This is a genomic window from Pseudomonas sp. TE3911, from assembly GCF_054062775.1.
On sequence record NZ_JBSSFP010000001.1, the window covers coordinates 2,632,715 to 2,689,961 of the forward strand.

The following is a 57,247-nucleotide window of genomic DNA, read 5'->3' on the forward strand; positions in this document are numbered from 1 at the left end:
GGCCTTGATGCCTTCCGGGGTGTTGCCGTTGGTGAAATACCAATCCGACACCCGCGCCGCCATGTCCCGCGCGGCCCGTGAACTGCCGCCCTGGAACACTTCCGGCTGGCCCAGCGGCTTGGGTTTGAGGGTGTAGTTGTTGAAACGGTAGAAGTCGCCATTGAAGGTAAAGTCGTCCTGGGTCCAGATGCCTTTGAGGGCGCGGATAAATTCCTCGGAACGGCGATAGCGCTCGTCGTGTTCCAGCCAGTGTTCGCCGATGGCCTGGAACTCGCCCTTGAACCAGCCACTGACGATGTTCACCGCAATGCGGCCGTTGGTGAGTTGGTCGATGGTCGCCAGTTGCTTGGCCGCCAGCGCCGGCTGCCAAGGGCCGGGAAGGATCGCGGCGATGACCTTGAGCTTGGTGGTCGCCGCCAGCAGCGCATGGCTGAACGCCACGGATTCATGCTGGTTCTCGGCGCCGTAGCCAGCGGTGAAGCGGATCTGGGTCAGGCCGTATTCGAAGCCGGCTTCTTCGGCCAATTGCGCCAGTTTACGGTTGTAGTCGATGCCCCAGTGGGTGCGTTGTTCGATCTTACTGACCACCAGCCCACCGCTGACGTTGGGCACCCAATAGGCAAATTTCACGGCTTGCTGACTCATCGAACGGTACCTCGTGCAAAAGGAATGTATCGAGGCTTGAGCAGCAAGCGTGCCAGTCAGAGGCAAAGGCCCATGCCATGGGCGTTGCGCCCAAAAAAACCCCCTCGGCGGGCGTGCAGGCACATGTCATGGATCACGCCGGTTTGTCGGAATGCTGTTGCTGGAGCAACAGTAATCAACGCAAATCCCCCGTAAACATTGGGCCACGAACCCGGCACGGACTGTGCAATCCCCCTTGCATTGACCACTGCCCCGGAGCCTTGCCCATGACCGAACATCACGTCATTAACCCGCTGTCCATCGGCTTCGATTACCCCACCTTGGCCGCGCGCTTCCGGCCGATCTTCCAGCGCATCGCCGACGGTGCGGTGCAGCGCGAACTCAGCCGTACCCTGCCCCATGAGCCGATCCAATGGCTCAAGGAGGCCGGTTTCGGCGCGGTGCGCGTACCGGTGGAATATGGCGGTGGCGGTGCTTCGCTGCCGCAACTGTTCGAACTGCTGATCGAACTGGCCGAAGCCGACTCCAACGTACCCCAGGCCCTGCGCGGGCATTTCGCCTTTGCCGAGGACCGCCTGAACGCGCCGCCGAGTGCCGGCCGGGACCTGTGGTTCAAGCGGTTTGTCGACGGCGATATCGTCGGCTGCGCCTGGACTGAAATCGGCAACGTGGCCATCGGTGATGTGGTTACCCAGGTCAGCCCCGACGGCGATAAGTGGAAGCTCAACGGTGAAAAGTTCTACAGCACCGGCAGCATTTTCTCTGACTGGATCGACGTGTACGCCCAACGCAGCGACACCGGCGGCGATGTGATCGCTGCGACCCGCGCACGCCAGCCTGGCGTGGTGCACAGCGACGATTGGGACGGCTTTGGCCAGCGCACCACCGGCAGCGGCACCTCGCGCTTTACCGATGCTGAAGTCGAGGCGGATAACGTCATCGACTTTGCCACCCGTTTCAAATACCAGACCGCGTTCTACCAACTTGTCCTGCTGGCCAGCCTCGCCGGTATCGGCCGTGCGGCGTTGCGCGATGTGGCCCACCAGGTGCGCAGCCGCAAGCGCATCTACAGCCACGGCAATGCCCAGCATGTGAGCCAGGATGCACAGATTCAACAGGTGGTGGGCGAAGTCGCGGCGCTGGTGTATGCCGCTGAGGCCAGCGCGTTAAGGGCGACATTGCCAGCGCAACGGGCTTACGTGGCGCGGTTTGGCGGGGATGACGCCGTGGAGCGCGAAGCCAACGTCGCCGCCGAAATTGAATCGGCCACGGCGCAGGTGGTGGTGTCGGAGTTGATCCAGCGGGCTACCAGCGAGTTGTTCAACGCACTGGGGGCTTCGGATGTGCGCCAGGGGAAAGCCCTTGATCGGCATTGGCGCAATGCGCGGACTGTGTCGTCCCACAACCCGGTGATCTACAAGGCGCGGATCGTGGGGGACTGGGTGATCAATGGCACCGAGCCGCCGTTTGTGTGGCAGATCGGCAATGGCCCGGCGAAAGCCTGAGGCTGAGCGGGGTCAAAACTGTGGGAGGGGGCTTGCCCCCGATGGCAGTGGGTCAGTCACTGTATTCAAAAACTGACCCACCGCTATCGGGGGCAAGCCCCCTCCCACATTGGATACTGCGCACGCCTCAGAAGGCCAGTTTGTAACCAACCGCCATTAACATGATCGCCAGGCACGGGCGAAGCACGCCGTCCGGGATCTTGCCGGTCATGTGGCTGCCGAAGTAAATGCCCGGCAACGAACCCATCAGCAGAAAGCCCAGCAGGTGCCAGTCCATATTGCCCATGCCGGCATGGCCCAGTCCGGCCACGAGGGTCAGGGGAACCGCGTGGGCGATCTCGGTGCCCACCAGGCGGCGCGTAGCCAGGAATGGATACAGGATAAACAGCGCCACAGTGCCCAGGGCGCCGGCGCCGATTGAAGTCAGGGCGACCATGGTGCCGAGGATGGCGCCGGTGACAACGGTCAAGCCGTTCAGGTTGCGCGGGTTCATGTGGTAGCTGTCGCCCGCGTGACGCTGGGCGAAGGCCAGCAGGCGTTGCTTGAACAGGATCGCCAGGGCCGTCAACAGCAACACGACACCGAGGGCTTGCTTGATGACCGCGTTCATCGCCGTAGGATCGGTATGCAAGGTGGCGAGAAACCACAGGGTCAGCAGCACCGCAGGCACACTGCCCAGGGTCAACCAGCCGGTGATGGTCCAATCGATGTTCTTGTTCTTGCTGTGTACCAGCACGCCACCGGACTTGGTGATGGCCGCGTACAACAGGTCAGTGCCCACAGCCGTGGCCGGGTTGATGCCGAACCACAACAGGATCGGGGTCATCAAAGAGCCCCCGCCGACACCGGTCATGCCCACGATAAAACCTACGATCAGGCCGGCAATTACGAAACCAAAGTTACCCACTTCCATTACAGCTACCCGCGGCCTTATAAATTTCTGGCGGCAGGATAGCGATTTTTCTTATAACGACTTATACCAATATGATCTGACTTTAGATCTTTTTCGCTTAATGCAATTTTTTTGCCGATCACTGCATCCAGTTGGCGTGCCCATGGGTAGTCCTTGCAGCAACCCTGCTGTTTCATCTAATGGAGAAACACCCATGAACGCTAAAGCCCTGCTCTGCCTCACCGGTTTGCTCGTTGCCAGCCCCGCCGCCTTTGCCCAGGCCGGTTTGCCGGACAGCATTAAAGTGCCGGACGGCCACAAGGTGGCGATGGAAACCACCGGTGTCGGCGAAATCACCTACGAGTGCCGCGACAAAGCCAACGTCGCTGGCCAGACCGAATGGACTTTCGTCGGCCCCAAGGCGGTGCTCAATGATCGCAGCGGCAAGCAGGTCGGCACCTACTTCGGCCCACCTGCCACTTGGCAAGCCAAGGACGGTTCGAAAATCACCGGCACCCAGCTGGCCGTGGCGCCATCGAGCCCGGGCAACTTGCCTTATCAACTGGTCAAGGCCAACCCGGCCGAAGGCAAGGGCGCGATGAGTGGCGTGAGCTACATCCAACGGGTCGCCCTTAAAGGCGGTGTAGCGCCGAGCACTGAATGCACGGTCGCCAACAAGGGCAAACAGGAAATGGTGAAGTACCAGGCCGACTACATCTTCTGGGCGGCCAACTGATCAAACTGCGCTACGCTGCCTGTGGCGAGCATGCTCGCCACAGGGGTTCAGCCATTTGAGGGATGTGCGTGTTTGATTACGAAGCCTGTCTGCTGGCCTGTGCCCGTGGCGACCAACGCGCCTTGCGCCGACTGTATGAGCAGGACAGCAGCCACTTGCTCGGCGTAGCCCTGCGTATCGTGCGTGACCGGGCGCTGGCCGAAGATATCGTGCATGACGCGTTTATCAAGATCTGGCGCGGCGCCGGCAGTTTCGACCCCAGCCGTGGTTCGGCGCGGGGTTGGGTGTTCAGCGTGACCCGACACTTGGCGCTCAACGTGGTGCGCAACCAGTACCGTGAGGTGCCGCTGGACGACGAACACGAGCACGTCACCGCGCCCACCGACACCTTTGAGTTTTCCGCGCGTTCCGGGCAGATCCACACCTGCCTGGAGCAGCTCGATCCGGCCCGCCGCACGTGCATCCTGCATGCGTATGTCGACGGCTATTCCCATAGCGAAATCGCTTCGAGGTTGGACACCCCCCTGGGGACCGTCAAAGCCTGGATCAAACGTAGCCTCGCCGCGCTGCGGGAGTGCATGGCATGAACAACCCCTTGGACGAACTGGCCAGCGAATACGTGCTGGGCACCCTGCCCGCTGAACAACGGGCCGACGTGGAACAACGCCTGCCCCACGATGCCGAGTTACGCGCGGCGGTGGATGCCTGGGAGCAGCGCCTGCTGCCCCTGACCGCGTTGGCGGAGCCGGTGCTGCCCTCGGCGCAGTTATGGCGGCGCATCGAACGTAACACCGCGACCCCGGACGCCGACGTACCGTGGTGGAACCTGCTGGCCTTGTGGCGCGGCCTGGCCGGTGCCGGGCTGGCGGCAAGCGTGGTGCTGGCGACGTTATTACTGACCCGCCCTCCTATCGCGGACCCCGCCTTTGTGGTGGTGCTGGTGGCCCCCCAAAGCCAGGCGCCCGGCTGGGTGATCCAGGCCAGCAACAATCAGCAGATTCAGTTGATCCCGTTGGGCGTGATGGAAGTCCCAGCGGACAAGGCGCTGCAGTTCTGGACCAAGGGTGATGGCTGGCAAGCTCCCGTGTCCCTGGGGCTGGTCAAGCCGGGGCAAACCCTGTCGCTGCCGCTGGACAGGCTGCCGCCGCTGTCGCCTAACCAATTGTTCGAACTGACCCTGGAAGACCCGAGCGGCTCGCCGACCGGCAAACCCACCGGGCCGATCCAGGCCATCGGCCGCGCGGTCAAGGTGCTCTGATCAACCGAGGCTGGGCAGCCACACGCGAAACCGCACACCACCCAACGGCGACGCCTGGGCGGTCAACGTCCCGCCCTGGGCTTCCAGGGCGCGGCGGCTGATCGCAAGACCCAGGCCGAAGCCGCCGGTGCTGCGGTCGCGGCTGCGGTCGAGGCGATAGAACGGTTCGAAGATACGTTCACGCTGGTCCAACGGGATGCCAATGCCATCGTCATCCACCCAGATTTCACAGCCCTTGGGACACACCTTGACCCCCACCTGGATGCGCTTGTCGCAGTAACGCGTGGCGTTACGCAGCAGGTTCTGCAAGGCACGGGCGGTGAGGCGCGGGTCGAGACTGAAGCGTTCTACAGCGCAATCAAGCACGACATCGATGACGATCTCGGGGTTTTCCAGCTCGTCGTCGACGCTGCCCAGCACGCTGTCGATAAACTCATCGAGCACCACCTCGACCCGCTCCGGCAATTGCGCCGGGTTTTGCAGGCGGCTGTAGGAGAGCAACTCCAGCACCAATTCATCCAGCTCACGAATATGCGCCACCAGGCCGTGCAGACGTTCGCGACTGGCCTCGGGCAAGTCTTCGGACAGCGCAAGGGCCAGGCCGAAATCCAGGCGCGTCAACGGCGTGCGCAGTTCATGGGAGACGGCGTTGAGCAGGTCTCGCTGTTGGTTGAGCAGGTGTTCGATGTCGTCGGCCATGGTGTCGAACACTGCCGCCAGGCTGCCGATGTTGGAGCTGGGCGGAATACGGGTGCGCTCGGCCAGGTTGCCCTTGCCGAGTTGAGCGGCGGTGCTTTTCAGGCGTTCCAGATCACGCCAGTGCGGGCGCAGCCAGAACAGCAGGCAGGCGAGCAACGCCGCGCCGATCAGCACATTCATCGACCAGTACAGCAGGTTCATGTCCAGCGGGTCTGGCGGGATGGTCAGCTTGACCACGAACTGCTGGTTGAGCGGCGAGCTGATCTCTTCCATCCAACCCCATTCTCCCAGGCGAATCACCGGCTTGCCCTGCTCCAGCAGCTTGGCTTCTTGCGGGGTATAGCTGGCGTCCTGACGCAGCAGCAGTTGCACTTTGAGCGGCGCAAAGTCGCGGCCCAGTTGCTCGGTGACCTGGGACCAACGCTCCACCGGCGCACGCAGGTATTGCTTGACGATGAGGGTTTGCTGGCCACGGGACTGCTCAATGTTGTAATCCAGGTAACGGTGTTCGAACAGCTGAATGACCAGTTTGGGAATCAGGTAGATCGCCGCACTGTAGGTGACGATGGTGATCAGGTAGAGGCGCAGCAGTACACGAAACATGGCTCAGCATTCCCACTCGGAACGGCTGAACAGGTAGCCCTTGCCCCACACGGTCTTGATCTTGCGCGCCTCGCCGGCATGGTCGTCGAACTTGCGGCGCAGCTTGGAGATGGCCACGTCTACCGAGCGGTCGGTGCCGTTGAACTCGATCCCGCGCAGGCGTTGCAGGATCTGGTCGCGGCTGAGCACTTCACCGGCATGCCGCGCCAACACCACCAGCAGGTTGTATTCGCCGCTGGACAGCTCCACCGGCTGCTCACGCCACACCACGGTGCGCTCCGACAGGTCGATGCACAGGTTGCCCATGTGGATCTGATCGTTGGCCACCTGGGGCTCCGACAAACTGCTGCGCCGCAGCAAGGTGCGCACGCGGGCCAATAGCACGCGCGGCTCGCAGGGTTTGGTCACATAGTCGTCGGCGCCCATTTCCAGACCCAACACCTGGTCGTGGCTGTCGTCGCGAGCGGTGAGCATCAGGATCGGCAGCCCTGCCGAATCGGCGCGCAGCAGGCGGCACACTTGCAGGCCGTCGAGCCCCGGCAGCATGAGGTCGAGGATCACCAAGTCCGGCGGATTGAGGCGTGCGCGTTCCCGTACGTGGTCGCCACGGCTGAGCACACTGACGTGATAGCCATTGCGCTCCAGGTAGCTGGCAATCAGCTCCGAGAGTGCGGCGTCGTCTTCCACCAGGAGGATGTTGGGCATGAAGGTGTTTCCAAAAAATACAGTGATAGGTCGTACACAAATCCAATGTGGGAGGAGGCTTGCCTCCGTTGGCGGTGCTTCAGATGCAGAGTCGTTGACTGATTCACCGCCACCGGGGGCAAGCCCCCTCCCACATTGGATCGTCAGTTTTTGCAAGGTTGTGCAAGGATATACGCCCTCGGCGCCCCGCGCGCCGCACCTTACATTTCTTCACAGACCACCTACACAGCTTCACAGCACCGCGGCGCAGGTGAACTTAGGATGCGCCAGTCACTATTGGGATAAGAGCATGTCGAAGAATCTGTTTGCGCCGTTTTGCCTGTTGGCCCTGACGCTGGCCCTGAGTGCTTGTGACAAATCAGCCGCCGAAGCGCCGGAAATGCCCCTGGCCAAAGTGCGCATCGAAACACTTGAGGCCAAGCCTCTGTCCATCACCAGCGAGCTGAGCGGACGCATCGCCGCGCCGCGTGTGGCCGAAGTGCGCGTGCGGGTGGCCGGCGTGGTGATGCAGCGGGTATTCAAGGAAGGCCACGACGTCAAACAGGGCGACGTGCTGTTTCGCATCGACCCGGCCCCGTTCAAGGCCGATCTCGACAGCGCCCAGGCCAACCTGAGCAAGGCCCAAGCCAACGCGTTCCAGGCACGCCTGCAAGAGCAGCGCTACAGCCAATTGGTGGAAGGCAACGCCATCAGCGGCCAGGACTACGACAACGCCCGCGCCAACCTGCGCCAGACCAACGCCGAAGTCGCCGCCAATAAAGCCGCCGTCGAACGCGCCAAGTTGAACCTGGGATATGCCACTGTGACGGCCCCAATTTCCGGGCGTATTGGCCGGGCGCTGGTGACCGAAGGCGCACTGGTCGGCCAGAACGAGGCCACGCCCCTGGCGATCATCCAGCAACTGGACCCGATTCACGCTGACCTCACTCAATCCACCCGCGAACTGAACGACCTGCGCCGCGCCTTTCGCGCCGGCAGCTTGAAGCAGGTCGGTCAGGACCAGGCCAAGGCCACGCTGATCCAGGACGACGGCAGCCTGTATCCGCTGCCGGGCAAATTGCTCTTCGCCGACATCAGCGTCGACCCCGGCACCGGGCAGATCATTCTGCGCAGCGAGTTCCCCAACCCGGACCTCGACCTATTGCCCGGCAGCTTCGTGCGAGTGCGCCTGGAGCAAGCGGTCGACAAACAAGGCATCAGCGTGCCGCAACGCGCTATCAGCCGTGACAGTGCTGGTATCCCGATGGTGCTGCTGGTGGATGCCGAGCAGACCGTCAGCCAGCAACCGGTGCAATTGGGTGCGGTGATCGACGATCGCTGGATCGTCAGCAGCGGCCTCAAGCCCGGTGATCGCATCGTCGTCGAAGGCCTGCAACACGCGCGCCCCGGTGAAAAAGTCCAGGTAGACGACAGCCCGACGCCACTCGCTCAGGCTTCCGGCCAATAAGGATTATTCGACCATGCCGCAGTTCTTTATTGACCGCCCGATCTTCGCGTGGGTGGTTGCCCTGTTTATCCTTCTGGCCGGTTTACTCGCCATCCCGCAGTTGCCGGTGGCCCAGTACCCCAACGTGGCGCCGCCGAAAGTCGAGATCTACGCGGTGTACCCCGGTGCCTCGGCCCAGACCCTGGATGAAAGTGTGGTCAGCCTGATCGAGCAGGAGCTTAACGGCGCCGATCACTTGCTGTACTTCGAATCCCAGAGCAGCCTGGGTTCGGCCACCATCACCGCCACCTTCCAACCCGGCACCGACCCGGAAATGGCCCAGGTCGATGTGCAGAACAGGCTCAAGGCCGTGGAGCCACGCCTGCCCCAGGCGGTGACCCAGCAAGGCTTGCAGGTAGAAAAAGTCTCCGCGGGTTTCCTGCTGCTGGTGACCTTGACCTCCAGTGACGGCAAGCTCGATGACGTAGCGCTCAGCGATTACCTGGCGCGCAACGTAATGAACGAACTCAAGCGCCTGGACGGCGTGGGCAAGGCGCAGTTGTACGGCGCCGAACGGGCCATGCGCATCTGGATCGACCCGCAGAAGCTGATCGGTTTCAACCTGACCCCGGCCGACGTCAACAACGCGATCAGCGCGCAGAACGCCCAGGTTTCCGCTGGCAGTATTGGTGATTTGCCGGGCACCAAGACCCAGGAAATCACGGCGGCTATCCTGGTCAAGGGCCAGCTTTCCACCCCGGCGGAGTTCGCCGACATCGTGCTCAAGGCCAATCCGGACGGTTCCACCGTTCGCGTCGGCGACGTGGCGCGGGTAGAAATCGGCAGCCAGGAATACCAGTTTTCCACGCGCCTGAACGGCAAGCCATCCACCGCCGTCAGCGTGCAACTGGCGCCCGGTGCCAACGCGCTGAACACCGCGACCCTGGTGCGGGCAAAGATGGATGAGCTGTCACGCTACTTCCCGGCCAATGTGGAATACAAGATTCCGTACGACACCTCGCCCTTCGTCAAAGTCTCGATCACCAAGGTGGTCTACACCTTGCTGGAGGCCATGGCGCTGGTGTTTGCGGTGATGTTCCTGTTCCTGCAGAACGTGCGCTACACGCTGATCCCCACCCTGGTGGTGCCGATTGCGCTGATGGGCACCTTTGCCACGATGCTGTTGCTGGGTTTCTCGATCAACGTGCTGACCATGTTCGGCATGGTGCTGGCCATCGGCATTTTGGTGGACGATGCGATTGTGGTGGTGGAGAACGTCGAACGGATCATGGTCACCGAGGGCCTCTCGCCCAAGGACGCAACGAAGAAAGCCATGGGCCAAATCACTGGCGCCATCGTCGGCATTACCCTGGTGCTGGTGGCGGTGTTCCTGCCGATGGCGTTCATGGCGGGCTCAGTGGGGGTGATTTACCAGCAGTTCTCGCTGTCGATGGCCACTTCGATCCTGTTCTCGGCATTCCTCGCCCTGACCTTGACCCCGGCCTTGTGCGCCACCCTGCTCAAGCCGATAGCCAAGGGCGAGCACCATGCCAAGGGCGGTTTCTTCGGCTGGTTCAACAAACGCTTCGAGCAACTCACCGACCGCTATGAAGGCTGGGTGGCCTATGCCCTCAAGCGCAGCGGCCGCTACCTGCTGATCTACCTGGTGCTGCTGGTGGGCCTGGGCCTGATGTTCATGCGCCTGCCCGCCTCGTTCCTGCCGGTGGAAGACCAGGGCTACACCATCACCGATATTCAGCTGCCGCCGGGCGCGAGCAAAAACCGCACGGTGCAGGTGGCCGAGCAGATCGAAGCGCACAACGCCGAGGAGCCTGGAGTGGGTGACACCACCATGATCATGGGCTTCAGCTTCTCCGGTTCGGGGCAGAACGCCGCGTTGGCGTTTACCACCTTGAAGGATTGGTCCGAGCGCAGCAGCGAGGATTCGGCCGCATCGATTGCTGAGCGGGCCAATATGGCGTTCAGCGAATTGAAAGACGCGATTGCGTACTCAGTGCTGCCACCACCAGTGGACGGCCTGGGCACGTCCAGCGGTTTCGAGTTCCGCCTGCAGGACCGCGCTGGCGTCGGCCATGCCGCGTTGATGGCAGCGCGCACCGAGTTGCTGGCGGCAGCCGAGAAAAGCCCGATCCTGGCCAACGTGCGCGAAAGCGCCCTGGCCGAAGCGCCGCAAGTGCAGCTGGAAGTGGACCGTAAGCAAGCCAACGCCTTGGGCGTGTCGTTTGCGGATGTGGGTAATGTGCTGTCGTCGGCGATTGGCTCGGCCTACGTCAACGACTTCCCCAACCAGGGCCGCATGCAGCGCGTGGTGGTGCAAGCCGAAGGCGACCAGCGCAGCCAGGTGGCGGACCTGATGAAAATCAACGTGCGTAATAACGCCGGAAAAATGGTGCCGCTGTCGGCATTTGTCGAAGCCAAATGGACCCAAGGCCCGGCGCAACTGACGCGGTATAACGGCTACCCTGCCATCGCCATTTCCGGCGAGGCGGCCCCCGGGCACAGTACCGGCGAGGCGATGGAGGAAATCCAGCGCCTGGTCAGCCAACTGCCAGCGGGCCTGGGTCAGGAATGGACCGGGCTGTCGTTGCAGGAACGCTTGTCCGGCGCACAGGCACCGATCCTGCTGGGCCTGTCGCTGCTGATCGTGTTCCTGTGCCTGGCCGCGCTGTATGAAAGCTGGTCGATCCCGACCTCGGTGTTGCTGGTGGTGCCACTGGGCGTGCTCGGCGCGGTATTGGCCGTGACCTTGCGCGGCATGCCCAACGATGTGTTTTTCAAGGTCGGTTTGATCACCATCATCGGCCTGTCGGCGAAGAACGCGATTTTGATCATCGAGTTCGCCAAGGACCTGTATGACCAGGGAGAAGACCTGATCGAAGCCACGTTGAAGGCTGCGCGCTTGCGCCTGCGGCCGATCATCATGACCTCGCTGGCGTTTATTCTCGGCGTGGTGCCATTGGCGATTGCCACCGGGGCCAGTTCGGCAAGCCAGCAGGCGATTGGTACGGGCGTGATTGGCGGGATGATTACCGCGACGTTGGCAGTGGTGTTCGTGCCGGTGTTCTTTGTGGTGGTGATGAAGCTGGTGCGCAAAAAGCGCTGATGCGAACAGCCGGCGGGTTGTAGCGAGCAACCCGCTCGCTACAAAAAATGCGCTAAGGTGCTAACAGGTAACCATCTGTGAGCTGCCATGCCCTTCCTCGCCCGTACCCACCCTCGCCTCTCCGCCGCCGCCGTACTGGGTATTGCCGCAGGCATCCTGATGCCCGCCGAAACACTCATCAGCAAAATCCTGATCGGCTGGAACGCTGGGGTCTGGACCTACCTGGTGCTGATGCTGTGGCTGACCAGCCGCGCCAAGGCCGAAGACGTCAAACGCATCGCCGAAGTCGAGGACGAAAACGCCGGGCTGGTGCTGTTCATGGTGTGCATCGCCGCCATCGCGAGCCTGGCGACCATTACTTTCGAATTGGTGGGCAGCAAGGAGTTGGCCACCGGGCAACGCCTGTTGCACTACGGTTTCACCGGGCTGACGGTCATCGGCTCATGGCTGCTGATCGGGGTGATTTTCAGCGTGCATTACGCCCGGCTCTATTACACCTGGGCAGGCAAGGAGCCGGCGCTGCGTTTCGCCGAAGGGTTGCTCACGCCCAACTACTGGGACTTCCTGTACTTCTCCTTCACCATCGGCGTGGCCGTGCAGACCTCGGATGTGGGCGTCGCCACCCGTGGCCTGCGCAAGGTTGTACTGGCGCAGTCGTTGATCGGGTTTCTGTTCAACACCGCGATACTGGGGTTCTCGATCAATATCGCCGCCGGCCTGTTCGGCTAGCCTTGCACAAACCTTCTAGACGCTCTTTAGCGGATGGGCGCCAATAGCCTCACTTATTCCTCAACGGTGATGTATGGCCGCGCACAATTGGATCGACCTGTCTCAGGACGCCGACACTGGCATCGAGACCCTGCGCGCGCATTTTGAAGGCCATGCCTATGACCCCCATTGGCATGACAGCTACCTGATCGGCGTCACCGAACAAGGCGTGCAGCAATTCAACTGCCGCCGTGCCCGCCACAACAGCGTGCCCGGCCAGGTTTTTTTGGTGGAGCCTGGCGAAGTGCATGACGGCGACGCGCCCACGGCGGACGGCTTCACCTACCACATGCTGTACCTCGACCCACAGTGGCTGGCGCGGGAAGTGAGTGCGGTATTTGAAGAAGCGCCGGTCAACAGTCAATTGGGCTTCGCCAGCACCCTGGCCAACGACCCACGCCTGGCGCTCTCCACTAGCCAAGCCTTCCAGACACTGCACAGCGGTGAACTGCGCATCGTGCGGCAACGGGCAATGGACCACTTGCTGGAATGCCTCACCGACCAACTCTACTGGCGCACCCGCTACCGCGAAGATCCGCGCCTGCCGCGGGTGGCCCACAAGGCGCGGGAATACCTGCATGACCACCTGCATCAGGACGTGGGCATGGACGAACTGGCCCTGGCCTGCGGCGTCGACCGCTTTCGTCTGAGTCGCGCCTTCAAAAGCGCTTTCGGCCTGCCGCCCCATGCCTACCTGGTGCAACTGCGCCTGGCCCGCGCGCGCCACTTGCTGGGCAAGGGCGCGCAACCGGCCGATGTGGCGATTGCCTTGGGCTTCGCCGATCAAAGTCACTTGGGCCGCTGGTTCGTGCGCGCCTATGGCCTGACACCGGCGGCGTACCGCAAGCGCTGCTCAAACGTTCCAGACAGCTAAGTCACGGGCTTGCAAGGATGGACACCACTGATCTGTTCACTGGAGTCCCGTCCCATGCTGTCTACCTTACTGCCCTTCGCGTTATTTGCCTTCGTCGCCTCCATTACGCCCGGCCCCACCAACATCCTGGTGCTGAGCAACAGTGCCCGCTATGGCCTGCGAGCGGCATTGCCGATCATCCTCGGGGCTTGTGCCGGTGCAGCGGGCATTGTGCTGATAGTGGGTTCGGGGTTCGGTGAGTCGCTGATTCATCTGCCCAAGGTACAAGCCACCCTGCAGTGGGTCGGCGTCGCATGGCTTAGCTACCTCGCCTGGCAGATTTTCAGTGCGCCCGCCCAGGCCGTTGAGCGCGATGCATCCCACAAGCGCCTGGGCCTGCTCGGCGCCGCCAGCTTGCAACTGGTCAACCCCAAGACCTGGATGATGGCGTTGGCGGTGGTCAGTGTGTTTGCGGGGCAAGGAGACGGGCGTCAGGCGCATGTGCTGGCCCTGTCCCTGATGTTTTTTGTAGTGTCCCTGCCGTGTCTTGGCATGTGGGCGGTGCTGGGCGCCGGATCGACCCGGCTGCTGGGCTCGGCCAGGGCCATGCAACGGTTCAATCGGTTAATGGCGATCTTATTGCTGGTGTCGGCCTGGATGAGTGTGTGGACACAGGGCTAGAACCGACGAATGGCAGAGCGAACCTGTTAGTTCTGACAGTTGCCAACCCTGCTCTTATAGCGCGCAATAGCTTCACCCACAGGGATTCATCGGAGCTGGCGAGATGCCTGGACAGAGTACGTTGATCAACAATTTGCTGCGCAACGGCAACTTCAGCAAATTTGGCGCCGACTGGACCACGCAAGACAGCGTGGACTACTCACGCCAGTATTGCCGCGTACTCACCGGCCAGGCTTCCCAACTCATTGACGCCAGTGCCGAAACAACCTATCTGCTCGAGTTCTGGAGCCAGGTCCTGTTTAAAGGTAACGGCACGCTTTCTATCCGTTCCAACGTGCCCGGTGCCGACTTGGAAGTTGAGCTCAACGACTTCCATGTTTGGAGATGGCAGCAAATCAGCTTCACCACTCCACCGGCGACAACCCTCCTCACCGTGGCTATCACCGGCACCAGCGGAGAAGTGTGCGTCGACGAGATGCAACTGACTCTGGATACGGGCATCCCGCCCCGACCTGAGTTGGTGCTTAACGGGGATTTCTCCAACAACATGGATCACTGGAACACCGAAGGCTCCCCGATCGGCTCCCGCACTCATTTTGACGGAAATACCCTGGAGTGCGCCCTGGGCGGCCGTGCCCGGCAAACCGTCCCTGTCACCGGAGGAAACACCTACGAATTTTCCTTTCGCTCGCGCAGTGATTTTGGCGGGCATGGGTTCTGCCGATTCGAAGTAGAGCCATCCGGCACGTTTGCGGAAATTCGCGTAGATGCGTCGAGCTGGACCACCTATCCAGCGGAGCTGGCGATGCCCGCCAGCGCTACCGCGCTAACCATCATTCTTATTGGCATTGATGGCGCAGAATTTTTCGATGATGTCTCGTTGAGACGCAAAGCTTGAGCCTATCCGCAACCACTGCGCCTCCATCCAGGACGTGAACCGGAGTCGCGATCACTATGTAGAGGAGATGTCGCCATGACAGCCGTTCAAGAAATACTCACCCCAAAATCATCCCAAGAGCTTAATCATTTCAAAGGAACAATCGACGGGAAGGACTTTACTGCCACAGCGTTTTCCATCTCCAAGACAGCGGACCGATGGACTGTTTCCGGCACTCAAGTCGTCGTTCCGGGTCTCGTCCGTCATAAAATCCAGCTTTCGTTTCCGACGACTTTAACGGAAGGCGTTTACAAACTGGAAGACGAACGTCATCAGATTAGGCTGACCTATACAACAGATGACTTGTTGGACCCCATCTTCATACGCGGTGCTACAGGCCTCATTGACTTGACCACCATAGACCCAGCCAATGATCACGTTGAAGGCGGATTGCTAAACATCCTCACACACGATGATGGAAATCCTGTCTCTACCATCACTGCGTTGTTCAGGGTGCGTTGAGCCCTGAGCGATAACCAAAAGCCACCGCCCAGACACCCAAAAAGGAAGCCGAAGCTTCCTTTTTGGATTACCGCACAGGCTTTTACCAGCTATAGCGCAACCCCACGTTTACGCCCCACGGTTGATCTACATGCTTGCCTTGGCTGTGTTCAAAGTCGCCATGCAACTGCAGGTTCTGCGAGAGCGACACCGCCACACCCGCGCCAAACTCGGCACGCGAGCCCGACAGATCATTCTTGAAGACTTGGCCGTTCACCCGCGCTTTGTTATCGCTGGCAAACTCGTGGGCCACTGCAGCGCGAAGATACGGCTGAACCACACTGCCGTCATTCATGATGAAATCGCGGCCTACCGTCACACCCAATTTACCCAGCACAGACTGAGTATTTTCACCTTTTGCCTGGAGGCCGTTGTCCAGATCATACTTCTTGCCCTTGACCACCACCGTAGAGGCCTGAGCAAAGGGCTCAATGAAGAACGCGTCATCCAGTTTGATGTGGCGCCCCACTTCCGCCGACGCACCAATACCGTTGGTTCCGTACTTGCCTTTAGCCTGGGCACCATCGCTCATGCCGACCTTGGATTCGTTCTCGAAGCGGTTGGCTTTGACCACACCGTCGAAGTAGTAACCGCTGTCCGCATCCATCCACGTTGCATAGAGACCGGCGTAGTAGCTTTTCACTGTTCCGGAGGTGCCACGGCTCAAGTCCAGGTCCGAGGTGCTGTGCCCCGCCATGACACCGACCAGCCAATTGCTGTCTTCGCTCAGCGGTGTATCTGCACCGAGGGAGAACCCGCGCTGAGTCTGTTTGAAACCCGTACCGTTGGCATCAGAGACTGTGTATTTATTGCCATAACTACGAATCCAACCGCCGGCCTGGGCATCATTGTGCCGCAATTCGCCCATGCGACTGCGCAACGAGGTCATCTCGCCGTACCACACGGTAGGCGCGGTATTGAGCAGCGCCAGTACCGAACGCGTGCCCGGGCTGATAGTGCGTGCGCTGGGGTCGAGAAACCAGTCGTTGCCATCCTGCTTAAGGCCATAAGACCAGGCACCGATATCCACGGCCCCCCCCGCCAGAGAGAACTCCGCGTCGCCGCCACCGGTATGCACGATGTGCACGTCACCGGGGGAAACAGGTTCCAAACCACTGCTGGCCACTAACAAACTGTGTTGGCCGGTAGCTTCCCCGGTGATATTCAGGAAATCGTTCGAGCCGACCGCAAAGTCGGCGCCCATCACGAACGTGCCGTTACCACTGAGGGTGTCCAGGTTCAACTGGTAAAACGCATCGGTCTCACCGAATTTCACCGTACCGCCAGCGAGTTCCAGGTCCCCCACCAAGCTGTCACCGGTCAGGTTCCAGAACGACCCATCAGCAATGCTCAACGTGCTGACGTTCAACAAAGCGCCCGTCAACGATGCGTTGTTGTGCAAATTCAAGTTGGCATTGCTGCCAGCTTCAACGATGACATTGCCGTTCAAGTGGCTGTTATTGACGTTCATATTGGCCGTCGCACCACCGGTCACTTCCAGCAGGTTGCCGTTGCCGCCGATCAATTGAGAGCCGTTGTTCACCTCGATGGTTGCCGTCGGCACCCGACCCGGCAAGCCGGCGACCAGAATTGCCGCGCCGGTTTGACCTTCGACTGTCGTCTGATCCAGGACCAGTGAGCCATCTTGAGTGGTTCCGGCCACACGGGTAAGACGAACCCCATTTTGCTCACCCAACAGCACACTATTCTGGGCAAACGCAGAGCCGCCGATTAACAACACGCCGGTGCTGCCGACGGCAGTCCCTTGTACCAGGGAATCCTGCAAATACAGTTCACTGAATTGAGTCGCCGATGCACCCGCTTGTGCGCCCTTTATCGTGCTGTGACTGACGTCTGCACGAGAACCATCCGGCGTCGAGCTATAACGATTGAGTACCAGGCCGATAGATTGGGCACTTTCCAGATGGCTGCCGGAAATGGTCGCGCTGCCGTTGGTCAGCTCCATCGCTGACGCGCCCGCAGCACTGGCTTTAACAGTCGCGGCGTCCAGGCTCACAGTGGAACCTTCCTGGGCAACAATACGTTCAATGGCGCTGCCACTATTCACGGTCAATTGCGCACCCAGGCTAAGGATGGCACCGGTAGTTGCTCCGTTGACGGTCAGGCTGGAGCCGGCCTGCAGCGCCCAGTTTTTTACTGCCTCTCCAGACTCAATAACTTTGGATTCACCTGGGGCGACGACTTCCTGACTTGCCTGGCTTTGTACCGATACGCCCAGCAACAGGCCCAGTGAAGACACCTTGACAGCCGCACTTATGGGGGAAAGTTTAAAAAAATACTTGATGGACATGCTGTAACACTCGCTCTAACTAAATGCCATGAATCAGTGGCATGACTCGTTCCGAAGGAGTGGAGCCAGACCTGTAGAGGCCGCGAGGTTATAGTTGGGGGAGGTAGGCGTAAGTAGGATAAATCTGAAGAGCGCAGAAGAACTGAGTGGTGCAACCGTAGTAAAAAGCACCGAGACACATCATGTCTCGGTGCTTGTCGCACGCCTTGGGTTACGCGGGCGTTCCATCGCAATAGTTATTGGACGTCACCATACGAATCGGAACAACCGCAGGTATCGATCGTGCCGGTGTTCCGGCGATGTCCAGAGAGTATTGGAACCAGAGCGTATTCCACGGCGCGGCGGCACCGACCACTTTGAGATGCGGATCGAACGGTTTGAGTTGGAAGATAAACCCTTTCGCCGCCATCTCCGCGTCCAGCGTAACTGAAGCTGTACCGCGTGTAGCCTCGATAGGGATATCGCCTAGAAGTCCCGTGGAAGCAACAAACTCAACGGTGATTTGTTTTCCATCCGCAAAAAACTCAGAATTGGGCGGAATCCTCACCTCAACATACTTCTCACTCCACGGCGTACCGGCATCTGTCGGCCGCAAGGAATCACAGATAAGCCTGCCTCTAGGATCCATGCTCCAGGGTCCCAAATGGAGAAACTCCGCCGGGTCGAGTTGATGAGTAATGGCGTCGTCCACGTTCACGGACGTGCTATCCGAGTAGTTACTATTGCTTGCCCCGGAGCGGCTCACCCCATAGAACACCGGAATATCGTCGCCATTGCCTCCCGCAGCAATCGCAGTTTTATCTACCTCGATTTCAACCTCAGTGCCAGGCCCATCGCCAGGCCCAACGGTGTATGAGCCTGCCGGGTTCAACTTGCTCCCCCAATACAGCGTAACGACGTCGTCTTCTTCCGGCTCAGGGTCGACAGACCACAAATCGAAGGTGGCCAGGATGGGGCCAACGTGATCGATGTCGGCGGAGTTCAGATAGTTCGTCGTGGGGGCCGACGCGGGGCCGGTGATGGTGACGATGTCCAGGTCTGGGCTAGGCTCGCCCGGAACCGGACCCGGAGGCCCAACAACGCTTAAATCAACACTCACCAGAGTGTCATCGGTCGGAGAATTGGTAGAGCCGGTCCTGATGATGTCATAACTGGCCGTCACCGAAACCGGGCCTTCCTGATCGGCGTACTCGTCCACAATCAGTTGGCCAGGGACCGTGAATTCGAACGGAAAAACCCCGCTTAGAGGCGCCAGAGCGGTGGTCTGGTCGCCCCAATGCAACCTGTATTGATCGCTCGGCTCCCATGCATATTGTGGAATGGCCCCCTTCACGCCGGCCTGCCATGCTTCGATATCCACCATCCCACCAGAGGGTGGTGCAACGATTACAAGAGGATCCAGGTTCAGGTTTGCACTGCGCTTAAGCCTGCGCCCGGTGGGGATTCTGGAAATCTCGCTGTAATTGCCGGCAGCGTCGACGAATTGGTAGTAAGCAAATAAAATGCCATCAGCCATAGCAGCAATGGCTGAAATAGGTACGTTGAACACTGTTCCACCAGCCTCCATGGGTTTGCTGCCCAAAGAGGGCGCATCGTCGGGCGGCTGGATGGCGGTAAGCCAGACCCGGGCCACGGTGTCCCCCGCCTCATAATCCCCATAGCCAGGAATATCAAGCTCAAACCCTCCGGGGTTCAGGTCCAAGGTCTCTTGCGTAATATCAACACCGAGAGGCAATGAAGCCGGCCAAACAACTCTTGCAGGTGCTTCACTCTTACCGGGCGCTTTGTAAGGACCGTACAGATCAATCTTGACCCGTTGTTGGGCAGAGAAGTCTAAATAATCACTGCCCGAACCGGGCCTTACTTTAAACCTGAGATCAAACTCACCATGGCCGAGGGGTGCGATATTGGTGGTCACCTGAACGAAAGGTCCCGAAGGTTGAACTGGAAAGAAAATGGGATCCAGCGGTATCCAGAAGGCTTGCCCAACCACGCTGAAATAGATCTGCAGTACGTCCCCGTCATCCGGGAAGGCCCAGATCGGGCAGTCAACCCTCAAACCGCCATCGCTCTCCAAGTACGGTCGCCAGATCAAACCACTTGTACTATTGAGGGCCTGAGGAAAAATCGGCGCAGCCAGGTTGGGGGTTTCCCAGTCCGCCACACTTGCTTTTTTTGAACGGTTAATTGCCATCTCAGTTTCTCCTTGCCAGTAGTAAGGCGCTCAAGAATGACCCGGGTATGTTGTCGGCCGCTCAGCAACCGAAACAGCCGCCAGCCCGTACATAACCAAGTTCAAATCAAGCACGATGAAGAACGATCAATTAATCTTTAATTACCCTTCACAGCCACGAATGGAAACTTCGCTTTTTAGTCCGGACCATCACCACCAGGTCCACAAAACAGTGGCAAACTATGTGATTTACGCCGATCAATTTTTATATAACGAATCGATGAGCTGCCTATGCGAGTTTTATTACGCCATACCGTGAACTCAGCATAAGCGCCTGCCTCGTCTTTCATGGGTTTTACATAAGGAACATAAGGCACGACACATTCGTAATAACCCTGAGCCTCATGGGCGGCCGACCAATAATCCACAAACACCTCAGTGGTTTCCGGGATAGGCTGGTTGCCGCCGAAGCCAAGCGTACCCTGCCATTTCAGCCGCACTTCGTCCCCTATCTTGATATCAGGATGTTTGAGCACGTGAACACGAACCCCGTCCCAGATGGGTGGGTCGGTGTCACAGTTCAACCAGGCGTTACTGTTTGCATGTGGAAATTCCGGCCGAGGAAATCTAACTGGCGGGGCTATATTTATATTCACCAGTTGACTGGGCGCCAGTTGATCATTCACACCATTACGGGTTCGATAACTCACTGGGAACGCCGGGTTATTGGGTGTTTCAGCAACCACCGACCAGGCAATAGGGGTAAATGTCACCAAGGCCCCTGCTACGTCCCCGGGCTGTACATGATAGGAGGCCACTGGCTCTTCTTTATCTCCCCAATACAAGTCCAACCACTTACCGACACTCGGACCGTCGGGCAGAGCGACGGTCGCCGTGACAGGTTGATCCGAATCACTGAAATCCAAGTGGTTGGCCGTATCGGAAACCGCACCGCGAATCTCGACCCGCTCCAAGTGTCGATTCAACTCATCAGGTGCCTGATCATGATCCACGCCAAAGACCCGGAAGTCGGCATCGACATGCCGCACGGGCGATGGAATGGCCGTCGGAACGCCTGCACGATAAATGAAGTATTGGACCGGTAGATGGGTCTGCAGGTAACCCTTCTGGATCAACGTAGACCAGGGCACCGGCACCACTTTCGGGAAACCCTCGACCCCCTCTCTTGCCAGAACAATACCGTCCCAGCTGACCACTACCTCGTCTGCCGGATCCCAATCGAAATAGGCTTCAAACCTCACACTGACGCCCGCACGTGCATCCGCGCGATCAATCAGGCCGTCAAATTCGTAGGCAAGGACTTGGGGTGGTTTAAGCCCACTTGGAGACGGTTTCAAATTGATGTAGACGGGCGTAGGCCCCGAATAATTGGTCTGCTGGTTACCTGCCTGGTCACGCAGGCCATAACGAATAAACCGCGGGCCATTCGGTAATTGTCGAAACAAAATAGAAGGCAGAGTGACTAGCAACAGATCCTGAACAGTCGTGAGCGTGTACGTATAGTTGGCCTCGAAAGGGTTCGACTCTTCGCTCAATAATAAAAAAATCAATATATCGTCACGGAGTTGGGCATCTATATACCTAGGAATACGCAGACCCGTGTTCTCATACTTGCTCAAATACTCTTCAGTGACGCCGTGCTGGATGATCTCGTTGTTTATGAAGGTCGCAGGCTGCAAAGGCCCTGTCCCACCGGGCGGTATCCAGTCCAGTGTGAAGGTCGTGGTATATGGGCAGTGTTCTATGCCGCCGGGTCCGTCAACATAATAGGTAAGGTCATAGGAGCCGCTGATCTTCAGCCAATTTCCGCCTATGGTCAGCTCCACAGGGAAATCGTCTTCCTGGCTCAGTGGCCCTTCTAATGGAATCGGTGTCAGCGGATAGGCTGGCTCAGGCGTATGAGGTTTGATGAAGAAGTGGACATAGTCCGTCTCACCCTCTTGGGCAGGGAACCTCCAGATGTTCTTCAACTGAATTTTTATCGGGTGGTACAAAAACTCAGTGGGAATCAATCCGACTGGATCACCCTCAATGGCATCCACTACTACAGCGGCCTCAAGTGACGATACCTGCCCTCCTGAACGGCCGCAGAAGGATTTTTGGGTGGTCTTCGAAAGCGTCATCGTGCGCTCCTTGATGCTCAGACAGACAGGTAGAAAACCATGGCTGGATCAAATTAAGCGCCCATTTCGAACCTCTGGATACTGTCATAAGTAACAGGTAGGCGACCCCTTTCGTCGGATTCCACAGGAGCCTCCCGACGAGCGCCCCCTTGACGCAAGGGTTGTGTTGGTGTTTCCTGAAACCGGTTTCAAGGCAACCTCCAAACTAATAAAAAAGGCTCTACCGTGACTTCCTTTTCCGATGCCCAGCGCTCTCGCGTCACCATGCTCGACGTCGCCCAACACGCCGGTGTATCCAAGGCCAGCGTGTCGCGCTTTATCGGCGACGACCGTGCCCTGCTCTCCGATGCCATTGCCTTGCGCATCGAGCAAGCCATCGAACAGCTTGGCTACCGCCCCAACCAGATGGCCCGTGGCCTGAAACGTGGCCGCACCCGTCTGATCGGCATGCTGGTAGCCGATATCCGCAACCCCTATTCCATTGCCGTGATGCACGGCGTCGAAACCGCCTGCCGCCAGCACGGCTACAGCCTGGTGGTGTGCAACACCGACCGCGACGACGAGCAGGAACGCCAACACCTGGCTGCACTGCGCTCGTACAACATCGAAGGGCTGATCGTGAATACCCTCGGCCATCACCTCGACCAACTGCTGGAACTGCAACGAGAAATGCCTCTGGTGCTGGTGGACCGCAAGGTCGAGCCGCTGCACAGCGACCTTGTGGGGCTGGATAACCCGGCAGCAGTGCGCATGGCGGTGGAGCATCTGGAACAACAGGGTTATCGCAAGGTATTGCTGGTGAGCGAAGCCGCCGATGGCACCAGTTCACGGGTAGAACGCTTGGGCAGTTTCAAGGCCGAAATTGCCCGGCGCCCGGCGCTGACCGGCGCGGTGCTGGAGTTGGATGGCAACCTCGAAACCGGCCTAAAGAATTTTCTCGCCAAGCCCGGCCCCAAGGCGGTGTTTTGTGCCAACGGCGTCGCCGCGCTGGCCTGTACTCATGCGCTCAAGACGCTGGGCTGCAACTTGTTTGAAGACGTGGGCCTGATCGCCCTGGATGACCTGGATTGGTATCCATTGGTGGGCAACGGCATCACCGCCCTCGCCCAGCCGACCGAGGCAATTGGCGCCAGCGCGTTCGACTGCCTACTCAAGCGCTTGCGCGGTGACGATGCACCCACGCGCACCCTGGACTTCCTGCCACAACTGATCGTTCGCGGTTCTACCCACCGTCGATAATTTTTTTGCACAAAAATGAAACCGGTTTCAGAGGTAAACAACAATGCATAAATACCCCGTCTCCATCAGCCTTTCGAGCTACGGCGCCGACTTGGTCCGCCAGCAAGGCCAGTTGAGTTTTGTCCAGCTATTGGCCGCCGCCGGTGCCCAACGCATCGAGTGGCGAGAAGAGTTGCTGACCGGCGAAAACGCCGCCGAACTCGCCCAGGCCGCTGCCGAAAAAGGGCTGGAAGCCGTGTTCTCATCGCCCCTGGAACTGTGGGTCGCCGGTCGCGCCCAACCCAACGCCGAACTGAACGCGACTCTGGACCGCGCCCAGGCTTTTGGCGCGCACTGGTTGAAAGTCTCACTCGGTTACTTCACCGACACTAACGATCTGGAAAGCCTGCACGCCCTGCTCAACCGCCACCCGGTCCATCTGTTGGTGGAAAACGACCAGACTCTGCACGGCGGGCGCATAGAGCCCATGCAGCGGTTCTTCACCGAGGTCGAGCGCCTGGGCCTGCCGGTGAAAATGACCTTCGACATCGGCAACTGGCAATGGCAGGACCAATCCGCCCTCACCGCTGCGCGCCTGTTGGGCCGGCATGTGGACTACCTGCACTGCAAGGCCGTGGCCCGCCGCCCGGACGGCAAGCTGGTCGCGCTGCCGCCTGGCGCCACCGACCTGCACCTGTGGGAACAACTGCTCAAGCACATGACTCAAGGCATTACGCGGGCGGTGGAATTTCCGCTGCAAGGCGATGACCTGATTGATGTCACCGCCCAACAGGTCGCCACCCTTGCCCTGCTCGGCCAACCCCGCCAGGAGAATGCCCATGTCTGAGATCGATATCCTGTCGTTCGGTGAAACCATGGCGATGTTCGTCGCCGAGCAGACCGGTGATTTGGCGCAGGTCAGCCAGTTTCACAAACGCATCGCCGGAGCCGACAGCAATGTCGCCATTGGCCTGTCGCGCCTGGGCTTCAACGTGGCCTGGCTGAGCCGGGTAGGCAACGACTCACTCGGCCGCTACGTGGTCGACACCCTGCAAAAGGAAGGCCTGGATTGCCGCAATGTGGCCGTCGACCCGCTGCACCCCACCGGTTTTCAGTTCAAGTCCCGCGAAGAAGCCGGCGCCGATCCCCAGGTGGAGTATTTCCGCAAAGGCTCGGCTGCCAGCCATTTGTCCATCGCCGCCATCAGCCCGGCGCTGCTGCAAGCCCGTCATTTGCACGCCACCGGGATTCCGCCGGCGTTGTCCGAGGCCACCGGTGAACTGTCCGTCGAGTTGATGACCCAGATGCGCAAGGCCGGGCGCAGCGTGTCATTCGACCCGAACCTGCGGCCGTCGCTGTGGGCCAGCCAAGCCCAGATGATCCGCCGGATCAACGCCCTCGCCGGCCTGGCCGATTGGGTGTTGCCGGGCTTGAGCGAAGGCCGCCTGCTTACCGGTTTCGACGACCCGGCCGACATCGCCGCGTTCTACCTGGACCAGGGCGCCGAAGCCGTGGCCATCAAGCTCGGCCCGGACGGCGCCTACTACCGCACCCACCTGGACCAAGGCTTCGTCGCCGCCGTACAGGTGGACAAGGTCGTGGACACCGTCGGCGCCGGCGATGGGTTTGCCGTGGGCATGATCAGTGCCCTGCTGGAAAACCTGAGTTTCCCCGAGGCGGTACAGCGCGGTAACTGGATCGGCAGCCGCGCCGTGCAAAGCCGTGGCGATATGGAAGGCCTGCCCACCCGCGCTGAATTACCCACCCGATCCGTTGCGTGACCCACACCCTGTTGCCACAACTACAACAAGCTCAGGAGCAACCTTATGGAAACCGTGAAATTCGCCACCCGTCGTTGGTGGTACATCATGCCCATCGTTTTTATCACCTACAGCCTGGCCTATCTGGACCGCGCCAACTACGGCTTCGCCGCCGCCTCCGGGATGGCCGAAGACTTGATGATCACTCCCGGCATGTCGTCGTTGCTGGGCGCACTGTTTTTCCTCGGCTACTTTTTCTTCCAGGTGCCGGGTGCGATCTACGCGCAGAAGCGCAGTGTTAAAAAACTGATTTTCGTCAGCCTGATCCTCTGGGGCGGCCTGGCCACCCTGACCGGCGTGGTGTCCAACGCCTACATGCTGATCGTTATTCGTTTCATGCTCGGCGTGGTCGAAGCCGCAGTGATGCCGGCGATGCTGGTGTACCTGTGCCACTGGTTCACCCGCGCCGAACGATCGCGGGCCAACACCTTCCTGATCCTCGGCAACCCGGTGACCATGCTGTGGATGTCGGTGGTGTCGGGTTACCTGGTGCAGCATTTCAGTTGGCGTTGGATGTTTATCATCGAAGGCCTGCCCGCGGTGCTGTGGGCGTTTATCTGGTGGAAGCTGGCCGATGAGCGTCCCAAGGATGCCAAGTGGCTGAGCGACAGCGAAAAGCACAGCCTGGAAACCGCCCTCGCCGCCGAACAGGTGGGCATTAAGGCGGTTAAAAATTACGCCGAAGCGTTCCGCTCGCCCAAGGTGATCATCCTGGCGCTGCAGTTTTTCTGCTGGAGCATCGGCGTGTACGGCTTTGTGCTGTGGCTGCCGTCGATCCTCAAGGCCGGTTTGCAGATGGACATGGTCGAAGCAGGCTGGCTGTCGGCACTGCCGTACCTGGCGGCAGTGATCGGCATGCTGGTGGTGAGCTGGGGGTCGGACAAACTGCAAAAACGTAAACGCTTTGTATGGCCGCCGCTATTGATTGCCTCCATCGCGTTCTATGCCTCCTACGTACTCGGCGCCGAACACTTCTGGTGGTCCTACACCCTGCTGGTGATTGCCGGGGCCTGCATGTATGCGCCTTATGGACCGTTTTTCGCGATCGTCCCGGAAATCCTGCCCGCCAACGTCGCCGGCGGCGCCATGGCGCTGATCAACAGCATGGGCGCGCTCGGCTCGTTCGGCGGTTCGTACCTGGTGGGCTACCTCAATAGCAGCACGGGTTCACCCGGCGCTTCGTACCTGCTGATGAGCGGTGCGTTGATGCTGGCGGTGGTGCTGACGATTTTCCTCAAGCCAGGCGCCAGCGACCGTGAGCGCGTGCCCCTGCAAACCCTCGAATTGAAGGTAAAAGCCCAATGAAAAAGTCTGTGGTGTTGTACAAGAAACTCTCCGCGCCGCTGATGGCCCGCCTGCATGAACAGGCCGAGGTCACGCTGATCGAAGCCCTGGACGACACCGGCCTGGCCAAGCTGCGCGACGCCCTGCCGACCGCCCATGGCCTGCTGGGCGCGAGCCTGCGCCTGGATGCCAAATTGCTGGATCTGGCGCCTCACCTGGAGGCGGTAGCCAGCGTGTCGGTCGGGGTCGACAACTACGACATCGACTACCTGACCCAACGCGGCATCCTGCTCAGCAACACGCCGGACGTGCTGACCGAAACCACCGCCGACACCGGCTTCGCGCTGATCCTCGCCACCGCCCGGCGCGTGGTGGAACTGGCTGATATGGTGCGCGCCGGCCAATGGAACAAAAACATCGGCCCCTCGCACTTTGGCAGCGATGTGCACGGCAAGACCCTGGGTATCATCGGCATGGGCCGCATCGGCGAAGCCCTGGCCCAGCGCGGGCATTTTGGCTTTGGCATGCCGGTGATCTACCACAGCCATTCGCCCAAGCCGGCGGTGGAACAACGCTTTGGCGCGCAATACCGCAGCTTGAACGACTTGCTGGAGCAAGCCGATTTTGTCTGCCTGACGTTGCCGCTTACGGCTGAAACCGAAAAACTGATCGGCGCGCAAGAGTTTACGCGGATGGGCCCCGAGACGATCTTCATCAATATCTCGCGGGGCAAGGTGGTCGACGAAGCGGCGCTGGTCGAGGCGTTGCAGCAGCGCACAATTCGGGCAGCGGGGCTGGATGTGTTCGAAAAGGAACCGCTGGATCACGGCTCGCCGTTGCTGCGTTTGAACAACGTGGTGGCAACCCCGCATATCGGCTCGGCGACCCATGAGACGCGGGAGGCGATGGCCACCTGTGCGGTGGATAATCTGCTGGCGGCATTGGCGGGCGAACGGCCAAAAAACCTGGTGAACCCAGATGCCTGGAAACACTAGTTTCTAACACTGCGTAGAACACATGTGGGAGGGGGCTTGCCCCCGATAGCGGTGGATCAGTTATAGATATCTTGACTGACACACCGCCATCGGGGGCAAGCCCCCTTCCACATTTGATTGCTTTGCACAGTGGGTCAGATCACGAACTTGGCCACCATCCCGTTCAAATCCACCGCCAGGCGTGACAGTTCATGGCTGGCAGCGCTGGTCTGGTTGGCCCCCGCCGCCGACTGGGTGGCCAGGTCGCGGATATTCACTAGGTTGCGGTCCACCTCGCGGGACACCTGAGCCTGTTCCTCCGAGGCGCTGGCGATCACCAGGTTGCGCTCGTTGATCAGGCTGATCGACTGGGTAATCTGCTCCAGCGCCACCCCGGCGGCGCGGGCCATTTCCAGGGTGCTCTGGGTACGTTGATTGCTCTGCTGCATCGATTGCACCGCTTCACCGGTGCCGTTCTGGATGCCGGCGACCATTTTTTCGATTTCCTGTGTCGACTGCGCGGTGCGGTGAGCCAAGGCCCGCACTTCGTCCGCCACCACCGCAAAGCCACGCCCGGCTTCACCGGCGCGGGCCGCTTCAATGGCGGCGTTGAGCGCCAGCAGGTTGGTCTGCTCAGCGATCGCGCGGATCACATCAAGCACCTTGCCGATATCGCGGCCCTGAGTGGCCAGGCCTTCGATCATCGCGGCGGTGTTCTGCACGTCCTGGGTCATGGTCTGGATCGCGCCGACGGTTTCCACCACCCGGTCGCGCCCTTCCCGTGCAGCCTGGTTCGACTGGCTGGACGCCTCAGAGGTGGACACCGCATTACGTGCCACTTCTTCGACTGCGGCGGTCATCTCGTTAACCGCGGTGGCCGCCTGATCGATTTCATTGTTCTGTTGCTGCAAGCCTTTGGAGGCTTCTTCGGTGACCGCGCTGAGCTCCTCGGCGGCAGACGCCAGTTGGGTGGCCGAACCGGCGATGTGCTGGATGGTCTGGCGCAGGTTCGCTTGCATCGCGGCCAGGGCGCCGATCAAGCGAGCCGGTTCGTCGTTGCCGTCGTCTGCGATGGTGCTGCTGAGGTTGCCGGCGGCGATGGTTTCGGCCACGGTCACGGCTTTGCGCAACGGCGTGACGATGCTGCGGGTCAGCAACCAGGCCAGTAATACGGTGAGCAACGCGGCGGCGACCGAGACCATAATCACGCCGGTGATGGCACTGTCGTACCCTCGCCCAGCTTCAGCGTCGGCGGTCTTGGCGTCAGCGGCGTTGATGGCAATCAACTTGTTCAGCTGTTCGCCCATCTGATCGGTGCCGTCCTTGATCCGGGTGTTGATCAGCGCACGCATTTCATCGACCTTGCCTTGCCTGGACAGGGTCAGCATGTCGGTCTGGGCCTTGAGGTAGTTGTCCAGGGTCGTACCAAATGTCTTGTACAAAGCCGCCTCTTCCGGCCCGGCGGGCAGCGTGGCGTAACCGGCCTGGGCGGTCTTGACCTTGTCGGCCAACACACCGATGCGGGTTTCTGCTTCCTGCAAAGCGGCCGGTTCACGGTTGACCAGCACGCGAAAGGACAGGATGCGCAGGCGCAGCACGTTTTCCGTGATCGTGCCCAGGTACGTCACGCTGGGCAGCAGGTTGGCACTCATGGCCACTGACGCCTCGCGAATCAGGGTCATGCGGTTGACCGCAAACACTCCAAGAACAACCACTAACAGCGCGATGAACGCGAAACCCAGAGAAGCACGAGGGGCGATATTCAGGTGACGGAGGGACATAGGCGAGACTCTCAGGAGTAGTGTTTGCGCGCGTCCCTGCCGCGAAACGATCCGCCGGTGTCAACGCACCGCTCAGACCTTGGCCCACTGTTGTTATTGAGGGGTGGGCCTATAAACGGTATCGGCCGGCTGCAGCATTTTATGCAGGGGGTTCATAAATATTTTTTTACACTTCTGACGACTAGCGGTTTCTGGCATCCTGCGCCTCCATTTTCTGACCCGAGCCCTCAACTTGTCTGACGCTCAAGCCCCCCGCCCGCGCTATAAATCCGACCTGATCTACGGCCTGGAAGACCGCCCACACTTCACCGCAGCGATCTTTGCCGCGTTGCAGCATGTGCTGGCGAGTTTCGTCGGCATCATCACCCCAACCCTGATCGTCGGCGGTGTGCTCGGCCTGGAAAGCGAAGTGCCGTACCTGGTGAGCATGGCGCTGTTTGTGTCGGGGCTCGGCACTTTTGTGCAGGCACGCAAGTTCGGCCCGATCGGTTCGGGGCTGCTGTGCCTGCAAGGCACCAGTTTTTCGTTTATCAGCGTGATCCTCAGCGCGGGTTTCATGGTCAAGGCCCGGGGCGGCGGCACCGATGAAATCCTTTCGACCATCTTTGGCATCTGCTTTTTCGCGGCGTTTATCGAAGTGGTCCTGAGCCAATTCATCGGCAAACTGCGCAAGCTGATCACCCCGGTGGTCACCGGCACCATCATTACCTTAATGGGCTTATCGCTGATCAAGGTGGCGGTCACCGACATGGCCGGTGGCTTCGGCGCCAGTGACCTGGGTGCCGCGAGCAATATGGGCCTGGCGGCGCTGGTGCTCGTGACCATCGTGGTGCTCAACCGCTTCAACAACCCGTTCCTGCGCCTGGGCTCGATCGTAATCGGCCTGACATTGGGCTTTGTGGTCGCCTGGTGGATGGGCCGCGTCGACCTGGCCGCCTTGCCCCACGTGCCCTTGATCAGCGTGCCGGTGCCGTTCAAGTACGGCTTCTCGTTCGACTGGGTGGCGTTTATCCCAGTGGCAGTGATCTTCCTGATTTCGCCGCTGGAAGCGGCGGGTGATCTGACAGCCAACTCAATGATTTCCCAGCAGCCGGTCAAGGGTCCGCTGTATATCAAGCGCATCAAGTCCGGCTTGCTGGCCGACGGCCTCAACTCGGCGATGGCGGCCACGTTCAACAGCCTGCCGATGGTGACCTTCGCGCAGAACAACGGCGTGATCCAGCTGACCGGCGTGGCCAGTCGCTACGTGGCGTACTTCATCGCGGGTTTACTGGTACTGCTGGGGCTGTTCCCGATGATCGGCGCGGTGCTGCAACTGATGCCCAAGCCGGTGCTGGGCGGCGCAACCCTGATCATGTTCGGCACGGTGGCCGTGGCTGGCATCAAGATCCTCGCCGAAGCCGGGCTGCACCGGCGCAATGTGCTGATCGTGGCGATCTCCCTGGGCATGGGCCTGGGCGTCGCCGCCGTGCCGGAAGTACTGCGTGACCTGCCCAAAGCCCTACACAACATCTTCGAGTCGCCGATTACCGTGGGCGCGTTCTGTGCGATCCTGCTGAACATTTTCCTGCCGGAAGAGTTCATAGAACTGCAAGAAGATGAATTTGATCCGGAGTCCTCCACCCTCAAAGTGATGCAGGACCCGGACGTCACGAAATAGGAGCACCTTTGTATGCGCAAGCTCATGGTTCTATCACTGTTGCTGCTGACCTTGAGCGCCTGCGCGCTGTTCCCCAACCGCGACCCGGTCAACATCAATGTGGTGGGCATCGAGCCACTGCAAAGCCAGGAACTGGAAGTGCGCTTCGTCGTGAAACTGCGGGTGCAAAACCCCAATGAAATGGCGATCGACTACAACGGCGTGGCCCTGGACCTGGAGGTCAATGGCCGGCCGTTGGCGTCGGGTGTCAGTGATCAGGCCGGAAGCATCCCACGCTTTTCCGAGGCCGTTCTGAGGGTCCCCGTCAGCGTTTCTGCGTTCTCGGTGTTGCGCCAGACCCTGGGCCTGAGCCAGACCCAAAGCTTGAACAATCTGCCGTATGTGCTGCGCGGCAAACTCGCGGGTGGGCTGTTTGGCACGATGCGGTTTGTGGATCGCGGTACCCTGGACCTACCCAATACTGCCACTTGGTAAACCTGGAGTTTCTGCAACATGGATGCGTTGCCTACCCTTTACACCGAACGCCTGATCCTACGCCCGCTGACGCTGGACGATGCGGACGCCGTCCAACAGCACTTTCCCCACTGGGACGTGGTGCGTTACCTCAACGCCCTCGTGCCCTGGCCCTACCCGGCTGAGGGCGCCCTCGCCTATCTGCAAAACGTGGCCTTGCCGGCCATGGCACGGGGCGAGGAATGGCATTGGTCAATCCGCCTCAAAACCGCGCCTGAACAACTGATCGGCAACGTCAGCCTGATGGATGAAGTGGATAACAACCGTGGCTTCTGGCTGGCGCCCGCATGGCAAGGCCAGGGATTGATGACCGAAGCCAGCGCGGCGGTGACCGACTATTGGTTCGGCGTGCTGCAACGCCCCGTGATGCGTGTCCCCAAGGCAGCGCCCAACCTGGGGTCGCGGCGAATTTCCGAGCGTACGGGGATGCGCTTGATCAGGACCGATGAGGGGCAGTTTGTCGAAGGCACCTTCCCACGGGATATCTGGGAGATGACCCGCGAGGAGTGGTTGGAATCCCAATGACCCAAACGCTGAAATCAACTGTGGGAGGGGGCTGCCCCCGATGGCAGTGGGTCAGTCACACCTGCACCCATTGACACAGCGTCTTCGCGAGCACGCCCGTTCCCACATTTAGACCCGGTTCAGTCTGTAACAAAGCGCACGCCCGGCTTGGCCCGCTCATCCACCGTCAGCTCAAACACATCCGGGCGAGCGTAGTGCCCCACCACGTCATAGTCGTACCGCGCCTTCACCAAGTCATCGGTGTTGATCTGCGCCGTCAACAGCCCAGCCCCACCCAGCAACGGCCCCGCGAGGATGTCGCCCATGGGGCCGACAATCACACTGCCGCCAGCAATCAACGGACGGCCTGCTGGCCAGTTGGCAATCTCCAGCCCCAATGCCTCGGGCGAAGCTTGCACCTGGCACGCGCTCACCACAAAACAGCGCCCTTCATGGGCCACATGACGCATGCTCACCTGCCACATTTCGCGCTCATCCACTGTTGGCGCGCACCAGACCTCGACGCCCTTGGCGTACATCGCCGTGCGTAACAGCGGCATCATGTTTTCCCAGCACACCGCGCCACCGAGACGCCCTACTGCGGAGTCGATCACTGGCAAGGTGGAGCCATCGCCCTTGCCCCAGATCAGCCGTTCGGTGCCGGTGGGCATCAGCTTGCGATGCTTGGCCACCAGACCACCCGAGGGTTCGAAATACAGCACGGTGCAATACAGCGTGCTGCCACTGCGCTCGATCACACCCAGGACCAAGCTGGCGCCGGTGCGCGCCGACAAGCCGGCCAGCGCCTCGGTTTCAGCGCCTGGCACATCAATAGCGTTGGCAAAGTAACGGGCAAACGCCTCGCGCCCCTCGGGCAGGCGGTAGCCCAGTTGTGTGCCGAAGCCTTCGCCTTTGGGATAGCCGCCCAGCAGCGCCTCGGGCATGACCACCAATTGCGCGCCGCTGCGTTTGATCTCGTCCTCGTAGCCCAGGATTTGTTCAAGGGTTGCCGCCTTGCCGTCCGGCAACGAACCGAGTTGCAAAGCTGCCACAGTAGAAACAGGCATTACGATCACTCCGAATTAGGGGGGTTGCCCATTCTCCGGCCAGCCGTGATCATGAATAAAGCCCACCTCAGCACTGAATGATATGAGCCAAATGAATATCGCCCAGGTCGATCTGAACCTGCTGAAGACCTTCGAAGCGCTGCACGACGAATCCAGCGCCAGCCGCGCGGCATTGCGCCTGGGCGTCACGCAATCGGCCATCAGTGCGGGCTTGCGACGCTTGCGCGAGGTGTACGGCGACCCGCTGTTCGTGCGCACGGGCCGAGGCCTGGCGCCGACGTTGCGGGCCAATCAGTTAAAGCCGGTGATCAGCGAGGCGCTGGACCGTTGCCGACAGAGCCTGGCGATGGTCAACCCGGATAACCCGCATTACCAAGGGCGTTCCGTGGTAGTGGGGTTGTCCGATGATTTCGAGATCGCCTACGGTCGCCGCTTAATGCAGGAGATCGCTCAACGTTTGCCGAAACTGCGCGTGATCTTTCGCCAGACCCACAGCCAGATCGTGGCAGGCGCCCTACTCGACCGCACGCTCGATCTGGCAATTACCGCCGGCGGGTTTGCGCAGAACCGTTTGAGTCGACAGGTATTGGCGGAAGGAGACTACCGTTGCCTGGTAGACCCCGGCAGTCTTGCGCCGGACCAGAACAGCATCGGCCTGGAAGAGTTCGTCAGCCGCGAGCATGTGCTGGTGTCGTCCGGCGGTTTTATTGGGATTACGGATGAGGGCCTTGCAGCGCTGGGGTTGAGCCGGCAGGTGTGTGCGTCGACCAGCCACTTTGCCGCGCTGCCGTTTTTGCTCAAGGGCAGCCACGCGGTTGCGACCATTCCGGGGCATGCGGCACAGGCGATCGCCGAGATGACAGGCCTGCGCGTACTGCCCTGCCCGCTGGCGCTGCCGCGCTACCCCGTGGAACTCGGCTGGCGGACACAGGCCCAGTTGGACCCTATGTTGCTCAAAGTACGTGAGGCGATTGCCGCCAGCTTTACTTCGCCGCTGCCATCAGCTTATTGACTTCGCTGCGCACCATATTGGAAAACTCTGGCGGTGACATGCCATCAAGCTCTGCGCGGACCCACTCGGCCCACTTGCCCTTGCGCTTGGCACGCTCACCGAACAACCGCGCCGCTTCGCCCTTGGCCTTGCCCAGATTGGTTTGCCACAGGTCATAGAGGCGGGACTTTTCATCTTCCAGCTCGGCACGTTCGGCGAGGGTCTTGTTGGCGAGATTGAAGCTCATGTTGAATTACCTGCTGCACAAATAGGCGACATCTTACACTGTAGGTCGAAATTTCCTGATTCGGATTTTGGCTGGAACTGCGCTCAAGCAAAAAAACTGCAACTTTTGCCATCGCGCGATACTCCATTGTTCACTGTCACATTCACTCGCAAGGAGTCACACAATGGCCCGCAAAACTTCTGCCCAAGCTGTCGAAGACCAGATCAAGGATCAAGCCTTCAGCGAACTCACCGCGCTGATCGAAGAGTCGGACAAACTGCTCAAAAGCAGCGCCGCCCTGGTAGGCGAAGAAGGCGAAACCCTGCGTGAGCAGGTCGCGATCAAACTCAAGCAAGCCCTGGACTCAGTGTCCAACGTGCGCGAGCGTAGCAAGCCGGTGGTGGATGCCACCGAAACCTACATCGGTGGCCACCCGTGGCAAACCGTGGCCATTTCCGCAGGTTTTGGCCTGGTAGTGGGTTTGTTGCTGGGTCGTCGTAACTGATCAAGCAAGCGGCGCAATAGCAACCACACCGCTGATGCTATTGCGCCGTTGCCCTGGCTCTTGATCTGCTTGTGATCTTGATTTTAAGCACCCGACAAACAGTTATCGCTGGCAAGCCAGCGCCTACATTTAGGCTGCGCCAAACCCTTCTCAGTCAATCACCAGCGCCTGTAATCGCGCCAGATCCTCAGCCTCCAGCTCAATCCCCACCTCCAACGACTTCGTCCGCGTGCGATGACGTCGATCCCCCGGCAACCTGCGCAACCCTGCCGCATGCATCTGCCGCACCAGTTCCTGGCTGCGCTCGGCAAAGCTTTGCCCAGCGGTTTTACTTGGGTCGATCACGATCAGCAACTGCCCAGTCCACGGCGTGCGGGCGCCTGGGTGATCTGCCCAATCAAACTCAAAGGAGAAGTTGCCTCCGGTCAACGCCGCCGCCAACAGCTCGACCATCATCGACAACGCCGACCCCTTGTGCCCGCCAAACGGCAGCAACGCGCCGCCTTCGAGCACGGCTTTAGGGTCAGTGGTGGGTTGGCCGAGGCTGTCGACGCCCATGCCCGGCGGCAATCGCTCGCCCTTGCGCGCGGCTATTTGCACGTCGCCATGGGCAATGGCGCTGGTGGCCAGGTCGAAGACAATGGGCGCGCCATCGGCACGCGGTGCGGCGAAGGCGATGGGGTTGGTGCCGAACAACGGGCGGTCGGCGCCATGGGGCACCACGCAGGTCATGCTGTTGACTACGCTCAGCGCCACCAGGCCTTCTTCGGCGAAAGGTTCGACGTCGGGCCACAGCGCCGCAAAGTGATGGGAGTTGTGAATCGCCAGCAACGCAATGCCGGCGCTGCGGGCCTTGTCCACCAGCAACCCACGCGCTGCCGCCAGGGCCGGCTGAGCGAACCCGTTGCCGGCGTCGACCCGCACGAAGCCGGACGCCACGTCGGTGACCACCGGCACCGCCTGGCCGTTGACCCAGCCGCTGGCCAGGGTGCTGAGGTAACCAGGAATGCGGAAGATGCCGTGGCTGTGAGCGCCATCGCGCTCGGCGCTGGCGCAGTTGTGCGCAAGGATCGCCGCGACGTCGGGCGAGGTGCCGTGCTTGACGAAGATCGCCTGCAGCAACGCCTTCAGCTCGTTGAAACCCATGAATGCTGTAGCACTGTCGATGATCGGGGACTGGGCAGACATCTGTAGCTCCGATTTTATAATTGGAAGAGACAACAACAATCCAGACCCGTCGATTAAACAACGCCTCCTGTGCTTGCTGTCAACGTCCGCTTGCCGCCGAAGCAGTTATCTACCGCCCCGCCCCTGGCGCAAGCGCCTACCGTGGAGCCTCGTGATTGCCAGTTTGATGGAGCGAGCACCATGGCGACGCTTTCCCCGCCGTACTTTTTCGACGAATTCCTGCTGCCTGCCGGGCGTAAACAGCCGAGCCTGCAAGGGATGCTCGATAGCCTGCTCGGACACGCGGGGGATTTTTTCAGCCGTGACTCGCAGCAAAAAAGACCGTCGCTGGCTGGCCTCACAACCGTTGCGCGAGGCGCGGCTGCAGTTGTATGCCAAACAAGCCCGGCCCCAGGAGCAAACCCATATCGTTCGTCAATATCGGCTACGAAAGCGGCGCCGTGACCGCAGACCTGCATGAACAGCGAACTGGGGCGCAGTCTGAAAGCGGGAGCCTGAGCAGGCTCCCGGCGGGGTAGATCAGTCTTTCTGGTCGCGCAGGATATTGCCCGAAGCGCCGTCGATACGTGCTTCATAAACGGTGCCGTCGGACTTGCGCCCTTTGACTTCCCAATAACCGTTGTCGTCGGCTTCAGCGGCGTAGACCTCGACATAGCCTGCCTTGGTCTTGGCCACTTCGATGGCCTTCTCGATGGTGATCCAGCCCGCACCCGGTTTATCGGCCAGCGCGGCGCCGGCGCTGAGCAGCGCAGTGGTTGCACACAGGGCGACTAAGGTTTTCTTCAGCATTTTCGTTCTCCATTGTAGGAATGTCCTGAATTTTTTAGGCGCCTCCAAACGAGAATAAGTTCCAATTGATGTGCAATCGCCATGATGGATGTTCTCGCGATGCACCCTGGGGGTTAGAATGTGGGAAATCAGGATGAGTTAATGAGCGAAAAGTCCCTTTCAGAAGCCGAATATGACGCCATCACCGACGCCGCTGCGCATTGGTGCATGCGTATGCATGCAAGTGATTGCACCCCCGGTGAACGTCAGGCTTTTGCCCAATGGCACGATTGCGACCCGCTGCACGCCTTCGAATACGCCGCGATGCTGGAAATCTGGGACGTCGCCGACCATCTGCCCCGCCACGAACCCACCGCCTTGGTGGTGCCGTTCAAACCGCGCAGTCGGCTACGTACCTACGCCGCCGCGGCAGCCATATGCCTGGCAGCCTTACCGGTGGCGGCCTTTACCGGTTGGGAAGCGGGCTGGCTGCCCAATGCCTACGAGCGCTTTGAAGCCGCCGATGGTTTGCGCCAGGTGACGTTGGGGGATGGCAGTCAAGTGGAGCTGAACCTCGGCACAGAACTGGTCTACAGCAACTACAAGGACCAACGTCGGGTCACGCTGAAAAAGGGCGAAGCGTTTTTCAAAGTCAGCCACGACCGTGAGCATCCGTTCGTCGTGCGTGCCGGCGAAGGCCAGGTGCAGGTGACGGGCACGCAATTCAATGTGTGGAAATATGGCGATCAGGTGCGGGTCATGCTGCTTGAAGGCGCAGTCCAGATCTCCAGCGACCGGATCCACGGCAGCGTGCCGCTTACCCCCGGGATGCAGGCCAGCTATCAACTGGGCGACGCCACACCGCGTGTCGCCACGATCAGCCCCAACGACAGCGCGCTGGCCTGGCGCCAGGGCAAGCTGATCCTCGACAACCTGGCCCTGGTCGACGCGTTGCCGCTGATCAACCGCTACCTGAACAAACCGGTGATGCTCGCAGATGCCAGCACCGGGGCGATTCGCATTGGCGGGATCTACAACATCAATGAAGTCAACAACCTCATCCCCTCCCTGCCCAAGGTGCTGCCGGTCTACCTGACCCAGAACCAGGATGGCAACCCCGTGCTCAACTCCATTCCGCGTCAATCCCCTAAAGGCTGAGCCTGATCCACATCCCCGGGCTTCTTTGCGCCCGCAGTGTCCATTTTTGAAACACACGGCGCCTCTGAAGCGCCCGTACTGTGCGGATTCATCGATTTGTCATGGGCGGTGTTACAGCGGTGATACAACAGGGTGAATCGTTTGTGGTACGGCCGCGTGCGCGTGCCGTGACCGCAGGTGTATCAGCCATGAAACAGCACTGACATCACTTTGCCCTCGATTTACTCCAACCTATTGAAAACAAACACTAAATAAAAAGCGGCACGGCTTCTGCTCTATCCCTTACAGCGCTGTTTAGGGTCAGCGCGAAGAATAGGGAATGCCGCCGTGATCACACTCACTCAAGGTCCGATGAACGTACTGCTGATCAGCTGTGTACTCAGCGTCGGCATCAGTGTTCCAAGCTTTGCAGGCGATGGCGTGATCGTGACAGGGCGCAACGTACAGGCTCACATGTACGGTCGCGCCGCCTTCGGTAAAGACCCCTACCCCACCACCGCCAACGCCAATCCCAGCCGCGACATCATCGGTGCAACCGGCGAGCTCAGTGATATGGATATCGGCGGCATCAGCAGCGGCTCCAGCATAGTCGGCGCGATTCCGACGAACAACACCTTGACCGGCCTGCATGCCACGCAAAACAGCATGTCCACCCTGGGGGCCGGCTCTGCCGCCGGCCACGGTGCGGGCAGCAGCATGGGTGGACAGATCAGCGACTCGATCCAGCGCGGCATGGCGCCGCTGAACAACATCGGCAGCATGATGGGGGGCAAGTAATGAACCGCTCCCTGCTCGTTCTCGCCCTGCTGGCCGCCGCTCCGGTCTTCGCCGACAACACCGCGGTGATCAACAACAGCGGCCAACAATACGAAGGTGTCGTGTCGATCAACCAGGCGGCCGGCAACCAGCAACAAATGTCCAACAGCCGTGCCATTGCGCTCGGTGGCCAGGCCACCAACGTCAACATCCAGCGCCAGAACGGCAGCGTCGACCCGTCCCTGAACGCCAAAGCGGCGATTCATGGCACCTCTTTTACCAACGGCAACGGTGTGCTGGGTATCAACCAGTCGGCCGGGGCCAATAACCAATCAGTCAATGCCGTGCGGATCAGCATTAACCCTGGCCCGCAAAGCATTGATGACAGCGTCCTGTTGCAACAGAACTCGACGCAGTTGACCGACTCAGGGCTCACCCCCACCACTGGCAGCCGCCAGGTCGCTACCAGCGACCAGGCCTTCACAGGCAGCCGAGGAGTGATTCAGGTGAACCAGAGTGCCGGGGTGGGGAACCGAGTGGCTAACACCCTAGGCATCACTATCAAGTAAACGCTTGGTAGTACTCGTTAGACCGTACCAACACTTAACCAACTAATTAGAAGCAAGGAGAAACACCATGAAACCTCAAATGGCTCTGAAACCAATGGTTTTCGCTCTCGCCGCACTCATGGCTGCTGCTGCTCAGGCAGGTGGTGGTTGGCACCCTGCGCCTCAACCAACCGGCGTTGTTGCCTCTGTCGTTACAGACGTACAAAACAGCGGCGGCAACAAGTTTGACGACACCAAAACCGAAAACAATGCCTCTGCCGACAACTCGGTAAACGGCAACAGCGGCAACACCGGTGTTAACGTTCAGTCGGGCAGCGGTAACCAGGCAGACAACTCTGGCGCCATCTCCAGCGCCAAGGGTGACTTTGCAACAGTATTCGCTGTCGTCGACGTCAATCAAAACAGCGCGCTGAACAACTTCGTCAACAAAGGCACCCAGAACAACGCCTCTGCGGATAACTCCCTTAACGGTAACTCCGGCAACCTGGGTTACAACGGCCAGGCCGGTCAAGGCAACCAGGGTAAAAACAACCTGGCAATCACCACTGCTGATGGCAAAAACATCGCAGCGGCCGCCAACACCGAGCAAAACTCCCTCGCCAACAGCTACCTGAACACTGCTGCTACCAGCTACGGGTATGGCCATGGTGGCAAGGCTCAATACGTGTCCAACAACTCCAGCCTCGACAACTCGGTTAACCGCAACTCCGGCAACGTGGGTGTGAACCTGCAATCCGGCTCGGGCAACCAAGGCAGCAACAGCCTGTCGATCGGTCAAGGTTGCACCGTCTGCTCCAGCGGCGTGCGCTTCTGATCCAACGGGGCCTTGGCAACAAGGCCCTTTTTTATTCCAGTGTCCAGCAGGTCACACGATCATGCGCCTCGCGACCCTCACCCTCCTGATGTTACTCACCGGCCCAACGTGGGCAGGCAACATGGCGATCTCCGCCCTGCCTGGCGGTGCAGTGATCTACAAGAAGGTCGAGAGTATTCGTGAGCGCCGGTTCGCCAACCTGGTGGAACAGAAAACCGATTTCAGCTGCGGTGCTGCGGCACTCGCCACCATTCTGCGCCAGGGTTACTGGCTGGACGTGGACGAAGATCACGTCATCAAAGGCATGTTGGTCAATGCAGACCAGGACCTGGTACGTACCCAGGGCTTTTCCATGCTGGACATGAAGCGCTACCTCGAAAGCATCGGCATGCGTGCCCGGGGCTACAAGATCGGACCAGAGACCCTGGTCACCGTGAAGATCCCTGTGGTGGTGCTGCTGGAAATTCGTGGCTACAAGCACTTCGTGGTGATGCAGCGCGCGGACAAGGACTGGGTCTATATCGGCGACCCGGTATTGGGCCACAAGCGCTATTCGCGTGACGACTTCCTCAAGGGCTGGAATGGCATCGTCTTCGCTGTGCTGGGTGAAGGTTACGACAAGGCCAATGCCTTGCTCGACCCGCCTACTCCGCTGACCGCCAAGAACCAGTTGAATGAGTTCAGGCCCGTAGGCGATGCCGAGCTGATGGACTTCGGTTTTATCCAGAGCGACTTCTTCTAAGAAGCGCAATAAGGGGCAGGACGCTCCAGGAGCAGAAGATGAACACTTCCCGTTGGCTGACGGTCATGTGTCTGGCAGCCTCAATGCCCGCTTATGCTTCATCGGGGTTCAAACCGATCGAACTCAAGGATTCGGAAATGGCCGACCTGCGCGGCCGCTACGTCATGCCGGGGCGCATCATTAGCTTCGGCATTGTCATGAGCAGCACGTGGACCAACGCCGTGGGAGACACCATCACCGGCAAGGCCAGCATGCAGGTCGACTCGTCGACTATCACTCCACAATTCTACGTACAGACCACCGGCTCGACCGGCACCGGGACCAACCCGAACACCGGCACCGGCACAGTCACAGGCGGCGCCGGGCTGGGCAGTGGCCAAGGCGTGACCCAGAGCGTGCGAACCGCTGGCGATGGCAACACCGCCTATAACAACGTAGGCATTACCGTCGAGAACGGCTTCGCGCCTTCCAACGCGGTGCAATCGGGGCAAGTACTGGTCGCCGGCGGTACCGTTACCGGGGACAGCGCAGCAGGTCGAGTCAGTGTGTCGGCCAACAATGGCGGCTTGCAGATGGCGATCCAGGCCAATCATAACCAGGGCAACAGTTTGCAGCAGATCGGCGGCGGTACTGTGCTGCAAGGTACGGTTTTGACCGGCAACACCAACTTCGTCAACAACATGACCCAGCTCAACGTCGTGATGAATAACAACGGTTTGAACAACGGTGCGCTGAACTGCAACTTGGACCAACTCAAAGGCCTACGCACCCTCGGTTATTGAACTACGCTGACCCTCGACACTTACGCATTAGAAAAGGACGGCTTATTTCATGCATCGATCGTTATCGCTTCGTGCGGTGGTCTGTTTAAGTACGCTCTTGCCTGCATCCGTTCTGTATGCCGCGCCAGACGCCGATATAGAAACGCTCAAACAGGAACTTCTAGAACTCAAGCAGCGGTATGACGTTCAGCAAAAAGCTTTGGCGGTATTGGAACAACGGGTACGACAGGTCGAAGATCAACCGTCGGCACCGGCGCCCAAGCGCCTGGCCAAATCCCCGGCAGACTTTCAGAAAGCCAGTGGTGCGACGGTCGCAGGCACGGGCGCCGCAGCAGCATCCGGCGGCGCCGGTGGTGGTGGCGGGAGTTCCTACGGCCAGTCCCTCAAGGACGACTCGGCCCCTGCGCAAAGTGTGAGTAACCTCTATAACGAAGCCAGCGGCTTTTTCGGGAATGGCAAGTTCAGCTTTGAAACCGGCATTACCTATGCCCGTTACGATGCTCGCCAGTTGACCCTCAACGGCTTCCTGGCGCTGGACTCGATTTTCCTCGGCAATATCAACCTGGACCGGATCAAGTCCGATAACTGGACCCTGGACCTGACCGGGCGCTACAACTTCGATAATCGCTGGCAGTTCGACGTGAACGTGCCCGTGGTGTACCGCGACTCCACCTACCAGTCCGCCGGCGCCGGCAACAACGGCACGGCGACGTCGGAAGCCTCGGTCACGCGCGACCCGACCATCGGCGACGTCAACTTTGGTGTGGCGTACAAATTCCTCGACGAAACTCCCAATCTGCCGGACGCCGTGGTGTCGGTGCGGGTCAAGGCGCCTACGGGTAAAGAACCGTTTGGTATCAAGCTGGTCAACACACCCGGCAACGACAACCTGTTCGTGCCGGAAAGCCTGCCTACGGGTAACGGGGTCTGGTCGGTCACGCCGGGGATTTCCCTGGTCAAGACCTTCGACCCGGCGGTGTTGTTTGGCTCGCTCTCCTACACCCACAACTTCGAGGGTTCGTTCGACGACATCAGCAGTGACGTCAACCAGAAGGTCGGCGGCAAGGTCAGCCTGGGCGACAGCTTCCAGTTTGGCGTCGGTGTGGCCTTTGCCCTCAACGAGAAGATGAGTATGTCGTTCTCGGTGTCGGACCTGGTGCAGCGCAAGAGTCGGCTCAAGCCTAATGGCGGCGACTGGCAGTCGGTGGTGTCCAGTGATGCGAACGCCGGGTACTTCAACGTGGGGATGACGATCGCGGCATCGGATAATTTGACGATCGTGCCGAACCTGGCGATTGGGATGACGGATGATGCGCCGGACTTTACGTTTAGCCTGAAGTTTCCGTATTACTTTTAACTGATCCGACGGCGTATTCCTGAGGCGAAGGAGCTTGCTCCGATAACGTAATAAAAGGAAAAGCCCCGCAACGATAAGGGTCGTTGCGGGGCTTTTCGGTTTACCCGCCCTAGCGGATCTGGTGTTTGTGCAGCAACCGATAGAACGTTGGCCGGGAAATTCCCAGGACGCGGGCAGCGACACTCAAGTTATCGCTGTGCCGGTTGAGCACATCGCACAGCGCCTGACGTTCGGCGCGGTGTTTGTAGTCTTCCAGTGTAGACAGGGGTGGCGAAATTGCCTGTTCGCTGATCAATCCCAGATCAATAGCCTCGATCTGCCGCCCTTCGGCGAGTACCAGGCCACGACGCACGCGGTTGGCCAACTCGCGCACATTGCCCGGCCACGGGTGTTGCCCCATCGCCACCAGCGCGTCCTCGCTGAAACTGCGCGGACGGCGGCCGGTTTCCTGGCTGTAGAAACGTGAGAAGTGGTTGGCCAACATCGCTACGTCGCCGTGGCGCTCGCGCAGCGGCGCAGTGACCACTTGCAGCACATTGAGTCGGTAGTACAAGTCCTCACGAAAAGCCCCCTTGGCCACAGCGGCTTCGAGGTCGACGTGAGTTGCCGCCAGTACCCGCACATCCACGGGGATGGGCTGGCTACCGCCGACGCGCTCAACCTGTTTCTCCTGGAGAAACCGCAGCAGATTGGCTTGCAGTTCCATGGGTAAATCGCCGATTTCATCAAGGAACAGCGTGCCGCCATGGGCCGCTTCGATGCGCCCGACCTTGCGCTGATGGGCGCCGGTGAAGGCGCCCTTCTCATGGCCGAACAGTTCGGATTGGATGAGGTGTTCAGGAATCGCGCCGCAGTTGATCGCGACAAAGGGCTTGGCGTGGCGTTGGGATTGGCGATGCAAGGTCTTGGCCACCAGTTCTTTACCGGTGCCACTGTCACCACGGATCAAAACCGGGGACTCGGTGGGTGCGAGCTTGGCCAATAGCTTGCGAAGTTCGCGAATCGGCCGACTGTCGCCGAGAAGTTCGTGCTCCGGCTCATTTACAGGTGTATTGCCCTTGCCGCGCAAGCGCGCCATGCCAAAGGCCCGGCCGAGGGTAACCTGCACGCGCGCGACGTCAAACGGCAGGGTATGGAAGTCGAAGAACCACTCGCAGACAAAATCACCGACATTCTGCAAACGCAGCACATCCTGGCTGAGCACAGCGATCCACTCGGTGCCGCTGCGGCCGATCAATTCCTTGACTGCTTCGGGGCGCTCCAGGTGATAGGGCTGCAACCGCAGCAAACCCAAGTCACACGACCGGTCGCCCACCGCCTCCAAAGCACAGCTGTCCACCTCCCAACCTGCCGTGCGCAAACCGGGCAATAGCCCATGGCAGTCATCACAAGGATCGACCACGAGCAAGCGGCGTTGCGCAGGTGTAACAACCATGACTATTCCTTGGCGCCAAAATTGTTGATTGCTGGAGGTAAAGTTATTTAGAAACAACGGTTTGTGGCGCTCAGCGCTAACACTAGCAAAATCTTGACGCGGGCCTTGTACCGTTTCGCTATAAGTGCGGGCAAAAAGCCACCCACTGTCGCTTCCATCAAAAAAAGTTGGGCACGGCTAAAACTTTCATTCAGCTTTCAAAACAGTCGCTTACATGACAGTCATCAGGAAAAGTTAAAATTTGTTGCTCTAACATGTGACCCGTACCCCGTCATCGTGCATCAGTACAAGTAACCCGCCGCACGGTCAGCCCAACCGCCGGTACTCACTTGAATGGGCATTTAGAGAGAGACCCACATGAACGCCCCGCTCCGCATCAACGAAGCTCTTTTGATCGCAGACCGTGCTTTTCAGCCCTTTCAGTGCGTGGCCTGGCACGATGGCAACGGCGCCTTGAGCCTGAGCGTCATCGACCGCACCAATACCCGTATTGGCAGCAAACAACTGTCATCGAACACCTACAGCGACCCGGCGCAATTGGAAGACCTGCTGTTGCAGGCCCGTGCCGAACTCGACAAAGATGGCTACCAGTTGCAGTCCTGGGCCATGCCTAAGTAAGTTGCTGCACCAACTTCCGATCACTGCAAGACACTGATCGGAAGTTGGGCAACTGAACTTAAGACGTTTATCGCGCAGCGAGAATAAACCGCTCGATTGCCTCTGCAGCACCGTCATCAATATTACTACCGGTGACCACATTGGCCTGGCGCTTGACGGTTTCTTCCGCCTGCCCCATGGCAATCGATAATCCGGCTACCTGAAACATCGCCGGGTCATTTCCCCCATCGCCGATGGCCGCCGTCTGCTCCAGCGGGACCCCAAGGTGCGCCGCGAGGGTCTTCAAGGCCTCGCCTTTATTGGCCAGCATGGCCGTCACATCCAGATAAATCGGTTGCGAACGCGATACCTGCGCCAGGCCTTGCACCTTGGGCTGTAAACGCGCCTCCAGTTCCACCAACAACTGCGCGTTGTTGCTGGCGGCGACGATCTTGTCGATCCGATCCAGGTACGGCTCGAAACTCTCCACCACCACTGGCCCATACCCCAGGCCATGGGCTTCGCGCGGTTCCATCGGGCCTGGCGGGCCACGGCGCAGCCAATCACCGTCGGCAAATACCCATGGTTCCACGTCCGGCTCGGCCGAGAACATCGCCAGTGCGACCAGCGCCGCCTCCGCCGGCAGATGGTGGGCAACCAGGATGCTGCCGTCCGGGTTGATCAAGGTGCCGCCGTTAAAACCGGCTACCGGCACATCGATCCCAAAGGTTTCGATCAGGTGCAGCATGGCTTTGGGCGGTCGCCCGCTGGCGAGGCTAAAAAATACCCCCGCCTCGCGCAACGCACTGACCGCATCGACCGTGCGCTGGCTCAGACGGTGATCTGGGTGCAGCAACGTGCCGTCCACGTCGCTGAGGATGAAACGGATGGGATGAATCGCGGCATCACTCATCCCAGGGTGTGCCAAGTGCGACCATCGCGGGCCAGCAACGCATCTGCAGCAGCAGGACCGTCTTCACCGGCCTTGTAAGCCTGGATTCCATCGTCTTCCTTCCACGCATCGAGAAATGGCTGCACAGCACGCCAGCCGTTCTCGATATTGTCGGCCCGCTGGAACAAGGTCTGATCGCCGGTCATGCAGTCGTAGATCAGGGTTTCGTACCCGGTCGACGGTTGCATCTCGAAGAAGTCCTTGTAGGCAAAGCCCAACTGAATGTTGGCCATATCGAGGGTCGGCCCTGGCTTTTTAGCCAGCAGGTCAAACCACATGCCTTCGTTGGGCTGGATCTGGATTTTCAGGTAGGTGGGCTTGAGCTCATCAACCTCGGTATCGCGGAACTGCGCATAAGGCGCCGGTTTAAAGCAGATCACGATTTCGGTGTCGCGCACGCTCATGCGCTTACCGGTACGCAGGTAGAACGGCACACCGACCCAGCGCCAGTTGTCGATCATCACCTTGAGGGCAACGAACGTCTCGGTGCTGCTGTCGGGCGCGACGTTGGCTTCTTCCCGGTAGCCCGGCAACGACTTGCCGCCGATTTCGCCAGCGGTGTACTGCCCACGCACCGAGTTGGCCCGCGCATCTTCCAGGGACCACGGCCGTACCGCGCCAATTACCTTGGCCTTTTCACCGCGCACAGCGTCGGCACCAAATGCGGCGGGCGGTTCCATGGCCACCATCGCCAGCAACTGGAACAGGTGGTTCGGCACCATGTCCCGCAGGGTGCCGGTTTTTTCGAAGAAATTACCCCGGGTTTCCACACCAACGGTTTCGGCGGCGGTGATTTGCACATGATCAATGTAATGGTTGTTCCAGAACGCCTCGAACAGCACGTTGGAGAAACGGCTGATCAGGATGTTCTGTACGGTTTCCTTACCCAGATAATGGTCAATGCGGTAGATCTGCTTCTCGCTCATCACCTTGAGCAAGCTGGCGTTCAGCGCTTCGGCGGTGGCGAGGTCGGAGCCGAACGGCTTTTCGATCACCACACGCCGGAAGCTGTCATCAGTCTCCGTCAACAATCCGGCGCTGCCCAGGCGCTGCACCACTTCACTGAAGAAGCGGGGCGCGGTGGCCAGGTAGAACACAGCGTTGCCGGTGCCGCTGTCGGCGATTTTCTTGCCGATGTCGGCATAGGTGCTGTCGTCGAGGAAATCACCCTCGACGTAGCTGATGCCTTTGGCCAACTGCGCCCACAAGTCCGGGTCCAAAGCGTTCTCGCCATTACCCTTGACCTTGCTCGCAGCCTCGGTGCGAATGAAATCCTCGAGTTTCTTGGCGAAGTCGGCATCGCTGATGGCGTTGTGATCAACGCCCACAATGCGCAGCCCATCGCCCAACAGGCCATCACGACTGAGGTTGTACAGCGCCGGCATGAGCAGGCGCTTGACCAGATCGCCATGGGCGCCAAACAGAAACAGCGTGGTTGGGGGTGCGGGTTCGGCCTTGGGTTTCTTGCCGTTAGCGGTCATTTTTTGGAAGTCTCCACATGACCACCAAAGCCGAAGCGCATGGCAGACAGCATCTTGTCACCGTAGGTGCTCTGCTGGCGCGAGCGGAACCGCGCGAACAACGAGGTGGACAGCACCGGTACCGGCACGGCTTGTTCCATGGCGGCTTCGATGGTCCAGCGGCCTTCGCCACTGTCGGCGACGGAACCCGAGTAGTTTTCGAGTTTCGGGTCGGTGGCCAGGGCGTCGGCGGTCAGGTCCAGCAACCAGGACGAAACCACACTGCCACGGCGCCAGACTTCAGCGATATCGGCAACGTTGAGGTCGAAACGCTGGTCTTCCGGCAGGTTGTCCGAGTTCTTGGTCTTGAGGATGTCAAAACCTTCGGCGAAGGCCTGCATCATTCCGTACTCGATGCCGTTGTGGATCATCTTGACGAAATGCCCGGAACCCGCAGGACCGGCGTGGATATAACCCTGCTCGGCGCGCGGGTCTGCGGAGGCGGAACGGTCCTTGGTGCGCGGGATATTGCCCAGGCCCGGTGCCAGTGCGGCGAAGATCGGGTCGAGGCGTTGCACGGTCTCGGTATCGCCACCGATCATCATGCAGTAGCCGCGCTCCAGGCCCCAGACGCCGCCAGAGGTGCCGACATCAACGTAGTGCAGGCCCTTTTGCGCCAACGCCTTGCCGCGACGAACGTCATCCTTATAGTTGGTGTTGCCGCCGTCGATGATCACGTCACCGTCTTCGAGCAGCTCACTGAGTTCATTGATGGTGTTTTCAGTGGGGTCGCCTGCTGGCAACATCACCCACACGGCGCGAGGCTTTTGCAGCCCGGCAACCAGGGCTTTCAAGTCGGCAACGCCAGTGGCGCCCTCCTCGCTCAAGCCTTTGACAAATGCTTCGTTACGGTCGAAAACAACGGTGGTATGCCCATTGAGCATCAGGCGCCGTGCAATATTCCCGCCCATGCGGCCTAGTCCGATAATCCCCAGTTGCATGTGCTGATGCTCCTAACTACTAAATAAATGTGTGACATAGTTTATAGCGCAATGAGGCTAATGAGGGTTAGTCAGGGGCAGATCCATGTAGTTTCATGACAAAAAAGTTGCCATCGTTTCAACATCACAGCAGCAAAAGTCACAGGACCACCAAAAATAAAAAAGTTCCATTGCGCTGAAAAAGAATTCAGAATTGCTTCCGACTGTTGCCGAGAACCTCGACTCAAGCGTTCTGGCACACCGCGACACACCGGCTATTTGCGAGGTAAGCAATGAGCACTGCACAGATGACCCGTCCTCCCCAGACCCTCTACGTCACGCTCCGTCGCGATGAACTGCGCCAGTTGAAAGACGAACGCGAGCAGTTGCAGCAGGAGGTCATGCGCCTGCGTGCTCATATCATTCAAGCCCAGCTGGATCAGCCTTACGGCGCGCAACCTGCGCTCTGCTGAGCCCTGTCATGACTTTGTAAGATAACGGCTACACAAATCTCACAAAGTTTTCACACGCACTTCCCGATACTCCCGCCCACAAGGGCCACCCCAATGCAAGGGTGGCCTCTATTGCGCGCAGCCCTGCGCGTGATTGAAAAACTACCGGGTTGGAGCGCTGGATGGCGATGTTCGAACGCAGCACTAAGTCTGCGAAAGGCTTTGATTGGGCCGGTCTTGGCTGGCTATTCCTGTTTTTCTGGTACTTCTCCGGCATCACACAACTGCTGATCCAGCTCAGCGGCACGTCCGGCTTCAGTGGTTTTCGCCAAGCGTTCTTCATGAGCGCACTGTGGCTCGCCCCCCTGCTCGTTTTCCCACGCCGTACGCGCTTACTCGCCGCCCTGATTGGCGTGGTGCTGTGGGCCTGCTCCATGGCAAGCCTGGGTTACTTCTTCATCTACCAGCAGGAGTTTTCCCAAAGCGTCATCTTCATCATGTTCGAGTCGAACATCTCTGAAGCCGGTGAATACGCCACTCAATACTTCGCTTGGTGGATCGTGCTGGCCTTTATTGCCCACACCGCCGTAGCGGTTTTCCTGTGGACCCGCGTGCGACCGGTGTACCTGCCGCGCGGCCAAGCCCTGGTGGCGGCAACGGCGATCCTGGTGGCCATTGTCGGATACCCGCTGGTCAAGCAAATTGCCCGCAGCGACACCCTGGACGATGCCATCGACCGCTTTGAATCGCGCATCGAGCCTGCCGTGCCTTGGCAGATGATCGTCGCCTATCGCCGCTACACCGAACAACTCGACAACATGCAAGGCATGCTCGACAGCGCCAGCCAGATTGCGCCCTTGACCAATCTCAAGGACACCATGGCCGGCCAGCCCTCGACCCTGGTGCTGGTCATCGGCGAATCCACCAACCGCCAGCGCATGAGCCTCTACGGTTACCCGCGCAACACCACGCCGGAACTGGACAAGCTGCGCGACCAACTGGCGGTGTTCGACAACGTCATCACCCCGCGCCCCTACACCATCGAAGCGCTGCAACAGGTGCTGACGTTCGCCGATGAAGAGAACCCGGACCTGTACCTGAAAACCCCGTCGATTGTCAGCGTGATGAAACAGGCCGGCTACAAGACTTACTGGATCACCAACCAGCAGACCATGACCAAGCGCAACACCATGCTCACGACCTTTTCCGAACAGGCCGACGAACAGGTGTACCTGAACAACAACCGCAACCAGAACGCACGCCAATACGACGGCGACGTCCTCGCGCCATTCTCCAAGGCCCTGGCCGATCCAGCGGAGCGCAAGTTCATTGTGGTGCACCTGCTCGGCACTCACATGAGCTACCAGTACCGTTACCCGCCGACGTTCGACAAATTCACCGATCGCCAAGGCGTACCGGCAGGCATCAGCGATGATCAATTGCCCACCTACAACAGCTACGACAATGCCGTGCTGTATAACGACTTCGTGGTGTCGAGCCTGATCAAGGATTACGCCAAGACCGATCCAAACGGCTTCCTGCTATACCTGTCCGACCACGGTGAAGACGTATTCGACTCCGCCGGCCACGCCACACTGGGACGTAACGAAGGCAAACCGACTGCGCCGATGTACACCATTCCCTTCATGGCCTATGCCTCGCCGAAATGGCGTGAGAGCCATGACTGGAGTTTCGCCGGCGATCTGCAACGCCCTTACACCAGCTCGCAGTTGATCCACACCTGGGCCGACCTGGCCGGGTTGAGCTCCGATGAAATCGACCGCAGCAAAAGCCTGGTGAGCGACAGTTTCAAAGCACGTCCGCAACTGATCGGCAACCCGTACTTGCGCCAGCAGAAGGCCCTGATCGACTTCAGCCTGATCAAGCCGAAGAAGGTTGGCCCGACCGATGTGGTGCTCCAGGAAGCGCCGGGTTCGTAACAGAAAGATAACAATCATTCTCGTTTAACCCTAAAGTTCCGCTCCTCCTTTCGTCTTTGAGCCAAGGCCTTCCCTTTCCGGGGTGGCCGCAAAGACGACAAGGAGTCTCACGCGATGTTCGCGCCAATTACCCGTTCCATGACCCTCACGCTCGGCCTGTGCAGCGCCGCGCTGAGCCCGGACCTGCTGGCTGAAACCGACCCCGAACAGACCCAACTCGAACTCGGCGCCACCCGCATCACCGCCGAAGGCCTGGGCGCAACCACTGAGCACACCGGTGCCTACACCACCGGTTCGATGAGCACCGCCACCCGCCTTAACCTGTCCGTGAAAGAAACCCCGCAGTCGATTTCGGTGATCACGCGCCAGCAAATGGACGATTTCAATCTGAATACCTTGACCGACGTGCTGCGCCAGACCACCGGTATCAACGTGCAGCACAACGACTCAGACCGCGTGTCCTACTCCTCTCGCGGCTATGGCATCACCAATTTCCAGATTGATGGGATGCTCAACACCTTCGGCTACATGAAGTCCGACGCTGACACCATCATCTACGACCACATCGAAGTGGTGCGCGGCGCCACGGGCCTGACCACCGGAGCGGGCGACCCTTCAGCCACTATCAACATGGTGCGCAAGCGCCCCACCGCCCAGTGGCAGGCGAAAACCGGCGTAAGCGCGGGCAGCCATGACAACTATTACAGCTACGTGGACGTGGGCGGCCCGCTGGCGTTCGACGGCAAGTTGCGCGGGCGTACCGTGCTGGCCTATCGCGACAGCCAATCCTTCCGTGACAACTATGAGCTACAGCGGGAGGTCGGCTACGGCATTCTCGAAGGCGATCTGTCAGACGACACCGTGCTGGCCGTAGGTTTTGATTACCAGAACAAACAAGTCCAGGGCACTTCCTGGGGCACCGTGCCGTACTGGAACAGCCAGGGCGGCAAGGCCGGGCTGTCGCGCTCCACAAACATGGCCGCGCACTGGAGTTCCTGGCCGCTGACGGACAAGACCACTTTCGCGACCCTCGAACATCGACTGGGTGGCGATTGGCATATCAAAGCCGCCTACACCCATCGCCAGAGCGACACAGATGGCAAGGTCTACTATGGCGGCTCGGGTTTCCCCAACGACGACCGCAGCGGCATGACCGCCTGGGCGAGCCACATGCGCGGCACCTCGCGGATGGAAGCCATCGACCTCAACCTGGCCGGCAGCTATCAGTTGCTGGGCCGCGAACACGCCTTGATGATGGGCTACGGCGAGGCCGCGCAACGGGACAGTTCGCCGTTTATGCGCGAGAACATCCCAGCCGGCTACTACAGCATTGAAGACTGGAAATACATGGGCGGGATCGCTAAGTTCGGCGACACCGTCACCGGCCTCAAAGGCGAACACAGCAGCAAGGAACAGAAGGCCGGCTACCTGGCCACGCGACTGAGTCTCACCGACCGCCTGCATGCGGTACTGGGCAGCCGCTATGGCAGTTGGGAACTGAAAAGCGCAGCCCCCCGATACGACGACAACGACCAACTGACCGCCGCCGGCAAAACCAGCCAGACCCACAACGACATGTGGACGCCCTATGCCGGGCTGCTTTACGACATAACACCGGAGTACACCGTCTACGCCAGCTACACCGATATTTTCAAACCCCAAAGCCTCAAGGATGCCAACAAGAAATTCCTTGAGCCTGTAGTGGGCAGCAACTACGAAGTGGGCATCAAGGGGAGTGTGCTGCAAGAGCGCCTGAACCTGGCGGCGGCGTATTTCTGGAGTACCCAGGACAACGTTGCCGAGCGCGATTACTCGGTGCCACGCAACCCAAGGACCGGCGAGGAATATTACAAGTCAGGCGGCAAAGGCAACAAAGTGAACGGCTTCGAACTGGAAGCGTCCGGGGAAGTGATGCCCGACTGGAACCTCACGGCAGGCTACACCTACACCCATTCGGTCAACGGTTCGGGCAACCGCAATAACACGGGTCAGCCGCTGAACCTGCTGAAAGTATCCAGCGCTTACCGCCTGCCGGGTACATGGCGCAACCTCACCGTCGGCGGCGCCGTGAACTGGCAAAGCGATTTCTATGATTTCAGCAATCGACCGACCGGTGCGCGCGATACCGACGGCGACCCGATCACCACCCGGGCAAAAATCACGCAGCAGGCCTACACGGTGGTTAACCTCATGTCCCGCTATCAATTCGACGACCATGTTTCAGCGTCGCTTAACGTCAACAACCTGTTTGATAAAAAATATTACGAGCGTGTCGGCTTCTATAACGGCGTGTACTGGGGTGATCCGCGCGCCGTTACGTTGGCCTTGGACTGGAGACTTTAAAGCGCACAACCCGAAGTTAACGAAATTGTTAACTTCGGACGTTTCTCGAGTTAATTCCCACTTAATAAGATCGCTGCAAAATCGCCCCATGAATCTGCTCAAGGACAGAACGGATAACCGATCACACTTAATGAGAATACCCCGATGAAACTCTCGACTTTGATGCTTGCCAGCCTGATGACCCTAGCCTCCGCCGCCGCTTTTGCAGAAGATGGCTCGGAGCGCGCGAAGGAGTACTACAACAACTTCACCTTCATGCAGCAGAAGGTTCACGGCACTAACGAGCAAACAGCATCCGCCGACGACACGTCTTCCAAGACCAGCACCACCAATCAGGAACAACCGAAGAGTTAATTAATGTTTAGTTAATCCGCAACACCCTGGGCCATTCCGCTCCGTTGGCAAAGGTTTATTGGGCGCCATTTAATGGCGCCCTTTTTTGCCTGTTATTTATTAAAGCGGCTTGTTCCAGAACAGCATACGGCCATGAGCCGGATCAAACTTTGAATCATCAAAGCCAAACTTTCGATACGCCGACTGAGCGATAGCATTACCCTCAAGCACCTCCAGGGTGATCTTGCAGCAACCGCGCTGGCGGGCAATTTCCTCGACCTTTTGCAGCATTTTCTGACTCAGGCCCAGGCCGCGGAACTCATTCATCACCACCACGTCATGAATGTTGACCAGTGGACGGCAGGCAAAGGTGGAGAACCCTTCAAAACAATTCACCAGCCCCGCCGGCACGCCACCGACGAACGCCAGCACACTGAAGGCATGGGGGCGCTTGGCCAATTCGGCCGGCAGTTGCTCTAGAAGGTCAGCGGGCAGGCTATGGCTTCCGCCCATGGGGTCTTGTGCGTAGTGGTTGAGCACGCGGCCTATGGCTTCAGCGTGCACGGGGTTGGTGTAGCTGGCTTGCAGCACCAGGATATCTGGGGTTTCCATTGCCTTCCTCGATCACGACAACAAGGGAATCGGCTCCCTTTGAGGGGCTCGATTGTAAGCGTGGAGTCGGCGGTAGATGAAGGAGAAAAACTACAAATATCTGCCAGAAAGCGCGAGGTTCATGCCGACGAAAAAGCGCTGGCGGCAGATTTCGGAGGTTGCCCTGCACGCCTTAGCCGAAACGCTGCAATTGCATCTCCTGCAGCCGGCTCAGGGTGCGGCGGAAGGGAAACTCCAGGTAGCCCTGGGTATAGAGGCGCTCCAGCGGCACTCGGGCCTCGATGAACAGGGGCACCTTGCGGTCGTAGCACTCATCCACCAGGGCGATGAACCGACGCACGCTGTCGTCGTGCACCGACAACTGCGGCAATTCGCGATCACCCGCCACCACCCGCTGGGCGCCGTCTTCGGTGCCTCGGGCAATCCGGCCCGGGCGCTGCTGCGCACTCAGGTCAGGCACCTCGCCGAGTAAAATCGCCTTGAAGCGATCACACAGCAGCATGAAGTCCATAGCGGCCAAGGGTTGTTCGCACAGGTCGGCATAACGACACCAGAGCACGCTGTCACTGGACCGCACCGTCACAATGCTACGGTGACCGACAACGACCGGCTCGTGGCTCACCACCTGCCCTTCTGCCAATTGCGTGAAGACAGCCGCAAGCGCCTCGGGCTGATTCACCCAATAACGCTGCATGCCGACACCTGGATGCAAACGATGGTCTTCACCGCCGTCCACCGCCACCACCCGCATATGCTGCTTGATCGCTGCGATACCCGGCAAAAACCGTTCGCGGTTGAAGCCATCGGAATACAGTTGGTCGGGAGGCTGGTTGGAGGTACAGACCATCACCACACCTTCCTCGAACATCACCTGGAACAACCGACCCAGGATAATCGCGTCCCCGATGTCATTGACGAACAACTCGTCAAAGCAAAGTACGCGCACTGCCTGGCTCAGCTCTCGCGCCAGGGCCTGCAACGGGTCGGCGGTGCCAGTAAGCTCGAATGAACGCTGATGCACCCACCCCATGAAGTGATGAAAGTGCTGACGCCGCGCCGGCACTCGCAGGCTCTGGTAGAACTGGTCCATCAACCAGGTTTTGCCCCGACCCACCGGCCCCCACAGGTAGACACCGGTGACCGGCGCACGCCCTTGGTGCAGAGCCTCATGACAGGCTTGAAGGGCATCCACCGCCCGCCGCTGGGCGTCGTCAGCGACGAAGCCCTGTTGGGCGATGGCGTGTTGATAGGCAGCGAGAGGCGAGTCGAAAGTCATGCACGCACTCCTGACAGGCCGTTTTCTTAAACTTCGAACTTACGCAAGGCTCTTACTGACCACCTCGAAGACATCGCTCGACAGCTCGCCCGAACCACGAATGCGCTCCAGCTCGGCCTTCATCAGCGCCTGTCGCGCGCTGTCGTATTTACGCCAGCGGGTCAACGGCGCCAACTGGCGCGACGCAATCTGCGGGTTGAAGCCATTCAACTGGATCACCAGATCCGCCAGGAAACGGTAGCCGGAGCCATCCGCCGCATGGAAGTTGATCAGGTTCTGCCCGGCAAAGGCGCCGATCAGTGCACGCACTTTGTTCGGGTTTTTGAGCGTGAACGCCGGGTGCTCCATCAACGCCTGGACCCGCGCCAGCCCGCCCGGCAAGGTGCTGCCAGCCTGCACGCTGAACCACTGGTCCATCACCAACGGGTTGTCCTTGAAGTTCTCGGCAAACACCGCCAACGCCTGGGCTTTTTCCGCCTCGAACGGCGAGTTCACCAGCACCGCCAGCGCGGTCAGACGCTCGGTCATGTTGTCACTGGTATCGAACTGCTCCAGGGTGGCCGCCAACACCTCAGGCTTGCCGCTGAGCATCAGGTACGACAGGGCGATGTTCTGCAAGGCGCGACGGGCAAAGTGCTCGGCCGCTGCCACATATGGGGTTTGCTTGGACAGGTCGCGATTGGCCTGATAACGCAGCCACAGCCCTTCGAACAGGTTGTCGGCCAGTTGCTTGCGTGCAAATTCGCGTGCGGCGTGGATCGCATCCACATCCGCCACTTCGCTGATTTCTGTCAGGTAGGCTTCGCCCGGCAACGAGAGCATTTCCGCGACCATCGCCTGGTCCAGGCTTTCGTCGCTCAGTACCGTACGCAGCGCGTCGATCAGGCGTTGATCCATTTTCAGCGCCTGGCCCGCCTGATGCTGGCCAATCAGTTCCTGCAACACCTGCACCGACAGTTGCTGGCCGGCATCCCAGCGGTTGAAGCCGTCGCTGTCGTGCTGCATCAGGAACATCAACTGATCGCGGTTGTACGGGAAGCTCAGTTTCACCGGCGCAGAGAAGCCACGCAGCAGCGACGGCAACGGCTGTTCAGCGATGTCGACAAACGTGAACGTCTGCTCGGCCTCAGTCACCGAAATCACGCGGGACGTACCACCCGCCGCTGCTTCACCGACCAGGCGCAAGGCGATACCGGCGCCCTTCCCGTCCAGCAAGCCCAGCTCAACTGGAATCACGAACGGCAGTTTCTCGACCTTGTCCGGGGTTGCCGGGCAGCTCTGGCGGAAGGTCAGGCTGTAGGTCTTCGCCGCGGCATCGTACGACTCGCTCACCGCCAGACGCGGTGTACCGGCCTGGCTGTACCAGCGCTTGAACTGGCTCAGGTCGGCGCCGTTGGCGTCTTCCATGGCCTTGATGAAATCGTCGCAGGTCACGGCCTGGCCGTCGTGGCGCTCGAAGTACAGGTCGCTGCCTTTACGGAAGCCTTCGGCGCCCAGCAAGGTGTGGATCATGCCGACCACTTCCGAACCCTTTTCGTAAACAGTCAGGGTGTAGAAGTTGGAGATCTCGATAAAGCTGTCCGGGCGCACCGCATGGGCCATCGGGCCGGCGTCTTCGGCGAACTGGTGGGTCCGCAGGTACGCCACGTCCTGGATACGCTTGACCGTGGCCGAGTTCATGTCAGCCGAGAAGCCGGAGTCGCGGAACACGGTGAAGCCTTCCTTGAGCGACAGCTGAAACCAGTCGCGGCAGGTCACGCGGTTGCCCGACCAGTTGTGGAAGTATTCGTGGGCGACGATGGCCTCGACGCGCTGGTGCGCGGCATCGGTGGCGGTTTCGGCGCGGGCCAGCACGGCGCTGGAGTTGAAGATATTGAGACCCTTGTTCTCCATGGCGCCCATATTGAAGTCGTTCACCGCGACGATCATGAAGATGTCGAGGTCGTACTCACGGCCATAGGTTTCTTCGTCCCAGCGCATGGATTTCTTCAGGCTGGTCATGGCGTGCTGGCACTTGTCGATGTTTTCTGGCTCGACGTAGATGCGCAACGCCACTTCGCGCTGGGTCATGGTGGTGAAGCTGTCTTCGACGCACCACAAATCCCCGGCCACCAGGGCAAACAGATAAGCGGGTTTCTTGAACGGGTCTTCCCACGTCGCCCAGTGGCGGCCGTCTTCACCGGGGCCGCTGGCAATCGGGTTGCCGTTGGACAGCAGCACCGGGTAGCT

At 59.8% G+C, this 57,247-nt stretch carries 52 protein-coding genes (2 of these 52 cut by a window edge); 33 read left to right on the plus strand and 19 right to left on the minus strand.

Annotation, left to right across the window (positions count from 1 at the left end):
- On the minus strand, positions 1–645 hold the 5' portion of the coding sequence (gene sfnG, locus ACVWXD_RS12025; RefSeq protein ID WP_401380978.1) for a dimethylsulfone monooxygenase SfnG. Its footprint begins 441 nt before the window's first position; only the first 645 of its 1,086 coding nucleotides appear in the window; its start codon is at positions 643–645; the stop codon falls past the left edge of the window.
- A gap of 266 nt (positions 646–911) precedes the next feature.
- Here sfnG and ACVWXD_RS12030 point away from each other — a divergent pair, with 266 nt between their 5' ends.
- Complete coding sequence (locus ACVWXD_RS12030) at positions 912–2,150, plus strand: acyl-CoA dehydrogenase family protein (RefSeq protein WP_457371057.1); 1,239 nt, start codon at positions 912–914, stop codon at positions 2,148–2,150.
- Positions 2,151–2,277: 127 nt separating this feature from the next.
- Here ACVWXD_RS12030 and ACVWXD_RS12035 read toward each other — a convergent pair whose 3' ends face one another.
- Complete coding sequence (locus ACVWXD_RS12035) at positions 2,278–3,063, minus strand: sulfite exporter TauE/SafE family protein (RefSeq protein ID WP_032886896.1); 786 nt, start codon at positions 3,061–3,063, stop codon at positions 2,278–2,280.
- A 193-nt stretch (positions 3,064–3,256) separates the two neighbouring features.
- Between ACVWXD_RS12035 and ACVWXD_RS12040 the strand changes: the two genes are divergently transcribed.
- The 3 genes from ACVWXD_RS12040 to ACVWXD_RS12050 all read left to right on the plus strand — a co-directional run bounded on the left by ACVWXD_RS12040 (position 3,257) and on the right by ACVWXD_RS12050 (position 5,036).
- Complete coding sequence (locus ACVWXD_RS12040; RefSeq protein WP_457371058.1) at positions 3,257–3,778, plus strand: DUF3455 domain-containing protein; 522 nt, start codon at positions 3,257–3,259, stop codon at positions 3,776–3,778.
- A 62-nt stretch (positions 3,779–3,840) separates the two neighbouring features.
- Positions 3,841–4,365 carry a sigma-70 family RNA polymerase sigma factor gene (locus tag ACVWXD_RS12045; protein WP_095185881.1) on the plus strand — a complete coding sequence of 175 codons (525 nt, stop codon included), beginning with the start codon at positions 3,841–3,843 and terminating at the stop codon, positions 4,363–4,365.
- A complete protein-coding gene (locus tag ACVWXD_RS12050; protein ID WP_032886901.1) occupies positions 4,362–5,036 on the plus strand; it encodes an anti-sigma factor in 675 nt (224 codons plus the stop codon). The genes ACVWXD_RS12045 and ACVWXD_RS12050 overlap by 4 nt, the downstream gene beginning before the upstream one ends.
- Here ACVWXD_RS12050 and ACVWXD_RS12055 read toward each other — a convergent pair whose 3' ends face one another.
- Together ACVWXD_RS12055 and ACVWXD_RS12060 are read right to left on the minus strand one after the other, a co-directional pair.
- Entirely contained in the window at positions 5,037–6,338 is a 1,302-nt protein-coding gene (locus ACVWXD_RS12055) for an ATP-binding protein (RefSeq protein WP_457371059.1), read from the minus strand.
- A gap of 3 nt (positions 6,339–6,341) precedes the next feature.
- The gene (locus ACVWXD_RS12060; RefSeq protein ID WP_032886904.1) at positions 6,342–7,043 is read right to left on the minus strand and encodes a response regulator transcription factor; all 702 of its coding nucleotides are present in this window, start codon (positions 7,041–7,043) and stop codon (positions 6,342–6,344) included.
- Between the two features lie 289 nt (positions 7,044–7,332).
- On the opposite strand from ACVWXD_RS12060, the gene ACVWXD_RS12065 reads away from it, so the two are divergent.
- From ACVWXD_RS12065 to ACVWXD_RS12095, 7 genes are all read left to right on the plus strand, one after another.
- Positions 7,333–8,490, plus strand: a complete 1,158-nt coding sequence (locus ACVWXD_RS12065; RefSeq protein ID WP_457371060.1) for an efflux RND transporter periplasmic adaptor subunit — start codon at positions 7,333–7,335, stop codon at positions 8,488–8,490.
- A gap of 13 nt (positions 8,491–8,503) precedes the next feature.
- Positions 8,504–11,593, plus strand: coding sequence for an efflux RND transporter permease subunit (locus ACVWXD_RS12070; protein ID WP_260367226.1), 3,090 nt, complete (start codon positions 8,504–8,506; stop codon positions 11,591–11,593).
- 87 nt (positions 11,594–11,680) lie between these two features.
- Positions 11,681–12,322: a DUF1345 domain-containing protein gene (locus tag ACVWXD_RS12075; RefSeq protein ID WP_181643679.1), complete on the plus strand. Its 642-nt coding sequence runs from the start codon at positions 11,681–11,683 to the stop codon at positions 12,320–12,322.
- 73 nt (positions 12,323–12,395) lie between these two features.
- Positions 12,396–13,235 carry an AraC family transcriptional regulator gene (locus ACVWXD_RS12080; protein ID WP_032887015.1) on the plus strand — a complete coding sequence of 280 codons (840 nt, stop codon included), beginning with the start codon at positions 12,396–12,398 and terminating at the stop codon, positions 13,233–13,235.
- A gap of 54 nt (positions 13,236–13,289) precedes the next feature.
- Complete coding sequence (locus ACVWXD_RS12085; RefSeq protein WP_181643681.1) at positions 13,290–13,895, plus strand: LysE family translocator; 606 nt, start codon at positions 13,290–13,292, stop codon at positions 13,893–13,895.
- A 121-nt stretch (positions 13,896–14,016) separates the two neighbouring features.
- Positions 14,017–14,793, plus strand: a complete 777-nt coding sequence (locus tag ACVWXD_RS12090; RefSeq protein WP_457371061.1) for a hypothetical protein — start codon at positions 14,017–14,019, stop codon at positions 14,791–14,793.
- A 75-nt stretch (positions 14,794–14,868) separates the two neighbouring features.
- Complete coding sequence (locus tag ACVWXD_RS12095; protein ID WP_457371062.1) at positions 14,869–15,294, plus strand: hypothetical protein; 426 nt, start codon at positions 14,869–14,871, stop codon at positions 15,292–15,294.
- A gap of 82 nt (positions 15,295–15,376) precedes the next feature.
- On the opposite strand, the gene ACVWXD_RS12100 is transcribed toward ACVWXD_RS12095, so the two are convergent.
- The 3 genes from ACVWXD_RS12100 to ACVWXD_RS12110 all read right to left on the minus strand — a co-directional run bounded on the left by ACVWXD_RS12100 (position 15,377) and on the right by ACVWXD_RS12110 (position 21,961).
- Complete coding sequence (locus tag ACVWXD_RS12100) at positions 15,377–17,644, minus strand: autotransporter outer membrane beta-barrel domain-containing protein (protein WP_260367231.1); 2,268 nt, start codon at positions 17,642–17,644, stop codon at positions 15,377–15,379.
- 211 nt (positions 17,645–17,855) lie between these two features.
- Entirely contained in the window at positions 17,856–19,838 is a 1,983-nt protein-coding gene (locus tag ACVWXD_RS12105; protein WP_457371063.1) for a hypothetical protein, read from the minus strand.
- 176 nt (positions 19,839–20,014) lie between these two features.
- Positions 20,015–21,961, minus strand: coding sequence for a hypothetical protein (locus tag ACVWXD_RS12110; protein ID WP_401380966.1), 1,947 nt, complete (start codon positions 21,959–21,961; stop codon positions 20,015–20,017).
- 225 nt (positions 21,962–22,186) lie between these two features.
- Between ACVWXD_RS12110 and ACVWXD_RS12115 the strand changes: the two genes are divergently transcribed.
- The 5 genes from ACVWXD_RS12115 to ACVWXD_RS12135 are packed head-to-tail and all read left to right on the plus strand — an operon-like array spanning position 22,187 to position 27,278.
- Entirely contained in the window at positions 22,187–23,200 is a 1,014-nt protein-coding gene (locus ACVWXD_RS12115; protein WP_311736257.1) for a LacI family DNA-binding transcriptional regulator, read from the plus strand.
- A gap of 43 nt (positions 23,201–23,243) precedes the next feature.
- Positions 23,244–24,026 carry a sugar phosphate isomerase/epimerase family protein gene (locus ACVWXD_RS12120; RefSeq protein ID WP_181643688.1) on the plus strand — a complete coding sequence of 261 codons (783 nt, stop codon included), beginning with the start codon at positions 23,244–23,246 and terminating at the stop codon, positions 24,024–24,026.
- Complete coding sequence (locus ACVWXD_RS12125; RefSeq protein WP_122757134.1) at positions 24,019–24,960, plus strand: sugar kinase; 942 nt, start codon at positions 24,019–24,021, stop codon at positions 24,958–24,960. Before ACVWXD_RS12120 ends, ACVWXD_RS12125 begins: the two co-directional genes overlap by 8 nt.
- 45 nt (positions 24,961–25,005) lie before the next feature.
- A complete protein-coding gene (locus tag ACVWXD_RS12130) occupies positions 25,006–26,304 on the plus strand; it encodes an MFS transporter (RefSeq protein ID WP_032887028.1) in 1,299 nt (432 codons plus the stop codon).
- Entirely contained in the window at positions 26,301–27,278 is a 978-nt protein-coding gene (locus ACVWXD_RS12135) for a 2-hydroxyacid dehydrogenase (RefSeq protein WP_099602897.1), read from the plus strand. Before ACVWXD_RS12130 ends, ACVWXD_RS12135 begins: the two co-directional genes overlap by 4 nt.
- 134 nt (positions 27,279–27,412) lie before the next feature.
- Here ACVWXD_RS12135 and ACVWXD_RS12140 read toward each other — a convergent pair whose 3' ends face one another.
- Entirely contained in the window at positions 27,413–29,038 is a 1,626-nt protein-coding gene (locus ACVWXD_RS12140; protein ID WP_286817827.1) for a methyl-accepting chemotaxis protein, read from the minus strand.
- Positions 29,039–29,270: 232 nt separating this feature from the next.
- Between ACVWXD_RS12140 and ACVWXD_RS12145 the strand changes: the two genes are divergently transcribed.
- From ACVWXD_RS12145 to ACVWXD_RS12155, 3 genes are read left to right on the plus strand one after another with little or no spacing between them, the layout of a single operon-like run.
- Complete coding sequence (locus ACVWXD_RS12145; RefSeq protein WP_099602898.1) at positions 29,271–30,698, plus strand: nucleobase:cation symporter-2 family protein; 1,428 nt, start codon at positions 29,271–29,273, stop codon at positions 30,696–30,698.
- 12 nt (positions 30,699–30,710) lie between these two features.
- Positions 30,711–31,172, plus strand: a complete 462-nt coding sequence (locus tag ACVWXD_RS12150; protein WP_457371064.1) for an LEA type 2 family protein — start codon at positions 30,711–30,713, stop codon at positions 31,170–31,172.
- Positions 31,173–31,190: 18 nt separating this feature from the next.
- A complete protein-coding gene (locus ACVWXD_RS12155; protein ID WP_457371065.1) occupies positions 31,191–31,736 on the plus strand; it encodes a GNAT family N-acetyltransferase in 546 nt (181 codons plus the stop codon).
- Between the two features lie 119 nt (positions 31,737–31,855).
- Here the strand turns inward: ACVWXD_RS12155 and ACVWXD_RS12160 are convergent, their stop codons facing one another.
- A complete protein-coding gene (locus ACVWXD_RS12160; protein WP_032887037.1) occupies positions 31,856–32,782 on the minus strand; it encodes a carbon-nitrogen hydrolase family protein in 927 nt (308 codons plus the stop codon).
- Between the two features lie 91 nt (positions 32,783–32,873).
- Here ACVWXD_RS12160 and ACVWXD_RS12165 point away from each other — a divergent pair, with 91 nt between their 5' ends.
- The gene (locus ACVWXD_RS12165; RefSeq protein WP_457371066.1) at positions 32,874–33,794 is read left to right on the plus strand and encodes a LysR family transcriptional regulator; all 921 of its coding nucleotides are present in this window, start codon (positions 32,874–32,876) and stop codon (positions 33,792–33,794) included.
- Here the strand turns inward: ACVWXD_RS12165 and ACVWXD_RS12170 are convergent.
- Positions 33,766–34,020 (minus strand): hypothetical protein, encoded by a 255-nt coding sequence (locus ACVWXD_RS12170; protein ID WP_003190904.1) that lies wholly within the window; start codon positions 34,018–34,020, stop codon positions 33,766–33,768. The two genes, ACVWXD_RS12165 and ACVWXD_RS12170, sit on opposite strands and share 29 nt — an antisense overlap.
- A gap of 163 nt (positions 34,021–34,183) precedes the next feature.
- Between ACVWXD_RS12170 and ACVWXD_RS12175 the strand changes: the two genes are divergently transcribed.
- A complete protein-coding gene (locus tag ACVWXD_RS12175; RefSeq protein ID WP_457371067.1) occupies positions 34,184–34,504 on the plus strand; it encodes a DUF883 family protein in 321 nt (106 codons plus the stop codon).
- Between the two features lie 150 nt (positions 34,505–34,654).
- Here the strand turns inward: ACVWXD_RS12175 and ACVWXD_RS12180 are convergent, their stop codons facing one another.
- Both ACVWXD_RS12180 and ACVWXD_RS12185 read right to left on the minus strand, forming a co-directional pair.
- A complete protein-coding gene (locus tag ACVWXD_RS12180; protein WP_122764292.1) occupies positions 34,655–35,692 on the minus strand; it encodes an Ldh family oxidoreductase in 1,038 nt (345 codons plus the stop codon).
- Positions 35,693–36,211: 519 nt separating this feature from the next.
- Positions 36,212–36,481: a PepSY domain-containing protein gene (locus ACVWXD_RS12185; RefSeq protein WP_016979404.1), complete on the minus strand. Its 270-nt coding sequence runs from the start codon at positions 36,479–36,481 to the stop codon at positions 36,212–36,214.
- 141 nt (positions 36,482–36,622) lie between these two features.
- Between ACVWXD_RS12185 and ACVWXD_RS12190 the strand changes: the two genes are divergently transcribed.
- The 7 genes from ACVWXD_RS12190 to ACVWXD_RS12220 all read left to right on the plus strand — a co-directional run bounded on the left by ACVWXD_RS12190 (position 36,623) and on the right by ACVWXD_RS12220 (position 42,638).
- Complete coding sequence (locus ACVWXD_RS12190; RefSeq protein WP_095185903.1) at positions 36,623–37,618, plus strand: FecR family protein; 996 nt, start codon at positions 36,623–36,625, stop codon at positions 37,616–37,618.
- A 327-nt stretch (positions 37,619–37,945) separates the two neighbouring features.
- Positions 37,946–38,395, plus strand: a complete 450-nt coding sequence (locus ACVWXD_RS12195) for a hypothetical protein (RefSeq protein WP_032887045.1) — start codon at positions 37,946–37,948, stop codon at positions 38,393–38,395.
- A complete protein-coding gene (locus ACVWXD_RS12200) occupies positions 38,395–38,943 on the plus strand; it encodes a hypothetical protein (RefSeq protein WP_032887046.1) in 549 nt (182 codons plus the stop codon). Before ACVWXD_RS12195 ends, ACVWXD_RS12200 begins: the two co-directional genes overlap by 1 nt.
- A 67-nt stretch (positions 38,944–39,010) precedes the next feature.
- A complete protein-coding gene (locus ACVWXD_RS12205) occupies positions 39,011–39,757 on the plus strand; it encodes a hypothetical protein (protein WP_260367241.1) in 747 nt (248 codons plus the stop codon).
- 61 nt (positions 39,758–39,818) lie between these two features.
- Positions 39,819–40,499, plus strand: a complete 681-nt coding sequence (locus ACVWXD_RS12210) for a C39 family peptidase (RefSeq protein ID WP_032887048.1) — start codon at positions 39,819–39,821, stop codon at positions 40,497–40,499.
- 38 nt (positions 40,500–40,537) lie between these two features.
- A complete protein-coding gene (locus ACVWXD_RS12215) occupies positions 40,538–41,281 on the plus strand; it encodes a hypothetical protein (RefSeq protein WP_457371068.1) in 744 nt (247 codons plus the stop codon).
- Positions 41,282–41,330: 49 nt separating this feature from the next.
- Positions 41,331–42,638, plus strand: a complete 1,308-nt coding sequence (locus tag ACVWXD_RS12220; protein WP_181643697.1) for an autotransporter outer membrane beta-barrel domain-containing protein — start codon at positions 41,331–41,333, stop codon at positions 42,636–42,638.
- A gap of 109 nt (positions 42,639–42,747) precedes the next feature.
- On the opposite strand, the gene ACVWXD_RS12225 is transcribed toward ACVWXD_RS12220, so the two are convergent.
- Positions 42,748–44,073, minus strand: coding sequence for a sigma-54 dependent transcriptional regulator (locus tag ACVWXD_RS12225; RefSeq protein ID WP_032887052.1), 1,326 nt, complete (start codon positions 44,071–44,073; stop codon positions 42,748–42,750).
- 357 nt (positions 44,074–44,430) lie between these two features.
- On the opposite strand from ACVWXD_RS12225, the gene ACVWXD_RS12230 reads away from it, so the two are divergent.
- Entirely contained in the window at positions 44,431–44,691 is a 261-nt protein-coding gene (locus tag ACVWXD_RS12230) for a hypothetical protein (RefSeq protein WP_032887053.1), read from the plus strand.
- A 67-nt stretch (positions 44,692–44,758) separates the two neighbouring features.
- On the opposite strand, the gene ACVWXD_RS12235 is transcribed toward ACVWXD_RS12230, so the two are convergent.
- From ACVWXD_RS12235 to gnd, 3 genes are read right to left on the minus strand one after another with little or no spacing between them, the layout of a single operon-like run.
- Positions 44,759–45,583: an HAD family hydrolase gene (locus ACVWXD_RS12235; RefSeq protein ID WP_095185908.1), complete on the minus strand. Its 825-nt coding sequence runs from the start codon at positions 45,581–45,583 to the stop codon at positions 44,759–44,761.
- Positions 45,580–47,103 carry a glucose-6-phosphate dehydrogenase gene (zwf, locus tag ACVWXD_RS12240; RefSeq protein ID WP_032887056.1) on the minus strand — a complete coding sequence of 508 codons (1,524 nt, stop codon included), beginning with the start codon at positions 47,101–47,103 and terminating at the stop codon, positions 45,580–45,582. Before zwf ends, ACVWXD_RS12235 begins: the two co-directional genes overlap by 4 nt.
- A complete protein-coding gene (gene gnd / locus ACVWXD_RS12245) occupies positions 47,100–48,083 on the minus strand; it encodes a phosphogluconate dehydrogenase (NAD(+)-dependent, decarboxylating) (RefSeq protein WP_095185909.1) in 984 nt (327 codons plus the stop codon). The genes zwf and gnd overlap by 4 nt, the downstream gene beginning before the upstream one ends.
- A gap of 272 nt (positions 48,084–48,355) precedes the next feature.
- On the opposite strand from gnd, the gene ACVWXD_RS12250 reads away from it, so the two are divergent.
- The 4 genes from ACVWXD_RS12250 (at position 48,356) to ACVWXD_RS12265 (ending at position 53,151) form a co-directional block, all read left to right on the plus strand.
- The gene (locus tag ACVWXD_RS12250; RefSeq protein ID WP_256226376.1) at positions 48,356–48,535 is read left to right on the plus strand and encodes a DUF6026 family protein; all 180 of its coding nucleotides are present in this window, start codon (positions 48,356–48,358) and stop codon (positions 48,533–48,535) included.
- 161 nt (positions 48,536–48,696) lie between these two features.
- A complete protein-coding gene (locus ACVWXD_RS12255; protein ID WP_032887059.1) occupies positions 48,697–50,454 on the plus strand; it encodes a phosphoethanolamine transferase CptA in 1,758 nt (585 codons plus the stop codon).
- A gap of 114 nt (positions 50,455–50,568) precedes the next feature.
- Positions 50,569–52,797, plus strand: coding sequence for a TonB-dependent siderophore receptor (locus ACVWXD_RS12260; protein WP_457371069.1), 2,229 nt, complete (start codon positions 50,569–50,571; stop codon positions 52,795–52,797).
- Positions 52,798–52,941: 144 nt separating this feature from the next.
- Positions 52,942–53,151, plus strand: a complete 210-nt coding sequence (locus ACVWXD_RS12265; protein WP_095185911.1) for a hypothetical protein — start codon at positions 52,942–52,944, stop codon at positions 53,149–53,151.
- 99 nt (positions 53,152–53,250) lie between these two features.
- Here the strand turns inward: ACVWXD_RS12265 and ACVWXD_RS12270 are convergent, their stop codons facing one another.
- The 3 genes from ACVWXD_RS12270 to pepN all read right to left on the minus strand — a co-directional run.
- Positions 53,251–53,742 (minus strand): GNAT family N-acetyltransferase, encoded by a 492-nt coding sequence (locus ACVWXD_RS12270; RefSeq protein WP_095185912.1) that lies wholly within the window; start codon positions 53,740–53,742, stop codon positions 53,251–53,253.
- A gap of 172 nt (positions 53,743–53,914) precedes the next feature.
- Positions 53,915–55,018 carry a cell division protein ZapE gene (gene zapE, locus ACVWXD_RS12275; protein ID WP_260367245.1) on the minus strand — a complete coding sequence of 368 codons (1,104 nt, stop codon included), beginning with the start codon at positions 55,016–55,018 and terminating at the stop codon, positions 53,915–53,917.
- A 39-nt stretch (positions 55,019–55,057) separates the two neighbouring features.
- A protein-coding gene (gene pepN, locus ACVWXD_RS12280; RefSeq protein WP_181643702.1) for an aminopeptidase N crosses the window boundary here: on the minus strand, positions 55,058–57,247 show its 3' portion. The gene runs 468 nt beyond the window's last position; only the last 2,190 of its 2,658 coding nucleotides appear in the window; its start codon lies beyond the right edge, outside the window; it ends in the stop codon at positions 55,058–55,060.

Bases quoted from the DNA above. Each gene is read 5' to 3' on its own strand.
- ACVWXD_RS12205 (WP_260367241.1), top strand. From the start codon at position 39,011: ATGAAACCTCAAATGGCTCTGAAACCAATGGTTTTCGCTCTCGCCGCA.
- ACVWXD_RS12255 (WP_032887059.1), top strand. From the start codon at position 48,697: ATGGCGATGTTCGAACGCAGCACTAAGTCTGCGAAAGGCTTTGATTGG.
- ACVWXD_RS12150 (WP_457371064.1), top strand. From the start codon at position 30,711: ATGCGCAAGCTCATGGTTCTATCACTGTTGCTGCTGACCTTGAGCGCC.
- ACVWXD_RS12180 (WP_122764292.1), bottom strand. From the start codon at position 35,692: ATGTCTGCCCAGTCCCCGATCATCGACAGTGCTACAGCATTCATGGGT.
- ACVWXD_RS12170 (WP_003190904.1), bottom strand. From the start codon at position 34,020: ATGAGCTTCAATCTCGCCAACAAGACCCTCGCCGAACGTGCCGAGCTG.
- ACVWXD_RS12190 (WP_095185903.1), top strand. From the start codon at position 36,623: ATGAGCGAAAAGTCCCTTTCAGAAGCCGAATATGACGCCATCACCGAC.
- ACVWXD_RS12050 (WP_032886901.1), top strand. From the start codon at position 4,362: ATGAACAACCCCTTGGACGAACTGGCCAGCGAATACGTGCTGGGCACC.
- ACVWXD_RS12225 (WP_032887052.1), bottom strand. From the start codon at position 44,073: ATGGTTGTTACACCTGCGCAACGCCGCTTGCTCGTGGTCGATCCTTGT.
- ACVWXD_RS12270 (WP_095185912.1), bottom strand. From the start codon at position 53,742: ATGGAAACCCCAGATATCCTGGTGCTGCAAGCCAGCTACACCAACCCC.
- ACVWXD_RS12125 (WP_122757134.1), top strand. From the start codon at position 24,019: ATGTCTGAGATCGATATCCTGTCGTTCGGTGAAACCATGGCGATGTTC.
- ACVWXD_RS12235 (WP_095185908.1), bottom strand. From the start codon at position 45,583: ATGAGTGATGCCGCGATTCATCCCATCCGTTTCATCCTCAGCGACGTG.
- zapE (WP_260367245.1), bottom strand. From the start codon at position 55,018: ATGACTTTCGACTCGCCTCTCGCTGCCTATCAACACGCCATCGCCCAA.
- ACVWXD_RS12035 (WP_032886896.1), bottom strand. From the start codon at position 3,063: ATGGAAGTGGGTAACTTTGGTTTCGTAATTGCCGGCCTGATCGTAGGT.
- ACVWXD_RS12130 (WP_032887028.1), top strand. From the start codon at position 25,006: ATGGAAACCGTGAAATTCGCCACCCGTCGTTGGTGGTACATCATGCCC.
- ACVWXD_RS12110 (WP_401380966.1), bottom strand. From the start codon at position 21,961: ATGACGCTTTCGAAGACCACCCAAAAATCCTTCTGCGGCCGTTCAGGA.
- ACVWXD_RS12220 (WP_181643697.1), top strand. From the start codon at position 41,331: ATGCATCGATCGTTATCGCTTCGTGCGGTGGTCTGTTTAAGTACGCTC.
- ACVWXD_RS12030 (WP_457371057.1), top strand. From the start codon at position 912: ATGACCGAACATCACGTCATTAACCCGCTGTCCATCGGCTTCGATTAC.
- ACVWXD_RS12215 (WP_457371068.1), top strand. From the start codon at position 40,538: ATGAACACTTCCCGTTGGCTGACGGTCATGTGTCTGGCAGCCTCAATG.
- ACVWXD_RS12100 (WP_260367231.1), bottom strand. From the start codon at position 17,644: ATGTCCATCAAGTATTTTTTTAAACTTTCCCCCATAAGTGCGGCTGTC.
- zwf (WP_032887056.1), bottom strand. From the start codon at position 47,103: ATGACCGCTAACGGCAAGAAACCCAAGGCCGAACCCGCACCCCCAACC.
- ACVWXD_RS12250 (WP_256226376.1), top strand. From the start codon at position 48,356: ATGAGCACTGCACAGATGACCCGTCCTCCCCAGACCCTCTACGTCACG.
- ACVWXD_RS12260 (WP_457371069.1), top strand. From the start codon at position 50,569: ATGTTCGCGCCAATTACCCGTTCCATGACCCTCACGCTCGGCCTGTGC.
- ACVWXD_RS12040 (WP_457371058.1), top strand. From the start codon at position 3,257: ATGAACGCTAAAGCCCTGCTCTGCCTCACCGGTTTGCTCGTTGCCAGC.
- ACVWXD_RS12175 (WP_457371067.1), top strand. From the start codon at position 34,184: ATGGCCCGCAAAACTTCTGCCCAAGCTGTCGAAGACCAGATCAAGGAT.
- ACVWXD_RS12075 (WP_181643679.1), top strand. From the start codon at position 11,681: ATGCCCTTCCTCGCCCGTACCCACCCTCGCCTCTCCGCCGCCGCCGTA.
- ACVWXD_RS12140 (WP_286817827.1), bottom strand. From the start codon at position 29,038: ATGTCCCTCCGTCACCTGAATATCGCCCCTCGTGCTTCTCTGGGTTTC.
- ACVWXD_RS12210 (WP_032887048.1), top strand. From the start codon at position 39,819: ATGCGCCTCGCGACCCTCACCCTCCTGATGTTACTCACCGGCCCAACG.
- gnd (WP_095185909.1), bottom strand. From the start codon at position 48,083: ATGCAACTGGGGATTATCGGACTAGGCCGCATGGGCGGGAATATTGCA.
- ACVWXD_RS12085 (WP_181643681.1), top strand. From the start codon at position 13,290: ATGCTGTCTACCTTACTGCCCTTCGCGTTATTTGCCTTCGTCGCCTCC.
- ACVWXD_RS12155 (WP_457371065.1), top strand. From the start codon at position 31,191: ATGGATGCGTTGCCTACCCTTTACACCGAACGCCTGATCCTACGCCCG.
- ACVWXD_RS12065 (WP_457371060.1), top strand. From the start codon at position 7,333: ATGTCGAAGAATCTGTTTGCGCCGTTTTGCCTGTTGGCCCTGACGCTG.
- ACVWXD_RS12185 (WP_016979404.1), bottom strand. From the start codon at position 36,481: ATGCTGAAGAAAACCTTAGTCGCCCTGTGTGCAACCACTGCGCTGCTC.
- ACVWXD_RS12135 (WP_099602897.1), top strand. From the start codon at position 26,301: ATGAAAAAGTCTGTGGTGTTGTACAAGAAACTCTCCGCGCCGCTGATG.
- ACVWXD_RS12265 (WP_095185911.1), top strand. From the start codon at position 52,942: ATGAAACTCTCGACTTTGATGCTTGCCAGCCTGATGACCCTAGCCTCC.
- ACVWXD_RS12045 (WP_095185881.1), top strand. From the start codon at position 3,841: ATGTGCGTGTTTGATTACGAAGCCTGTCTGCTGGCCTGTGCCCGTGGC.
- ACVWXD_RS12165 (WP_457371066.1), top strand. From the start codon at position 32,874: ATGAATATCGCCCAGGTCGATCTGAACCTGCTGAAGACCTTCGAAGCG.
- ACVWXD_RS12120 (WP_181643688.1), top strand. From the start codon at position 23,244: ATGCATAAATACCCCGTCTCCATCAGCCTTTCGAGCTACGGCGCCGAC.
- ACVWXD_RS12070 (WP_260367226.1), top strand. From the start codon at position 8,504: ATGCCGCAGTTCTTTATTGACCGCCCGATCTTCGCGTGGGTGGTTGCC.
- ACVWXD_RS12080 (WP_032887015.1), top strand. From the start codon at position 12,396: ATGGCCGCGCACAATTGGATCGACCTGTCTCAGGACGCCGACACTGGC.
- ACVWXD_RS12200 (WP_032887046.1), top strand. From the start codon at position 38,395: ATGAACCGCTCCCTGCTCGTTCTCGCCCTGCTGGCCGCCGCTCCGGTC.
- ACVWXD_RS12105 (WP_457371063.1), bottom strand. From the start codon at position 19,838: ATGGCAATTAACCGTTCAAAAAAAGCAAGTGTGGCGGACTGGGAAACC.
- ACVWXD_RS12095 (WP_457371062.1), top strand. From the start codon at position 14,869: ATGACAGCCGTTCAAGAAATACTCACCCCAAAATCATCCCAAGAGCTT.
- ACVWXD_RS12230 (WP_032887053.1), top strand. From the start codon at position 44,431: ATGAACGCCCCGCTCCGCATCAACGAAGCTCTTTTGATCGCAGACCGT.
- ACVWXD_RS12060 (WP_032886904.1), bottom strand. From the start codon at position 7,043: ATGCCCAACATCCTCCTGGTGGAAGACGACGCCGCACTCTCGGAGCTG.
- ACVWXD_RS12160 (WP_032887037.1), bottom strand. From the start codon at position 32,782: ATGCCTGTTTCTACTGTGGCAGCTTTGCAACTCGGTTCGTTGCCGGAC.
- ACVWXD_RS12055 (WP_457371059.1), bottom strand. From the start codon at position 6,338: ATGTTTCGTGTACTGCTGCGCCTCTACCTGATCACCATCGTCACCTAC.